Below are 50,625 nucleotides of genomic sequence, written 5' to 3' on the forward strand. Positions count from 1 at the left end.
TTACCACAACTTCAAACGAAGATGCTAATACAGCTACATTAGAAGGGCATACAAAAATAAAAGTAATTGTTGATGATGAGGAAGCTGAATTTGAAATGAGTCAGAAACAAACTATTTTAGAAGCTGTTTTAAAACAAGGAATAGATGCTCCTTATTCCTGCCAGGGTGGTGTTTGTAGTAGTTGTATTTGTAGAGTAAAAGAAGGTAAAGCAGTAATGAAGAAGAATGCTATTTTAACAGATGGAGAAATAGCTGATGGTTTGGTTTTGTCATGTCAGGCAGTGCCAACAACAGATACTGTTTTTGTTGACTTTGATGATGTTTAAAAGTGAATCCGTAGCATAAAAAAATAAAAAAGCTCCGATTTTCGGAGCTTTTTTTGCAATTAAAATAAAATAAGATTATTTGGTAATTACTTGATTGTTATTCTTATTGTTTCTGTTTCGTAACCAAATTTTAAAAAGATTCACCAAATAGAATAAAACAGGAACTACAATTAAAGTAAGGAAAGTAGCGAAGATTAATCCAAAAATTACTGTCCACGCTAAAGGTCCCCAGAAGATTACATTATCACCACCCATATAAATGTGAGGATTACCTGTTGCAAATAAACTGAAGAAATCGATATTAAAACCAATTGCTAATGGAATTAATCCTAATACTGTTGTAATCGCGGTTAATAATACGGGTCTTAAACGGGCTTTACCACCAGTTACAATCGCATTAAAAATGTCTTCTTTAGGTAATTGTGCTTCTTTAGGAAGTTCTAATTCTTCTTTTCTTCTGGCAATCAATAAATCGGTATAATCGAGTAATACTACACCGTTGTTAACTACAATTCCGGCTAAAGATATAATACCCATCATAGTCATCATAATAACGAATGGCCATCCAGTAACCATTAATCCTAAAAACACACCAATAAAACTTAAGAACACGGCCACCATGATGATTCCTGGTCTTGAAACCGAGTTAAATTGGAAAATTAAAATTAAAAAGATTAAGAATAAACCAGTAATCAAAGCACCCATTAAGAATGCCATTTGTTTTCCTTGTTCTTCAAGCTGACCAGTGTAATCAAATTTTACAGTTTTTGGTGCATTAAAATTACCCATTTCGGCTTGAATTTGGGCCACCACCGCACCAGCATCAGTAAAACCAGGTGATAAGGCAGAATACAGCACAACCACTCTTTCATACTGTTTGTGTTTAATCGCACTAAATGAAGAGGTGTTCTTTTGAGAAGCTACCGTTGAAACTGGAATTTCTTTAATTTGACCCGAAGCCATATCTCTAAAAGTGATGTTCTGATTAAAAATGGCACTTTTGTTGTATCTATTATCTTCATTGAAACGCACATAAATATCGTAGTCTTCACCATCTTTCTTGTAAATACCAGCTTTTTCACCAAAAATAGAGCGACGTAATTGATTTCCAACTTGTCCCGCAGAAACACCCATTTCACCCGCTTTTTCTCTATCTACTACTACTTTCATAGCAGGTTTATCTTTGTTAACATCTACTTTTAATTCATCAACCCCAGGAATATTTTTGGTATTCAAGAAATCTTTCATTTTCTCTGCTGTAGCAATTAATTCATTGTAATCTTTTCCTTTAATTTCAATGTTAATTGGGTAACCTGCTGGAGGACCTACGGCATCTTTTTCAACCGAAATAGTTACACCAGGATAAATGTCTTTTAGGGTAGCTTGTACTTTTTTACGAAGATCTTCAGAATCTAATCCATTTCGGAACTTGTATTCTCTCATCGAAATCGTAATCTTACCTTTATGAGGCATTTCAGCGGTAGAACCACCATCGGTTTGAGGGTTACCCGCTCCTTCACCTACCTGAGAAACGGCACTTTCTACTAAATAATTAGTGTTGTCTTCTGGATTAATAATAGCTTCTTCTTCTAAATTCTGATTTAATACAGCATACACTCTTTTTTCAATAGAATTTGTAATTTCGTTTGTCTTGGTAATATCGGTTCCTTGTGGATATTCGATGTACACAATAATTTGGTTGGGTGTATTATCAGGGAAAAATTCCACTTTTGTACGACCACTTCCTACACTCCATCCAAAGTACAATCCTAAAATTACAAAGAACATTAGTGCCATTCCTACTACTGTTAAGTAAGGTTTTTTACCAGATAAGAAGAATTTCAATCCACTTTCATACCAATTCTCCCATTTTGTTAGAACTCTATTTTGGAAAGCAAGCGTCCATCCTTTAATGACATATTTATATAGCCAAAACATGAGGGCAGTAAAGATCATTACCGAACCTAAAGCACGTATGCTGCCACCAAGGATTAAAATAATGGCTCCAAAACCACCTAAAATAAGACTTAATCGGATTAAGGCTTTTCGAGATAATATTCTTTCATTGATATCCATAAATTGAGATACCATTACCGAGTTGAAGAAAATTGCTACAAATAAAGAGGAACCTAACACCACAGAAAGTGTGATTGGGAAATAAATCATAAATTGTCCCATTACACCAGGCCACATTCCTAGTGGTACGAAAGCCGCAACTGTGGTTGCTGTTGAAATAATAATAGGTAAAGCGATTTCTCCAATTCCTTTCTTAGCAGCCTCCACACGACCCATGCCTTCATCTTCCATTAATCGGTAAACGTTTTCAACAACTACAATTCCGTTGTCTACTAACATTCCTAATCCCATAATTAATCCAAAAAGAATCATAGTATTCATTGTGTATCCTAAAGCGCTTAGAATCATGAAGGACATAAACATAGACATTGGAATAGCAAAACCTACGAAAAGTGCATTTCTAAATCCTAAAAAGAACATTAAGACACCTACAACTAGAATAATACCAAAGATGATATTGTTTACTAAATCGTCTACCTGATTCAAGGTTCTTGACGATTGATCATTAGCAATCGTAATCTTCAGATCTTTAGGTAAATAATTTTCTTCAGCATCTTTTACAATTTCTCTAATTTGTTCAGCGGCATTAATCATGTTTTTACCAGCACGTTTTTTTACGTCTAGCATTACTACACTCTTTCCAAACTCTCTTGCATAAGTGGTTTTATCAACATCCTTGAATGTTATTTTAGCAATGTCTTTCAGGTATACAGCACCACCTTGTGTTTTAACCACAAAACTTTCTAATTCTTTTGGTTGGTCCACTTCACCAAGAATACGTATCGTTCTTCTTTGTCCATTAGCAATTAAATTACCAGCAGACATGGTTACATTTCCGTTTCTGATGGCGTTAATTACATCATCAAAGCTTACTTGAGAAGCCATCATTTTGTAAATATCTACTGCAACTTCTACTTCTTTTTCTTGAGCACCACGTATATCGACTTGTTTGATTTCTTCTAGTGCTTCAATTTCATCTTCTAAGTATTCGCCAAAGACTTTTAATTTATCCACTGGATAATCCCCTTGAATGTTAATATTCATAATAGGAACTTCTTCAGAAAGATTCAAGTCAAAAACATTAGGCTCTACTTTAGCACCATTAAATGTGGGCCAATCTTCTCCACCTGTTTTGGTGTCTATTTTATCTTTAATCTTTTGTTTTGCGGCTTCTACAGTAATTTTTTCGTCAAATTCTACTGTAATAATTCCATAATCTTCTTGTGAAGTAGACAATACTTTAACTACATTACTCACATTTCTGATTTCGTCTTCAAGTGGATCAATAATAAGTCTTTCTATATCTTCAGCAGTATTACCTGGATAAACTGTACTAATGTATATTTTAGTTTCTTTAATCTCTGGGAAATCTTCACGAGGCATACTGTAATATGCAGATAATCCAAGAAACAAGAACATTACCATCGCTACATATATGGTCATCTTATTTTCGATGGCCCATGATGATAATTTAAATTCTTTCTCTGTATTTGTGGTACTCATTCTTACACTTATTTGATTATGGATACTTTTTGTCCTTCTTTTACGCTACGAGCTCCTTCACTAATTACTAAATCCCCGTCTTTGATACCTTCTGTAATTTCAGCATAGTTTCCTTGAGTTAAACCAGTTTTAACAATTACTTTTTTAGCTGTTGCATGACCATCTTTTGTTGTGTTATCTGCTACATAAAGATATTGTTCTCCTTCCGCATTTTCTGAGATAATACTAATTGGCACTACAATGGTTTTTGGATTCGTATAATCTTTAATTTGAATTTTAGAAGTTAAATTAGGTTTTATCTGACCATTTTTACTTGGAACTGCAATTTGAATATTGAAAGAACGATTTGCTGGATTAATGTAATTACTCGCTTGAGTTACTTTTGCATTAATAGTTTCACCTAAGATTGGGAAATCTACAATTACCTCTGTGCCTTTTTTAACATTTGCAATGTTTTTTTCAGGAACTTCAGCTTCTAAATACATATCACTTAAGTTTACAATTCTTAAAATAGGTGTTCCAGGTCCAACAACACTTCCTTTTTCAGTGATGATGTCGTCGATTGTTCCAGAGAAAGGGGCTCTAACCACAGTTTTAGCAATTTGTGCTTTCATTTGTGAAACGGCCTTCATTTGTGCTTCGTAACTTGTTTTAGCTTGTAAATACTGAATTTCTGAACCAATCTTTTGATTCCAAAGATTTTCTTGTCTTTCAAAAGTAGTTTTTGCTAAAGCCGCTTGTGTTTCTAATTGTGCTAATTGAGAACCTAAACCACCATCATCAATTTTTGCCAAAGTTTGTCCTTTGGATACTCTTTGTCCTTCTTTAACATATACTTGTTGTAATACACCACCGTATTCAGCATTTAAAACAATGTTTTGTTTGGTTTGTACAGTAGCTTGTAATTCTAAATAGTGATTGAAAACAGTATCTTTAGCGGTAATAGTAGTGATTAAAGCTAATTTATGATTTTCGTCTAATTTACCAATAGCTTCGTCGATCTTAGCAATTTCGACAAGTAATGCGTCAGATTGTGTAATTAATTCTCCTCTTTTGGCTCTTAATTGTGTTAAATCTCCTTTAGCAATTACTGCTTCAGTTGAATTCTTTTTTTCTCCACCACACGAAAGTAGTATTAGAGAAGCAATTACTGTTATATATATTTTTTTCATTTTATGAACTATTATTATTGGTTAGTTATTTTATCTAAAGCTGTTTTTTTATTGATTACATCTATCATAGATTGTAAATACGTTTGTTGTGCAGAATATAATTGTCTTTGTGCTTCTGTATATTCAAAACTACTAGACAAACCTTCTTTAAATTTAACACCTTGTTTGTTTTCTATACGTTCTGCTAAACGAAGATTTTCTTTGGTAACATTATATTGCTCAATGCTGTATTCATAATCATTTTTAGCTGTTTGATAAGATAAAAGAATGTTTTGTTCTGTTTCTTTTAATTCAGTTTTTGACTGTTCGTAAGCAATTTTAGCTTGTTGTGTTCTAGCACTTCGACCTAAGCTACTAAAGATAGGGACGTTTAAGCCTACTCCTAAATATGAAAAATTGAACCATTTTTGATTGTTGTCAAACATGGTAAATTTGTTGCCAAAAGTATTGTAACCAAAATTAGCATTGGCAGACAAACTAGGTAGCGCTTTACTTCGCTCTAATTTTAATAATAAACGGCTCGATTCTTGATTATTTAAGCCAATTTTATAATCGATGTTTTGTTGCACATTGAAGTTTGAACTTAAAGAGCCTAAATCAATATTTTGATTGGCTAATTGATCCAAATCATCTTTTAGAGTTAGTGTTTTTTCCATATCAATACCTAAAACTAATTTTAACATGTTCAAGGCTATTTCTGAACGTCTTTTAGCATTTGAAAGCGAACTGTTAACTTGGCTTTGTGTAATTTGTAATTGTTCTACATTTTCTTCTTCAATCAAGCCGTTTTTGTAGGTTTCTTGGGTTTCAAATAATGTTTGGTCTAATGTTTTTTTGTTGCTTTCTAACACTTTTACACTTTCGTTAGCCAATAAAACATTGCCATAAGCATTAGTCACAATCTCACGAATTTCTAAATCTGTTTTTTCTTTTGCATTTTCTGAAATTTGTAAATAAACTTTAGCCGATTGTAAACCTACTAAATATGAACCGTCAAAAATTAATTGACTCAAAGTAGCGGTTGCAGTCATGTTGTGTTTTGTACCAAATTCTACTTCTTGAAATTCTCCTGGGTTTCCTCCAAAAAATTCAGCTGGAACTACCGATTTTTGTAATACAAAATTGTTTTGATAATTTACATTTGCATTAAGTTGTGGTAAACCAATGGTTGTTGTTTCCCATTTCTTCTTTTTTGCAGCTTCAATACTACGTGAAGCATTTATTGCTTTATAGTTGTTTTCCAATGCAAATGTAATAGCCTCTTCTAGGGAAAAGTTATAGTTCTCCTGACTATCTTGTGCATGTACAAAACCAGCAAAAAGTAATATTAGTATTACGATTTTATGTTTCATTTTTAATTATTAGTTATTAGTTTATTCAATATGTTAATTCCTTTTTCGGTGCAAATACCTCTTAAATGGTATTCTAAATAGGCTACTTGGATTTCTTTAGGACTAAATTTTTTAGGATCAAAAATTTCAGCATCTTTAAGACTGGTCATACCTGAAAAATAAAAGCGACTAATCAATTCTTTATTAATGTCTTTTCTAAACAATCCTAAACCAATTCCTTTTTCTAAATTCTCTATGACACAAGTTCCCATTTTGTCAAACTGTTTAATTGTTAGTGACTTATGAATTCTTGGGTAATATTTTTGTAACTGATAAATAGGAGAAGTGTTTTCGTCTTTTAAATTTTGAATCACAAAATCTTTAATAGCAAAAAGCTCTTCAATGGGGTTTTTATTAGCTAAAATAATTTCATCAATTCCACATGATATCCTTTCAAATAAATTACTTGTTGTAGCTTTAATAAGACTGTCTTTGTTTGAAAAATGCTGATAAATTGTTTTTTTAGAAATTCCCATTTCAGAAGCAATATCGTCCATTGTCACACTTTTAAAACCAAGTGTCAAGAACATTTCGGTTGCTTTCTCTAAAATTTGGTCCTTCATAATGGTTATATATTCATTTTATTTACGTTTAAATTTGGTGCAAATATAGACAGGAAACTTTTAATACAAAAAAAGTTTCCATGGTTTTTACATAAATTTAACATTCCCTTAAGAAGTGTATTTTAGTACTACTATTTCCTTCTGTTGTCAAAATAAAAAGCCTATTTTTGCGTGGCAATTATTTTTTTCAATTACAAATGCATACCATTAGCCAATACCAAGAAATTATAAGCAATCATTTTGCTAATTTAGAGACAAACAAGAATCCAAAAAACCTGTATGAGCCAATAGAGTATATTCTTTCTTTGGGAGGAAAAAGAATGCGACCTGTTTTGACTTTAATGGCTGCGGAGATTTTTAATATGTCTTTTGAAAAAGCAATTCCTGCTGCTACAGCGGTAGAAGTGTTTCATAATTTTTCATTAATTCATGATGATATTATGGATGATGCACCTTTAAGAAGAGGTAATCAGACGGTACATGAAAAATGGGATATTAACACAGGAATCTTGTCTGGTGATGCGATGTTGATTTTGGCGTATCAATTTTTTGAAAATTATGAACCAGTGATTTTTCAACAATTGGCTAAATTATTTAGTAAAACCGCTTTAGAAGTCTGTGAAGGGCAACAATATGATGTGGATTTTGAAACTAGAGACGATGTTACTATTCCAGAGTATTTGAAAATGATTGAATATAAAACGGCAGTTTTGGTGGGTGCAGCCATGAAAATGGGAGCAATAGTTGCAGAAACTTCAATTGAAAATGCTAATTTAATCTATGATTTCGGGCTCAACTTAGGGATTGCTTTTCAATTACAGGATGATTATTTGGATGCTTTTGGTGATCCTAAAACCTTTGGAAAACAAGTTGGTGGCGATATTATTGAGAATAAAAAAACGTATTTATACTTAAAAGCACTAGAATTTAGTACTCAAGAAGATAAAGAGCAATTAATGCATCTGTTTTCCATTCAGCCGAATGATAATACAAATAAAATTGCTTCTGTAAAAGAGATTTTTGAACATTCAGGAGCTGCTCAGGCAACTCAAAATGCAATTAAAGAATATACGTTACGTGCTTTTGAGATGCTTGAAAAGATGACTGTCTCTGAGGATAAAAAAGAAGTTTTGAAAGTATTTGGTGAAAAATTAATGAATAGAAATGTATAAAGCACCTGTAACTGTTGAAGATTTAATTAATCAGTCTGAAGAAAATCATCTTTATTTTAAACTCATTGAGCAAACAAATAAAGATTTTGCTTTAGCAAACGAGCCTATTGATATTCCTTTAGATATTTTTCCTTTTCGGTTTAAAGAATTGGTACACGAAAAAATATATAAATTAATCCAACATAAATTTGCAGAATATTTAAATTTGCTTTATATAATAGATGTTTCTGAAAGTGAAATTAAAAAATTAGACGGTTCAGATTTAGTAGAATTATCGGAACAAGTAACTTTTTTAGTTCTGAAAAGAGAATGGCAAAAAGTGTGGTTTAGAAACAAGTATTAGTTAAAATCTGACCTTAAAAATAGACCCTAATAAAAGGTATAAAAGCGTCTGCATAAACTCCTTGATTTTCTTTATATAAAACATTATAACGAATACCTAGTGTTACGTTTTGGGTTCTATAACCTGCTCCTAAGAATAAAGCGGTATTCCAAAAATTATCTGAAAAATTGCCGTAATAATAATCGTATGTAGTATTCACTCTTAATTGTTCTAGTTCTGCAGATAACTGAATTTGTTCAATAGGATTAAATAGACCAATAATACTTCCTCCATAAATATTAGATTGATAAACATTTTTTTGTTTCACATAACTATACTGCAATCCAAGCCCAGCAGCAAAATACGAATTAAAATTATAAATAGCACTCGGAGCTACAGTTATATTGGTGAAATTGCTTCCAAAACCAAGTCCTAAACCACCACCAAACTGTACTTTTTCCCAAAACAAACTGCGTGAGCTAACAGGCTCATTTTCTTGTGCATTAACACGAGATAAATTTGTGATTAAAAAGGTGAAAACCAAACAAAATGTTAAAAAAAACTGCTTTTTCTTTTTCATAAGCCCAATTCTAAAAAAATTATGTTATAAAAGTACGATTTTCTTTAAAAGATTATAGCAAATGTTTTACTTTTGCATAATATTTTTAACCAAATCGTCATTAGACTAGATATATGGATAGGTTTTCCTTTTTAAATGCTGCTCATACAGCATTTTTCGCAGATTTATACGATCAATATTTACAAAACCCAGATACTGTTGAACCGAGTTGGAGAAGTTTTTTCCAAGGTTTTGATTTTGCAAATGAATTTGCAAGTCCAGTAGAGCAATTGTCAGCAATAGCAAATGGAACTACAACTGTAAATGATAATACTGAAAAAATACTTAAAGAATTTAATGTTCTTAAGTTAATTGAAGGGTATAGAACTCGTGGTCATTTGTTTACTAAAACTAACCCTGTTAGAGAAAGAAGAACATATTCGCCTACATTAGCTATCGAAAATTTTGGATTATCTCAATCTGATTTAAATACAGTTTTTGATGCGGCTAAAATGGTTAATATGCAACCTAGCACATTGGCAGATATTATCAAACATTTAGAAAGTGTGTACTGTTCTTCTATAGGTGTAGAATATATGTATATTCGCGATCCTAAAGTACAAGAATGGATTAAAAACAGATTAGATATTAACGATAACCAACCTAATTTTTCTGCTGAAGAAAAGAAGAATATTTTAGGTAAATTGAATGAAGCTGTTTCTTTTGAAACGTTTTTACATTCCAAATATGTAGGACAGAAGCGTTTTTCACTAGAAGGTTGTGAGTCGACTATACCAGCTTTAGATGCTTTAATAGAAGCTGCAGCTGAAAAAGGAGTAGAGCAATTTGTAATGGGAATGGCTCACAGAGGACGTTTAAATGTTTTAGCCAATATCTTTGGAAAGAATACACAAAATATTTTCTCAGAATTTGATGGTAAAGATTATGATGATGATATGTATTTTGATGGTGATGTAAAATATCACTTAGGACTTACATCAGATAGAGAAACAAATTCTGGTAAAAAAATCAATTTAAATTTAGCCCCAAACCCTTCGCACTTAGAAACTGTAGGTGCAGTTATTGAAGGTATTGCTCGTGCTAAACAAGATAGAAATTATCCTGATAATGCTTCTAAAGTATTGCCTATTGCTTTGCATGGAGATGCAGCGGTTGCGGGTCAAGGTATTGTATATGAAATTGTACAGATGGCAAAATTGGATGGTTACAAAACAGGAGGAACTATTCATCTTGTAATTAATAATCAAGTGGGTTTTACCACAAATTATTTAGATGCGCGTTCGTCTACATATTGTACCGATGTAGCTAAAGTTACTTTGTCACCTGTATTACACGTAAATGCAGATGATGTTGAAGCAGTAGTACATGCCATGTTGTTTGCGTTAGATTACCGAATGGAATTTGGTACCGATGTGTTTATCGACCTTTTAGGATATAGAAAATATGGTCATAATGAAGGTGATGAGCCAAGATTTACACAGCCTATTTTATATAAAGCCATCTCAAAGCATAAAAACCCAAGAGATCTTTATGCAGAGAAATTGAAAAATGAAGGTATTATTGATGCTAATTATGTAAAAGAATTAGAAGAGAAATACAAAGCAAAACTTGATGAAAACTTAGAAGAATCGCGTAAAAAAGATTTAACAGTAATTACTCCTTTCATGCAAAATGAATGGACAGGATTTGAACAAGTTTCCGATACAGGGATGTTTGAAAAACAAGATACTTCATATAATAAAGAAAAGCTAACAGAAATAGCAAAAACCATTACTGAGCTACCTAGCGGTAAAAAATTTATAAATAAAATAGATAGAATAATTGATCCTCGTAGAGACATGTACTTTAAAGATGATAAATTATACTGGGAAATGGGTGAGTTGTTAGCTTATGGAACTTTATTACAAGAAGGCTACGATGTGCGTATTTCTGGTCAGGATGTAGAAAGAGGAACCTTCTCTCATAGACATGCCGTAATTAAAGTAGAAGACTCAGAAGAAGAAGTAATTTTATTAAACGATATAAAGGATAAAAAAGGTAATTTTTATATTTATAATTCCTTACTTTCCGAATATGGAGTTGTCGGTTTTGAATATGGATATGCCTTAGCGTCACCTAATACATTAACGATATGGGAAGCGCAATTTGGAGATTTTTCTAATGGAGCTCAAATTATGATTGACCAATACATCTCTGCAGGTGAAGATAAATGGAACAATCAAAATGGATTAGTAATGTTATTGCCACACGGTTATGAGAATCAAGGAGCAGAACACTCATCCGCTCGTATGGAACGTTATTTACAAATGTGTGCCAAACACAATATGTATATTGCAGATTGTACCACACCTGCTAGCTTCTTCCATTTGTTGAGAAGACAAATGAAAAGTAAATTCCGTAAGCCTTTAATTGTATTTACACCAAAGAGTTTATTGCGTCATGAATCCGCGGTTTCTACTGCTGAAGAATTGGCAAACGGACAATTCCAAGAAATTTTAGATGATCCAAATGTTACGGATAAAAAAGCGATAAAAACATTAGTGCTTTGTACGGGTAAAGTATACTACGATATTATTGCTAAAAGAAAAGAATTGGAGAGAAATGATGTGGCTGTGGTACGTTTAGAGCAATTATTCCCATTAGCGACTGATCAAATTAAAGCGATTATTGAAAGCTATCCAAATGTAGAAGATTATGTTTGGGCTCAAGAAGAGCCTAAAAACATGGGAGCTTACAGTTATATGTTAATGAATTTCGATTTAGTAAAATTAAGATTAGCATCACCAAAAGCCTATAGTGCTCCTGCTGCAGGAAGTTATGAGCGTTCTAAAAAACGTCAAGCTAAAGCTATAGCCATGGTTTTCGATAAAACAATAGTTCAATAAAAAAATTCAAATGTCAGCCCTGTCATTAAAAATGCAAGTATAGGGTCAACTTTTAAACTAAAAGAATATGATTTTAGAAATGAAAGTCCCATCACCGGGAGAGTCAATTAAAGAAGTAGAAATTGCAACTTGGTTAGTACAAGATGGCGATTATGTTGAAAAAGATCAAGCTATTGCTGAGGTAGATTCAGATAAAGCTACTTTAGAATTACCAGCGGAAGCAAGTGGTATTATTACTTTAAAAGCGGAAGAAGGTGATGCGGTTGCTGTAGGTGCGGTGGTATGTTTAATCGATACTAGTGCAGCGAAACCATCAGATGATAATGGAGCAACAGCTTCAAAAGAAGAGGTAAAAGCAGAAGCTAAAAAAGAAGAAACGCCTAAAGCTCCAGCGGAAACTGAAAAAACATATGCTTCTGGAACACCTTCACCAGCAGCAAGAAAAATATTAGAAGAGAAAAGTATAGCTCCATCAACCATTGTGGGGACTGGAAAAGGAGGACGTATCACTACTGAAGATGCTAAAAATGCGGTGCCTTCAATGGGAACACCAACAGGTGGTAACAGAGGTTCTGAGAAAACGAAATTATCCATGTTACGTCGTAAAGTAGCGGAACGTTTAGTATCTGCTAAAAACGAAACAGCGATGTTGACCACTTTTAATGAAGTTGACATGACTGCCATTTACGACTTACGTAATCAATATAAAGATGAGTTTAAAAACAAGCATGGTGTAGGATTAGGATTTATGTCTTTCTTTACGAAAGCAGTAACTCGTGCCTTACAATTATATCCAGATGTAAACTCAATGATCGATGGAGATTATAAAGTAGCTTATGATTTCTGTGATATTTCTGTAGCAGTTTCTGGACCAAAAGGATTAATGGTTCCTGTAATGCGTAATGCAGAATTATTGTCTTTCAGAGGTGTTGAAGCGGAAATCAAACGTTTGGCTTTAAGAGCACGTGATGGTCAAATTACAGTAGACGAAATGACTGGAGGAACTTTCACTATTTCAAATGGTGGTGTTTTTGGAAGTATGCTATCTACACCTATTATTAATCCTCCACAATCTGGAATTTTAGGGATGCACAATGTAGTAGAAAGAGCTATTGTTAAAAACGGTCAAATAGTAATTGCCCCAGTGATGTTTGTTGCGTTATCTTATGATCATAGAATTATCGATGGACGTGAGTCTGTTGGTTTCTTAGTAGCGGTTAAAGAAGCTTTGGAAAATCCAGTAGAATTATTAATGGATAACAATCCTAAGAAAGCTTTAGAACTTTAATAAAATGATATTCTAAATTTTTAGTATAAACAAAACCCCAAATTCTATGAATTTGGGGTTTTTTATTTTGAATAGTTTTATCACTTACACTATTTCAAATACAAATAATGATTCGAATAATCAATGATGGCTTTTCCTTGTAACAACACATCTGCACCAATAATGCCGTCTACCGCTTTGGTTTTATAACTGTTCAATGCTTCGTTTACATGACTCATATCAAAAATAATAACCATAAGACTTTTGGTTTTCCAACGGCTCATTTGCAATATATTACTTTTTGAAACTTGGGTTTCCATTCCAGTTGCACCCGCTCCAGCAGCTTTTGTTTCTGAGTTTTCAGCAAATAATTGAAACTTTGAAATACCTTTTATATCTACACAACTATTACTAGCTCCTGTATCGAGAATAAAAGTGCCATTTACGCCATTTATTTTGGCTTTAATAAGTAAATGTTGGGTTTTTAAAACGGTAAATTTTATCTTTTTATATTTTTTTCCTTTTAAGAAATCTTGCAATTCTTCCATAACTCAAAAATAGTATAATTAGTAGGAGAAAACCTAATGCATAATAAATATAATTCGTTTTTGAAGTATCGATAGCACCATAATAAACAAAAGCACTCCAGTAATAAGGCGATTTTTTTGCATTAGAAATGTTTTGGTCTTCTAAATAATCTATTTTAGATAAGTAATTGGATTCAAAAAAAGATGTATTTTTACTATAATTAGAATAAAAATGAGTCATTATTTCTGAAGTTGCAAAATCATTAATTTTCCATAAACTGAAAAGGATATTTTTAGCTCCTGCATATTGAAAAGCTCTAGCTATACTAATAGCTCCTTCTCCTTTTTGGAGTTTGCCAATACCCGTTTCACAAGCGCTCAAGACCACTAAATCGGGATGATAATCTTGCAGTCCATACAATTCATTTACTAACATCACATCGTCGTAAAAAACAAGTGTTGCAGGAGTATTAAACGAACCGCTTGTACCATGCGTAGAAAGATGAATAATGGCATATTGATTACTATATTTCTTGAAGTTTTCTCTATTTGCTGCTTCATTCATAAATAAAACGGCTTTGTTTTTTTCTAAGGCTTTGGATTCTGCAATAGAGTATGCTAAATAAGCATTTGTGTTTTTAAAAACAGGAAAAAATCCCACTATTGTATTGTTTTTTTTAGCAGTTGTTTCTTTAACGTAAAATGCGGCATTCGTTTGATAAGCTATTTTATTTTGATAAATTAAAAACGGAATTGTTGTGTAGGTTGTAGCGTTACTTTTTTGGGTTACCAAAGCATCAAAAGGAACAAAATGTAATAAACCATCGGGGATAAAAACAAGATTTTTTTGTTGCTCTACCTGTTCCAATTCTAAAATGGAATATAAGTTGTTAGCTATAGTTGTAAAAGCAGAAATATTAGCATTAATAGTGTTGGCCTTTTCAAAAGAATGAATGAATTTTGATAATACAGCTTCTTTTTCTAGATCAAAAGAAATTCTCTTCCATGTAATTTTTTCGTTATTCAAATAAAAGAAGTAGGTGTTTTCTTTGGTCCAGAAATAATAGACCATCTGCGCCTTGTCTCGATTCAATTTGTCTTGTAAATTAGGTAAAGAAGTTGTTTTAGTTTTATTTTTAAATGTATTGTTTATTTTTTTATTAATATTTTTTAATTGGATGCTTAGATTAGCTAATTCGCTATTTAATGTAATCAATCGATCTTGATTTTCTTGTGTAATTTGCAGACGAATGTATTCATTAATTAATGATTCTTGTTTGCTCAATAATTGATTTTGTAATTGTAAAAGAGGATGGTTTGGAAATTGTTCTAGTATGTTTTTTTGATAAATTCTTTCTTTTAAAACAAAGCTTTTTGTCTTTTCAGCATATTGAAAAGCTTGTTCTAAAAAACGGAATTCTTTCTTCTCTTGATAAGCATTCCATAAGATGTTAATGCATTTTTCGGTACGTTTTCTGTTTTCAATTTGATGTCTGATTTCAGCTTCTTGAGAAACGAGTTGGTCACTAATTAAATCATTTACGAAAAAGCTCAATTCATACCATTCTAATTTTTGGTTATTGTCTTTTTCTATATGAGCTAAACCGTCAAAAATGGTTAAAAAGGTATTTTCAGGATAAAGTGTACTTTTGTTTAAATGAACGGAGATTTTTTCAAAAGGCAATAAAGTAGTCAACGCTTTGGTAAAACTAATTTTTGCTTTTTGTAAATCATTAAGATGAATGTAAATGGAAGCTTCTTCAGTATATAACTTGGCTAAAACTCTGGCCTCTATGTTTTTGTCTTTTAAAAAAAGAGTTTTTGCTTTTCCGAAGTAAGTTAGTGCTACATTAGGTTTATTGTTATGTAATGCTACAAGCGCATGGTTCTTTAAAGATTGAAAATCATTGGCAACTGTTTCATTTTTTAATACCTCATTTACAATAGTGTTGTTTTGTAGACCAATAGTATTTTGTGTTAATTCTTCTTGAATTCGTTTTTTTTGAATAGGTGAGGCTTGTTTGTTTTGTGCTACCTTTTGAAGTAGTTCTAAAGCGGTTTTATAATTTCCAATAGTTTTATAAACGATAGATAAATTAATGTATCCAGAAATAATTGTAGCTTGATTGTCTTCTTTTTCAGCTATGAAAATATACTTTTTGATAATATTTTCAGCTAAAGCAAAATTACCAGTTTTAGTATATAAGGTGCCTAAAGGTTTTAGACAAAATTCAATAATATCATAATTGGACAGATGGTTATTTGAAAAGAGTAACCAAGCACTTTCATAGGAAGTTATTGCCTGTTGTTGAAGATTATTTTTCATCTCATACGAACCCTTATTACAATATAAAATAACTAAAGCTAATTTTTCATCATTAGTAATTGTTGATTTGGAAAAGAGAAGTTCTTTTTGTTTTAATTCGTTAAGGGTAGTTGGATTAGGATTGGCTACAAATACATCAATGGCATTATAAATCTGATCTTCTAAGTTTTGTGAAAAACCAGAGATTGAAAAGAGAACAAGAAGCAATATACTTTTAAAATTTCCAAATTGCATAGAATTGCCACGAATCAAAATTATTTTTAAAGTTTTTATAATAACGAATACCTACACTTGGTCCTATTCTGGCAAAGCCAAAAGTAGTGTCTAAGAAAAATTGAGTTTGAACTTCTGTTTTTTCTTTGGAAGTTTCAGAACGGTATTGCATTAGGTTTCTATATTCGTTTCCTGGAACCAAACTAGGATTGTTAGGTGTTTGCGTGATTTCGTAATAACGTGTGGTCGTTTTTGTTTCAGAAGCAGAAGATACCATTGTACTTATTTGTGGACCAAAACCTACTCCAATATAATTATTAATATTATATCGTAATGAAATAGGGACCGTTTCTACAATTTTTCTCGATTGTTCAACTGAAATTTCTCTTCGAACAAAAGCTACATCAATAACCTGACCAGTTCCTGTGTCAAAAGGACCTACTACTTCTGGTTCTGGAGAAATCGTATTTGAATTTTGACTTTCAAAATCGTGTTTACTAGCGTAAAATTCACTTTGCCAATACAAGCGATAGGATTTAAATGGAGAAATAGTAAATCCTGTAAAATAATTTTGAGAATGATTTAATTTAGGGAAGTAATTGTAACCTGCTTTTACACCTATTGAAATACCTGGATTAAAACGAGTTCGGGAATAATTAGTAATAATAGGTTCGTTTTTGTCAAAAATAATTTTTGTACGACTTTTTGTGCCTATTTTATGAAAATCTTCTCCAAATTTTAAACTATACTTAACAAACCCCTTTGTCGAATCTTTTTCAGTAACATTTTTTTGTTGGGTGCCTGGTAAATAGATATTTTTAAAAGTAAAAATAATTTGTTTTGCTCTAATTAATGTGTCTAAGCAACTATATCTAACTTCTTCATTTTTAGGGCAAATAGGACATTCAGGATACATGCTTTCAATTTGAAGTGTCGATTTGTCAAACATATCGGGAACATCAGTTTCTAAACGGATAGTTCGTGCAGGTCCTTCACCATCATTTTGAAAACGAGTTTTAAATTTAATACGTTTGAAGCGCACTAATCTGTAATTAATAAATAAACCACTAGTTGACATTTTATTTGGATCATGAGAGGTTACAATTTCCATTTCCATGTCTTTAATTTTGTGGTTTTCATAATTATCATCAGGAACATAAATGCTTCTTACTTTTAAAATAGCACTTGTGTCTTTAATCATTTCTGGAGTGGTTTTTAATGTAAAAAAGATATTGCGTTGTTCATTTGGATTGAGGTTTTTAAAAGTAATTTTTTTACCATTTTTAAAGGTTTGTTCCGCTTCTTCAATAGATAAAGACAAGTTCTTTCTTTCTGTAGTATCTTGAAATTTATACCTTTGATAGGTTATATTCTCTTCCGTTGCCCAAATAGCCATTTGATCATCATAAGCATTGGTGTAAACCAAATCTTTACCTAATTCGACACTGTTTTCATTATGGTACTTTCGTATTTCTAGAAGTTCAAAATTATCCTTTTTAAATTCTTTTTCATTGTAATAAAAATAAATAGTACCATTAGTAACAAATTCTTTTTCATTTTTATAACTTAAAACAATAACAAAATCTTCGTTTGGAAGCGGTTCTCTATTTCTTCGTAATTCAATATTATCTTTTAGAATTTGAATTTCACTATTAGATACATCCGCAGTTTCTTTTGTTTTTACTTTTATAGGTCTTGTAGTAGGTGTTTTTCCAGTATCGTAGTTGTTTGTTGCCCATAACTTTACTTCATAATCACCTGCTTTTTTGTAGGTATGTTTTGGTTTTTCTTTGGTGCTAAATTGACCATCTCCAAATTCCCAATAATAACTGTAAAAAGCTTTTGGAGCTCCAGCTATTTGGTTTAGAGTTGGTTTTTCAGAATCAAAGTAGAAAGTGTTTCCTTCTTGTTGAGGCACAATAATCGCTTTAGGAATTATGGTGTCTTTTTCTTTGGATTGAGAAAACAACATTGTAAAATGAAAAAGAATGTAAATAAATGCTATTTTTTTTAGCATAATGAGTAAGATTTTAGGTTAAATATAAGAAAAAGTGATGAACGAGGCATCACTTTTTCAAACAAACTAAATAGATTATGGTAGTGCATTAATAGCAGCAACTAGTTGGGCTTCGGAGCCTACAACTGTTTCGCCTTGAGTGAAATTATAGATGGAGTTAGCTGTTATTGTTACAGATTTTATAGCATATCGCCATTGTCCATTATCTTCGGTTGCAAAAATAATGTGACAGGCTAATCCTATAGGAATTTGACCATAATGTTCTGAAAATTGTCCTGTAGTGGCATCATAAGTGTCTAGTTTTGCTAAAGCATTTCCTTCTCCGTCATAGTGAAGATATACTGCACTGTTTTCAAAATTGTAACCAGATGGAACGGTGGCTAAAATTTGTGTTTTTGGTCCTGTATAGTTATAGAATTTGTCTACATTGGTCCAGCCAAAATTATTAAAGAAGGCATAGTATGCTGTTCCATTTGCAGCTTGTTCCATGAAAACACCACCTTGCGCACCTGTAGGGTCGTTTTCTTCTCTCCATTCTAAATTTCCATCTGCATCGATTTGTCCATTCCATAAAATCATATCATTTTCTTCAGCTGTTAGATGGGTTGGAATTCTTAAATTCATGCTACAGTTTAAATTTAATTGCTGACCGTTTTGGGTTGCATTGATATAAAATTCTCCACCAGAAATTAGCATAGCTAAATCGCCAGTAGGTAAAACACCCATTGTCGTTTTATCTGTTACTAGCATATTCCCACCGTCAAAGACTTCGATGTATTTGATGTCTACTAGTCCTGTTACCGGATTTCCGTTTAATGATAAACAAGCTGGATTAATGTCGATTTCTACGCCATTGTTTGAAGTAAAGGTTGTTGTTCCATTTGTTACATCTAATTGGAAGTTTTGTGTCATTTCGAGTAAAGCATCTTCTCTTATAGCGGCAAATTCGGTTGCTGTTGGCCTTGGATCACAATCACCAGTACAATCATTATCATCATTATTTTCACAACTAATAAAAAGAGTTGCTACTGTACTTGCAAAAAATACGAATTGAAGTATCGCATTTACTTTTCTGTTTAATAGATTTACTTTTTTCATGATTACTAAATTTTAATTCATAGTTTTTAGTATATATCAAAATGGATTTGAAATTGTTACCTCTTCTTTGCCTGTTTTTTTATCAATAAGGTATGTGAGATACTTTTTAGTTGTTACTATTTATAATTTTACTTTCTTTAGTAATCTTTTTATCTTAGCTAATAAATAAGTAGATATGAGTGAGAAAAGTACCCATGAAGATCAATTGTATATTGATGGTCTAAAATATAATGACACTAAGATTATTACTGCTATTTATAAGAATTTTGTTCCCAAAGTAATTCAGTATATAAAGAATAATAATGGAAACGAAGAGGAAGCACAAGACATTATTCAAGACGTTTTAGTTATTATTTTTAAGCAGGCAAAAGAAAAAGATTTGAAATTAACTTGTCCATTCGATGCCTATTTCTTTTTATTATGTAAAAGACGTTGGTTAAACGAATTGAAAAAATCTTCACGTAAAGGGGTAACATTACAAAATGATACTGTATCTAAAGATGAATCGCTTCAGGAAATGCTTTTTCAAACTGAGTTATTTGCGGAAAAACAAGCTTTGTTTGAAAAAATGTTTCAACAATTAGGAGAAAAATGCCAAGAAGTATTAAAATGGAGTTTTGTTCTGAAAACAATGGAAGAAGTAGCTGCAAAATTAGCTGTAAGTTACGCTTATATCAGAAAGAAAAAATCACTTTGTACAGGGCAATTAACTAAATTGATTAAAGAATCGGTTCAGTATGAATCTCTAAAAAATCAGTAAGATGAAAGAAGATGTATTTTTGCTTTTTGACCAATATTTGGAAAATGAAATGACACCACAAGAAAAATTGGATTTTGAGAACCAACTTCAGAATAGTATTGAATTGAATGAGGCTTTTGAATTATATAAAGAAACAAGCCATTTCTTAAAGAATACTTTTTCAACAGATGTGGAAGATTTTAAAAATAATTTAAAAGCGATCTCAAAAAGGAGTCAAGAAGAAGAGGAGGTTATAAAATCTAGGAAAGTTATATCTATGCCTACTAAATGGTTTGCCATTGCCGCTAGTATCGTAGTGTTGTTTTTTGTTTGGTTTTTTATGAATGATACAGTTCCAGAATATCAGGATTTCAATCAACATGAAAAAGCTTATTTTACAGAAAGGAGTCAAAACAACATCTATCTAAAACAAGCAGAGGAAGCTTTTAATGCTAAAAACTATCAAAAAGCAGTGTTACTATTTGAAAATATAACGTCAAAAGATTTAGGCGTAGAAGAACAATTGTTTTATGCAATTGCTTTGTTAGAAGAAAATCAATTTCCAAAAGCGGAATCGATTTTAGAAAATATAAAAAGACAACCATCAGTATTTAGAAATAAAGCGATATGGTATTTAGCGTTGTCAAAATTAAAACAGAAAGATTACGAAAATTGTAAAACACTTTTAAATGAAATTCCAAAACAAGCTGAAGATTATGACAAAGCTCAAAAATTATTAGATAAGCTTTAAAAAAGTCAAAGAAGATAAAAAAGCTATTGATTATTCAGTAGCTTTTTTAGTTTATAATTAATAAAGATTCTATTTTTGTAACCAAATATGATGCATTTTGGATAAGCAATTACAATTAACAGATACACATACCCATTTATATAGTGAGGAATTTGATGGAGATAGAGATGAAATGATACTTCGAGCCATGAAACTAGGTGTTTCTCGTTTTTTTCTACCATCTATTGATTCTACTTGTACGCAAAAAATGTATGATTTGGAAAAACAATATCCAGATAATATTTTTTTAATGATGGGATTGCACCCAACGTATGTTAAGGAAAATTACAAAGAAGAACTGGCTCATGTAGAAAAACAATTGGCTTCAAGAAAGTTTTATGCTATTGGAGAAATTGGAATCGATTTATATTGGGATAAAACGTATTTAAAAGAACAACAATATGCTTTTCAATATCAAATTCAATTGGCTAAAAAGTATAAATTGGCTATAAATATTCATTGTAGAGATGCTTTTGATGAAGTTTTTGAAGTTTTAGAACAAGAAAGAGCTGCAGATTTGTTTGGAATATTTCATTGTTTTACAGGAGATTTTGAACAAGCAAAAAAAGCTATTGATTTAAATATGAGTCTAGGAATTGGTGGCGTTGCAACATTTAAAAACGGAAAGATAGATCAATTTTTAAATCAAATAGATATAAAACATATTGTATTAGAAACTGACGCTCCTTACTTGGCACCCGTTCCGCACAGAGGAAAACGTAACGAAAGCAGTTATACCTTGCTAGTAGCTCAAAAATTAGCTGAAATTTACGCCCTTTCTATAGAAGAGATAGCAGCGATAACCACAGCAAATTCTAAAGCAATTTTCGGAATTTAACGCTGAATTGACCTTCGTTAATTATTTTTTTTGTTTTTTTGCGTATTGATTTTTATTAATATGTCAAAATTCGATAGCATTCGTCCTTACTACGACTCAGAAGTTAATGAAGCTTTATGTGCTTCTTTAAATCATCCTATGTTAAAAGCAATGATGAATTTTACTTTTCCAGACATGCCAGAAGAAGTGTGGAAAGAACAATTAAAGAAAACGCATTCAATACGTGATTTTCAAATTAATTTTGTATACCAGTCTATTCAAAAAATACTTGAGAAAAGTTCTGATGGGTTAACAACTTCTGGGTTTGAAAAATTAGAAAGAAACACACCTTATTTGTTTATTTCTAATCATAGGGATATCATTTTAGATACTTCTTTATTAAATGTGTCTCTATTTGACCATGGGTTGGTAATGACAGCTTCTGCAATCGGGGATAACTTAGTTAAAAAGGATTTTGTGTTAAAATTGTCTAAATTAAATCGTAATTTTTTAGTACAACGAAATCTCTCACCTAGAGAGTTGTTGCAAAGTTCCAAATTAATGTCTGAATACATGTATCACCTTCTTGGAAAAGAAAATCGATCGGTTTGGATAGCTCAAAGAGAAGGTAGAACCAAAGACGGCAATGACGCAACACATCAAGGTGTTTTGAAAATGGTTGCCATGGCTTCAGATGAAGAAAATGTAATGGATTTTTTTAAAAAGCTAAAGATTGTACCTGTTTCTATATCCTACGAATATGATCCTACAGACGCTTTAAAAATGCCCCAACTCTTAGCACAAGCCAAAGATCAGGTTTATATAAAAGAAAAAAATGAAGATTTTATTACGCTTTTAAGTGGAATTATTGGTCAAAAAAAACACATTCATATTCATGTAGGAGATATTTTACATGATGAATTAGACGAGATAAAATCAAATTACGAAAATACAAATAAGCAAATTCAAGCTTTAGCCAATGTGATTGATGATGCTATTCTTCAAAATTATAAGTTGTGGCCTACTAATTATATAGCCTATGATATTCTCAATCATACCGAAGAATATAAGCTGTTTTACACAAAAGAGGAAAAACAATTATTTCAAAGAAGGTTAGAAATGAGAATTGATACAGAGAACTCTACAATTAAAGAAAGCTTTTTAGCTATGTATGCTAATCCAGTTGTTAATAAAATGAAATATCATAATGCCAAATAAACCTACTATTTTATTACTATACACAGGAGGTACAATTGGAATGGTTAAAAGTTCTATTTCTGGTGCTTTAAAAGCGTTTAATTTTAATAAATTACTTAATAAAATACCAGAAATTAAACTACTGGATTGTGAAATAGATACCATTTCATTTGAGGAGCCAATAGATTCCTCTAATATGAATGTTAAATATTGGCAACAAATCGCGACAATTATTCAAGAAAATTTCACAAAATTTGACGGATTTGTGGTATTACATGGTTCAGATACCATGTCATATAGTGCTTCAGCATTAAGTTTTATGCTAGAAAACCTATCCAAACCAGTTGTTTTTACAGGTTCGCAATTGCCTATTGGTGATTTGAGAACAGATGCTAAGGAAAATTTAATTACTGCTATTCAAATAGCGTCATTGAAAGATGATAAAAAGGCTGTTTTTCAAGAAGTTTGCTTGTATTTTGAGTACAAATTATATAGAGGAAATAGAACAACAAAGATAAGTGCAGAGCATTTTAATGCATTTGCCTCACCTAATTTCCCTGAATTAGCAGAATCAGGAGTACATTTAAAAGTTAATAGAGAAGCTATATTAAAGAAGTCGGCGAATAAGAACTTAAAAGTAAATTTAGAGTTTGATCAAAATGTAGTCATTTTTAAGGTATTTCCTGGAGTTACTGAAGCTGTTGTGGATGCGATAATAAGTATTAAAAATTTGAAAGGAATTGTTTTAGAAACCTATGGTTCTGGAAATGCTCCTTCTGAAAAATGGTTTATTAAAAAGCTTGAAGAAGCAATAAAAAAGAATATTCACGTTATAAATGTAACGCAATGTAGTGGTGGGGCGGTAACGATGGGGCAGTATGAAACAAGTACTCAATTAAAAGATATTGGTGTTATTTCTGGTTTTGACATTACTACTGAAGCTGCTATAACTAAATTAATGTATTTATTAGGTCAAAATGTATCAAATAAGGTGTTTAAAACTATTTTTGAAACTAGCCTTAGAGGAGAAATATAGTAAAAAATGACATTAAAATTTTTATACGTGAGATTTTTTACGTTATTTAGCGCCCTTGAAATTGAACTTTTGTCAATGGAGAGGTGTCCGAGAGGTCGAAGGAGCATGCCTGGAAAGTATGTATGCCCCTAAAGGGCATCGAGGGTTCGAATCCCTTCCTCTCCGCAAGAATAAAATATTTTTAATTTCATAAATAATTTTATAAATTTAACCCAATTAACTAATTAAATTAAGAACAAAAGCGATGAAAAGATTATTTTCTATTTTAGCAATCACAGGGCTTATGACTTTTGGTAACATTCAAGCTCAAGAATCTACTGACACAGCAGGTGATACACTTTCAACGACTACTGAAGTGGTTGATGGAACAACTGATGATGCAGTAGCAACAGACGATGCAGTAACATCTGATGATGAATCTGTTGAAGAAGTTGTTGCCACTACAGAAGACGCAGCTACTTTTACTCAAAAAATGAAACAACGTTTCATCGAAGGAGGTCCTGGATTTATGGGAATTGTATTAATCTGTTTAATTTTAGGATTAGCAATTGCTATTGAAAGAATTATTTACTTAAATCTTTCAACTACAAATTCTAAAAAATTAATTGCAGATGTAGAAGATGCATTAAAATCAGGTGGTGTTGAAGCTGCAAAAGAAGTTTGTAGAAATACTTCAGGCCCAGTTGCATCTATTTTCTACCAAGGATTAGATAGACAAGCTCATGGAATGGACTCTGCTGAAAAAGCTGTAGTAGCTTATGGTGGTGTTCAAATGGGGCAATTAGAGAAAAATGTATCTTGGATATCTTTATTTATCGCGTTAGCACCGATGTTAGGATTCATGGGAACAGTAATTGGTATGATTGAAGCGTTTGACCAAATTCAATCTGCTGGATCTATGGAGCCATCTTTAGTTGCTGGAGGTATTAAAGTTGCCTTATTAACAACAGTATTCGGTCTTATTGTAGCTATTATTTTACAAATTTTCTATAATTATATTATCGCTAAAATCGATTCTATCGTTAATGATATGGAAGATGCATCAATTAGCTTAATTGATATCTTGTCTGACTACAGTAAATAATAATAAAAAAAGATAATTCACATGAATTTACATAAATTAACTAAAATTGCAGCTATCGCTATTGCAGTATTAAGTGTTCTATTTTTAGGATTTCTTATGGGGGCAACTGAAGATGGTGCAGACAATAAGTGGATTACTCCTTTAATTTATTTATCATACTTTGTACTTGCAATTTGTGTGGGTGTCGTATTGGTATATGTTTTAAAGAATTTGTTTTCCGATAAAGACAATTTAAAAAAGACTTTAATTTCGGTAGGATTATTTGCTGGTGTGATATTAGTATCATATATCTTAGCAGGTGATGATCTAGTTAAAGCTAATGGAGAAGTTTATTCAGGATCAACTACTAAATTAGTAGGAGCAGGATTAAACGCTTTTTATATCCTTACAGTTATTGCAATAGGAGCAATGGTTTGGTCAGGATTCACAAAAATTAAAAAATAATTATGGCAAAAAGAGAAGCACCAGAGGTAAATGCTGGATCTATGGCAGATATTGCTTTCCTTCTTTTAATCTTCTTCTTGGTCACAACTACCATTGGAGTTGATCAAGGAATCAATAGATTATTGCCTAGATATGAAGAAAATCCACCGGTTCCTCCTATTAACGAAAGAAATATTATGCGAGTTCTTGTGAACAAGGATAATCAGCTTTTGGTTAATGAAAAACCAATGGATATCAAAGAATTAAGACAAGCTGCGATCGATTTCTTAGATAATAATGGAGCGCAAAAGTGTGCTTATTGTCAAGGGAAAAAAGATCCAAATTCATCAGATAGTCCTGATGATGCAGTTATCTCTTTGATGAATGACGGTCAAACTACGTATCAAACTTATATAGCTGTACAAAACGAGCTTGTGGCTGCTTACTATTTCTTAAGGGATAGAGAAAGTATGAGACGTTATAATACAAAATATACAGATATTGAATATGTAGCGAACGACCCAGCATCTAGAGCTCAAGAAGGTTTAGTAGAAGAATTACAACCAAAGGTTAAAATAATTCAAGATCTATACCCAATGAGATTATCTGAAGCAGAACCAAGAAAGAACTAATAACCCTTTAAGTTTTAGAAATTATGTCTAAATTTAAAAAGAAAAAATCAGGTGGAACACCTGGAATTTCCACAGCATCATTACCAGATATTGTATTCATGCTTTTGTTCTTCTTTATGACTGCTACTACAATGAAAGATAGTGATTTGATGATTGAAAATAGATTGCCAAAAGCAAATCAAACTGCAAAATTACATAAGAAAAACTATATTATGTATATTTATGTAGGTAAGCCAAAATCAAATTACGCGTCAACTTTAGGCGCTTCAGATCGTATTCAGTTAAATGACAAAATATCATCGGTATCTGATATCAGAAGTTTTGTAATTACTGAAAGAGCTGAAAGAAATTCAGAAGACGAGAAGTACTTAACAGCTTCTTTAAAAATAGATAAAGATGTTAGAATGGGATTGATACAAGATATCAAAACTGAGTTACGTAAAGTTGAACAGTTAAAAGTAAACTATACAACTAATCAAGGTAACCCTTTAGATTAATTAATCTTTTCATTTAAATATATAAAAGGTACGCAAGGCGTACCTTTTTTTTATTACATTTATACAATAATTTTAATTATTTTGTTGGAATAATGCGTAAGTTCCTTTTATTATTTAACTTGTTTGTTGTTTTTGTGTCTTTCTCTCAAGAAGTTGGTGAAAGAAAAATACCAGTAGATTCTCTTTTTAGAGAAGATCAATTTTATTTTTCTGTAACGTATAACTTGTTAAGAAACACGCCTAATGGATATTCTCAATACTCTTTTTCTTCAGGAGTAACATTAGGTTTTTTAAGAGACATCCCTTTTTCAAAAAATAGAGATTGGGCAGTTGGAATTGGTTTGGGATATTCATATAATGATATAAAACACAATTTAAAAATTGCAAATCCAATAGGTTCTGAGTACAATACTTACAGTATTGATAATACCTATGATAAAAGTAAATTGAGATTGCATTATTTTGAAATTCCCTTTGAATTAAGATGGCGAAATGCCACCTATGAAAGTCATAAATTTTGGAGGATTTATACTGGTTTTAAGGTAAGTTATTTGTTTTCGAGTAAGAGTATTTTTGAATCGAGTACTGAAAATTATACAATTAAAAACAATAATGAGTTGACTAAATTTCAATATGGTCCTTATTTAAGTGTAGGCTACAATACGATTAATTTATATGCTTATTATGGACTGAAATCCAATTTTGACAATGCAAAGATAGATAGTAATAGTTTGGGTTTGAACTCTTTTAATATTGGTTTTATATTTTATATTTTATAGCCAAAAATGCCAAAATGCAATTTGTGATAGTACTCCGATACAACTCCCTACTATTAGCTCAATTGGAGTGTGTGATTTCATGTATAATCTGGAAGATGCAACAAATCCAGTTGCAATAATGATAAATGCAATACTGTTTATAAAATAAAATTGTAAATGTAGACTTAGGCTGTAAATAAACGTAGCTAAGGAACAAATAGCAATCATGTGTAAGCTGGCTTTGAATTTTAAAGAAACGGCTAAAAATGCCAAAATAGAACTCAAAAAACCCCCTAAAAAGAAATAGTATAATTCTGGTAGAGTGTCAAAAGATGAGCTAAACTTAATTAAAATAAACAATAAAACAGCCTGAATCATAATAGGGATTTTTCGCTCTTTTAAGTTGGCTTCTGTAAATGATTTTACTAATCCCATTGAATAGAAAAGATAATACAAAGATAAAGGAAGTAATAAAGTTAAAATTCCTACTTGTAAAAGTATCATATAAAAAAGAGTCTTAAAAAGATACATTTGTGATACTAAAAAATAGAATAGTGTGCCATATACAGAAATAAATATTGGATGAAATAGGTAGGAGAAAAAAGGGAGTACTTTTTTTAAATCCATATACTAAATTTCTTTTCTTAAACGCGCCACAGGAATGTCTAATTGTTCTCTGTATTTTGCAACAGTTCTTCTAGCGATAGGATATCCTCTTTCTTTTAGCATTTCAGCTAGTTTGTCATCGGGTAGTGGTTTTTTCTTGTCTTCTTCACTGATAACCACTTCTAATATTTTCTTAATTTCAATTGTGGAAACATCTTCTCCTTGATCGTTTTTCATGGCTTCACTAAAGAAATCTTTAATTAATTTCGTGCCATAAGGTGTTTCAACATATTTGCTGTTAGCAACCCTAGAAACGGTTGAAATGTCTAAACCAATTAAATCGGCAATGTCTTTTAAAATCATTGGTTTTAACTTAGTTTCGTCACCATCTAAGAAGTATTCTTCTTGATAATGCATGATAGCATTCATAGTGACATACAGTGTCTCTTGACGTTGTCTAATGGCATCGATGAACCATTTTGCAGAATCTAGTTTTTGTTTAATGAATTGTACAGCGTCTTTTTGAGCATTTGATTTTTCTGAAGAAACTTTATAACTCTGTAGCATTTCTTGATAGTCTTTCGATACATGTAATTCAGGCGTGTTTCTTCCGTTTAATAGTAGTTCTAATTCTCCATCTACTATACGTATAGTAAAGTCAGGAACTACGTGCTCTATAGGTTTTTGATTACCATCATAAGCACCTCCTGGTTTTGGATTTAATTTCTCAATTTCATCAATCACCTTTCGGAGCTGTTCTTTTGAAATTTCGTATTTTAAAAGTAATTTTTCATAATGCTTTTTTGTAAAAGCATCAAATTGATTTTCGATTACATCAATAGCCAGTTCAATCGAGTCGGTAGGTGTTTTGTGTTTTAATTGTAATAACAAGCATTCTTGTAAATCTCGGGCAGCTACACCTGAAGGTTCTAATTCTTGTACGATATTAAGAATTCTTGTAACAGTTTTTTCATCTGTATAAATACCTTGTGTAAAGGCTAAATCGTCTACAATATCTTGAATACTTCTTCTAATATAACCCATATCATCAATACTGCCTACTAAAAATTCGGCAATATCTCTTTCTTCATCATTTAGTATAAAAGTATTTAATTGGTTTAGTAAGTCTTGATGAAAAGTAACACCTGCTATAAAAGGCATGCTGTTGTCTTCATCATCATCGCTATAATTGTTAGTTTGGTATTTATAATCTGGAGTTTCGTCGTTGCTTAAATATTCGTCAATATTAATGTCTTCTGCGTCAATTCTTTCCCCTTCATATTCATCATAATCGTCGTTATTATTAGTATCTCCAAAGTCATCATATTCAAGATTTTCTTCTTTACCATTTTCAAGTGCTGGATTTTCAACCAGTTCCTCTTGTAATCGTTGCTCAAAGGCTTGCGTAGGTAATTGAATTAACTTCATCAACTGAATTTGTTGAGGAGATAATTTTTGAGATAATTTGAATTGTAAACTTTGTTTTAACATTGTAAATTGGGATCAAAAACTAATAATTGTTTAGTCGAATAAACAAATATACGACTAAACGATTAAAAAAGGGATATTAAAATTCTGCGTTCTGTGGTGTTCTTGGAAAAGGAATTACATCACGAATATTTGTCATTCCCGTAACAAATAAAACCAATCTTTCAAATCCTAATCCAAAACCAGAATGCACTGCCGAACCAAAACGTCTGGTATCTAAATACCACCATAATTCTTCTTCTTCAATACCTAATGCTTTCATTTTCTCAACTAAAACGTCTAAACGTTCTTCTCTTTGAGAACCTCCAACAATTTCTCCAATGCCAGGGAAAAGAATATCCATTGCTCTTACCGTTTGGCCATCATCATTTAAACGCATGTAAAACGCTTTAATTTTAGCTGGATAATCAAATAAAATTACAGGACATTTGAAATGTTTTTCAACTAGGAAACGCTCGTGTTCACTTTGTAAATCCGCACCCCATTCGTCTATAATATAATTGAATTTTTTATTTTTATTTGGTTTGCTATTCTTTAAAATGTCAATAGCTTCAGTATAAGAAACACGTTTGAAATTATTGTCTAATACAAAATTTAATTTTTGTAATAAACTCATTTCACTACGTTCTGCTTGTGGTTTTGATTTTTCTTCTTCTAAAAGTCTGCCTTCTAAAAATTTTAAATCATCTTCACATTTTTCTACTGTATATTTAATCACATATTTAATGAAATCTTCTGCTAAATCCATATTGGCTGCCAAATCATTAAAAGCAACCTCAGGTTCAATCATCCAAAACTCTGCTAAATGTCTAGAGGTATTTGAATTTTCAGCTCTAAAAGTAGGCCCGAAAGTATAAATTTGACCAAGAGCCATTGCGAAAGTTTCTCCCTCTAACTGACCAGAAACGGTTAAGTTGGTTTGTTTACCAAAGAAATCTTCTTTATAATTTACGCTACCATCTTCATTTCTAGGAGCTGAACCATCTAATGGTAAAGCGGTTACTTTAAACATCTCACCAGCACCTTCGGCATCTGAACCTGTAATGATAGGTGTATTTACATAAACAAATCCTTTTTCTTGAAAATATTGATGTACAGCAAAAGATAATACGGAGCGCACACGCATGATAGCACCAAATGCATTGGTACGAACCCTTAAATGCGCATTTTCACGTAGAAATTCTAAAGAATGTTTTTTAGGTTGGATTGGATACTTTTCAGCGTCACTATCTCCTAAAATTTCAATTTTTGAAACTTGTATTTCAACTTTTTGACCTTTTCCTTGACTTTCTTGCAGTGTTCCTGTTACTGAAACTGCAGCTCCCGTAGTGATTCTTTTTAAGGTATCTTCAGGAGTGTTTTCAAAATCTACGACACACTGAATATTATTTATGGTTGATCCATCATTTAAAGCAATAAACTGATTGTTTCTAAAAGTTCTTACCCAACCTTTAGCGGTTACTTCTTGTAGTGTTTTAGTATTGTTTAATAGGTCTATGACTTTAATATGTTTCATTTTGTTAAAATTTAATATGCAAATATAAAATTATTCGTTTTCAGTTTCAATTTCTTCTTTATCTTCTGCTAAAATATCTATTGTAGGCTCTGTAAATTCTTGTTCGTTTGCAATAGAACGCTCTAATGAAAGTAATAATGCGGGTAAAAAGATCAAGTTGGATAACATAGCAAATAATAAGGTGGTTGCTACCAACCCTCCTAAAGCAATGGTGCCTCCAAAACTCGATAAGGTAAATACTGAAAAGCCAAAGAACAGTACTACAGAAGTATATAGCATACTTACACCGGCATCTTTTACCGTGTTATATACTGATTTTTTAATTCTCCAATTGTTTGCTATCAACTCTTGACGGTATTTTGCCAAAAAGTGAATGGTGTCATCAACCGAAATACCAAAAGCAATACTAAATACCAAGATAGTTGAAGGTTTAATTGGAACTCCTAAAAAGCCCATCAATCCAGCTGTGATAATTAATGGAAGAATATTCGGTAATAAAGAGATGATAATCATTTTGAAAGATCGGAACAAGTAAGCCATTAATAAAGAAATTAAGAAAATAGCAAACAACAAAGAAATGACTAAGTTGTGCACTAAATAATGCGTTCCTTTCTCAAATATATACGCTTTACCCGTAATGGCAACATCATATCTTTCTTTTGGGAAAAGCTTTTCAATTTTTTGTGCTAATCGATCTTCGGTATGTTTCATTTTATCGGTACCAATGTCTCGCATGAACGTTGTAATTCTCACAAATTGTCCTGTACTATCAATATAACTTTTTAAAAGATTTTCTTTGCCTTTTCCTGTAGAGTTTTTGATGTAAGATAATATGAAAGCTTCTTCTTGTTTTGTGGGAAGTTCATAATATTCTGGATTCCCATTATAATAAGTCTGTTTGGCATATTTTAACAAATTAACTAATGAAACTGGTTTCGAAAGTTCAGGAATTTCTTCAATCGTTTCTTGAAGCTCGTTAATCCTTTTTAAAGTAGCCGATTTTAAAGCACCTTTTGGACGTTTGGTATCAATCATAATCTCTAATGGCATCACACCATCAAATTCTTTTTCGTAAAAACGAATATCTTCAAAAAAGCCTGTATTTTTAGGCATATCTTCAATAACACTTCCTGAAATTCGCATTTGAGTAATTCCGATGATACCGAAAACTAGTAAACCAATAGCTACAGAATAAATAGCAATTGTTTTCTTTTTAATAGTAAGTAAAATCCAATCGATAAAAAACTGAATGTAATTTTTTTCTAAATGAGCTAAATGCTTGTCTTTAGGTAACGGCATGTAGCTGTAAAGAATAGGGATAATAATTAAACTTAAAAAGAATAAAAAGATAATATTCAAGGAAGCTATAATTCCAAACTCTTTTAATAAATCGCTATCAGTTATTATGAAAGTGGCAAATCCAGCTGCTGTGGTAAGATTTGTCATTAAAGTAGCATTTCCTACTCTTGAGATAACACGTTGTAAAGATTTGGCTTTATTACCATGTTTTTTTATTTCTTGCTGGTATTTGTTGATAAGGAAAATACAATTGGGTATACCAATTACAATAATTAACGGTGGAATAATGGCAGTTAAAACGGTAATTTCATAGTTTAATAAACCAATGGTTCCGAAAGACCACATTACAGCTATAATTACAATAATCATAGAAATAAAAGTGGCACGGAAACTTCGGAAAAAGAAAAAGAAAAGTAAGGAAGTAATTCCTAAAGCAGCACCTACAAACAAACCAATTTCACCTAATATACTTTGTGAATTTAAGGTTCTGATATAAGGCATTCCAGAAATTTTTAAATCAATACCGGTAGCTTTTTCAAATGCTTCCACACGATCTTCGCTAAGGTATTTATTTACAAATTCTTTTCTTTTAGATGTATTAACAATGTCTTTGTTGATATAAATGGCAAATCGAACTGCTCCAGATTCTTTATTGAACAACATGCTTTCATAAAATGGCAGGTTGTTGAACAATTCTTCTTTTTTTTCTTTTAAATACGCGTCTGAAAGTTGGTCGTTATTTACAAAAGGGACTAAGTTAAATTTTTGATTTAAAGTATCTTTTTTAAGTACTTTTAAATCACTAATAGACAAAGTTAAATCTACCGCTTTGTCTTTTTTAATTTCATTTATAAAATTTTCCCAAAGTCTTACGTTTTTTTCGGTAAAAAAGGAATCATCTTTAAAACCAATAACAATAAGATTACCTTCTTCTCCAAACTTCTCTAAAAAGAGATCATATTGAATTGTAATTTCGTTATCCTTAGGAAGTATATTTGCTTCTGTATAAGTCATTCGGATTTTTTGCCACTGTAATGCCATAAACAAAGTAAAGAGCACTAGAGCGACTAAAAGACCTATTCTGTTACGTAATATTTTGGTCGCAATAAAATCCCAAAAACTGGTCGTTAGCCATTTAATCATCGTCTGAAAAATTAGAGCGCAAAGGTAATGATTCTTACTTAATTAGTTAGGTAACAACCAAAAGATTTAAGGAAATTTTAAAACCCTAAATCGATAAAGTAAGAAATTTTTAAAGCAATATTGTCTTCAAAAGTTGGTAATTGATTTGGACCATATCTAAAAAAGGCGGTTAGTCCTAAACCACGAAATAATTTATTACATTCTACACCACTTTCAAAAAAGCCTTTTTCTAAAGATTTAAAAGGCAATCCCATATGCGTATTTTCTTTGTTGATTTCTCCCCAAGCAAAACGAGTAACAAAAGAAAATTCTGGGTTAATTCGGTACGCTAAACGAACGCGATTAAAGGTGTGTTTTAACTGTAGTGATACATATTTATCGGAGAAAAATTCATTAAAATACATGGTTTCAAAACTGTTTTTACCCGCAAAGGTTATTCTTTGTAATAAAGCGTCTCTATTTAAATTATTTGGTTGTAAACTATATAAATGTGTTAAAGGAACATCACCAAAAGCAATACCAGTTTGAAATAAAATCGAACTTGATTGTCCTGATAAATAGGGGATTTCATAAAAAGTTTTAAAATCGATTTTTGTAAAAGTGAAATCGTTATCTAGCATTTTCGGAACCGTTTGCGTTACTTGAAAAGAGAACTTTGGGTGTCTTTTCTCAATTTCAATTCTACTTTTAGGAGTTTGCATATAGTTGCTAAAAGGATTCCATTGAAAAGCAGCTTGAAAAGCGGTAATAGTGTATGCAGTATACGCATTGTCATTATTTACAAAAGTATAATCAAATTTAGGATTGATTTTACTATTAAATAAAGAAAAATAAGCTTCTGTTTTTGGAAAATAATTACTTTCTACAAACAATGAAGTTGTTTTATTACCGTAAAAGGTAGAAATATTAATAGGTCGAGGGTCATATATTTTAAATCGTCTTGGGTCTGTAGCAAAAGTAATTTGAGAAATTTCGTTTAAATCGTCTGAATAGGAGGCACTAATCCAAGTTTCTGATTTAGCATCAATAAGATAAGAAGGTGTAATGCCAAATTTAAACGCTTCGTCTTTGATGCCATAAGCACCATAAAAAGCAACTTTGTACTTTTCAGAAAGTTTGTCATTGGTTACACCGCCTAAACCAAGTCTAAAACCTTCAAAGTTGTTGTATTTAATAATGCTTCTTAAATCGACATCGACATAACTTATAGGATAATATCCGTTTAATATTTTTTTACCTAAGAAAATTTTGCGTTCCAGATTTTTCGATTCTGACAAACTGTCTAGTGAAGTATAGGTGCGTAATAATCTGTTGTCGATAGTGTCTTTGGCAAATTTTTTCCAGTAACTGTTTTCTCTTTTTAAGCCATCTTTTTCAATGGAAATTTTAATACCTTTATTGTGAACCGTTACTTGTTTGTCTAATTCAATGTCAAATGGAATAGATTCTATAATTAAATACACCTGATCCGTGGCATTAGTATTAGGTGTTGGGTCTAGAGAAGAACTAAATTTAATAGTATTTCCGAGAATTTTAATATCATCGGCATTGTTTCCTTTAAGTACGGTTATTTTTCTCTTTTTGGGGAACCAAAGTTCTTCTTTGTCCTGATAGTCAAAAGTATAATCGGCATTTATGTGAACAATACCATAAATTCTATAATAGGCTCTTGCTATGGCAAAAGTTTCAGCATCTATGTAAAGTAGGCCTCTTAATCGGCTCGATTTTAGTTTTTTAGGTTGGAAAAAGACCTTATAGGTTTTTCTGTTTTGAATGTTTACTGAATCGACCATATAAAAATTATACAACCGACGACCATAATTTGAAATTGGATTTTGAACAGGTGTTTCTAAAATTTCAAAAGGATTTTCATAAACGGAGTAAGAAAACAAATTAAGTCCTAAATATTCATATAATGGCTCTTTAAAACCAGCCATTCTGGTTGCAATAACGGTTTCTTTATATCCTTTTTTATTGTATTGAATAAGATTTACTTTTTCTGTTTGATATAAATGGTTTTTTTCAACGAGTTTTTTCAACTTATAATTCGAAGAATCTAACCGAATGATGCGTTTACCGAAGAGTGTGCGTTTATAAACGGGTTCGATTTTTCCAGAAATGGAATCTGGATTTGCGGTTACTAATAAACTTTCGTAATTTTTATATTGAAAACTTTCTAGTGCTTTTTCAGGTTGATTGAATCGTTTGTTATCGATTACCTTCTTAATCACTTTATTCACTTTGTTATCGGTATAAATTTCTACTTTTTCAAAAGTATTCCAATCGATAGCCATTTTTATAATAACTAAATCTTGATTTGGAGAGATGTATACATTTTTAGTTTGATATCCTTTGTAGCTTACGGTTAAAGGTTTGTCATTTTGCGTAATTTCTATTTCAAATTTTCCTTCCCAAGTAGTGGTGATGGTTTTGCCTAGATATTCCACTTTACAATAAGCTAATGGAACTCTACTATCTATATCTATTACTTGTGCTTTTATTTTGTTTTGACCAAATGAAATAGCAGTATTTAGCAAAACAATCCAAAAAAAGAGGTATCTCATTAAAAAGGTTTTGTTATGTTACAAACTTACATAAATTTAGTTGTTTTTTATTTGCTTAAAACGAACATTTAGGAATCATTAACATTTGAAATAAAAAAATCCCAAATTATTTTGGGATTTTGTTTTTTATAATTGCCAAGGTGTTTTCCCGTCAACTTCTTTAATCTTTGTTATTTGATTTGAAAACAGAATGTTTTTTTCAAATTCTTGCGCTTTTAATTCGATTTCAACTTTTTTGTTTCTTTGTCTTAAATCGTTTAACGTGTAAGATTTGATTTTTTTATAAGCTTCTTCCGAAAGAAAAATTCGTAGGGTGTCTTTTTGTCTTTTTAACTGTAAAGAAGGTTTTTCTAATAAATCATATTGATTTAATTTTTCAAGATATAAAAATCGTTCATTCACTTTTGTAGAATCTTCTTCTTTAAGTTTTTGGTATACAAATTTCATTTTTGCAAACTCCCTTTTAGGAATGCCTGTAGAAGGGAAAGTACTTATTCTTTTAAAGAATAATTCACCACTTATTGTTTGGTTAGGTATATTTTGTGTTTCATTTTGTTCCTTGCAAGAGCACAATAAGCATGCATTTAAAAATAAAAAAGTAACAATGATTATTTTTTTCATATAGGTGTAAATAAAAATACCCAATTGGTATAATTGGATATTTTGTTATTTTGAGAAGTTAGACTTTCATTATTTCAGCTTCTTTTACTACTAAATGTTCATCGATTTTTTTGATGTAAGCATCAGTTAATTTTTGAACATCTTCTTCTGCTTTTTTACAAATATCTTCAGAAGTACCATTTTTTTCTTCCTTTTTAATATCGGTGTTAGCATCTTTACGGGCATTACGGATACCAATCTTTGCATCTTCAGCTTCAGCTTTAGCTTGTTTTACTAATTCGCGTCTTCTTTCTTCTGTTAAAGCAGGAATGTTAATAATGATGTTTTCTCCGTTATTCATTGGATTTAATCCAAGGTTAGCCATCATAATTGCTTTTTCAATAGGTTGTAACATGTTTTTCTCCCAAGGAGTAACTGTTAATGTTCTAGCATCTGGAGCATTAATATTTGCTACTTGCGATAAGGGGGTTTGTGAGCCATAATAATCAACAAAAACCCCACCAAGCATTTGAGGCGAAGCTTTTCCAGCTCTAATATTTAAAAATTCTTTTTCTAAATGGGCAATGGAACCTTCCATGGATTCTTTTGCACTGTCTATTATAAAATTAATTTCTTCAGTCATCGTGTCTCTTTTTATGATTATTAGACTTTCTGAATTCTATATTCTGAATTCTAAATTTAGTTATATGGTTACTGTTGTTCCTATGGTTTGTCCTTCACAAACTTTTAATAAATTCCCTTTTTTATTCATGTCAAAAACAATAATAGGCAATTTATTTTCCTGACTTAGTGTGAATGCTGTGGTGTCCATCACGTTAAGACCTTTGGCTAAAACATCTTCAAAGGAAATATAATCAAATTTAATAGCCGTAGCATCTTTTTCTGGATCAGCAGTGTAAACGCCATCAACTCTTGTTCCTTTTAAAATAACATCAGCATGAACTTCAACGCCTCTTAAAACAGCAGCAGTATCTGTTGTAAAGTAAGGATTACCTGTTCCTGCTCCAAAAATAACGATACGTCTTTTTTCAAGATGTCTTGTAGCACGTCTTTTAATGTATGGTTCTGCAATAGCTTCAATTTTTAAAGCAGTTTGTAAACGTGTTTGCATTCCTGCATCTTCCAAAGCTCCTTGTAAAGCCATTCCATTAATTACAGTGGCAAGCATTCCCATATAATCACCTTGTACGCGATCCATCCCGTTGCTAGCACCAGCTACTCCTCTAAAAATATTGCCCCCACCTATAACGACAGCAATTTCTACTCCTTTATCGTGAATTTCTTTTATTTCTTGCGCATATTCGGCTAAACGTTTTGGATCAATTCCATACTGTCTATCTCCCATTAAAGCTTCACCGCTAAGTTTCAGAAGAATTCTTTTATATTTCATCAGGATGTGTGTTTATTTTGAGTTGCAAATATAAATATATATCTACAGAAAAAAAATCTTGAATACATTATGCATTTATTTCCGTTAAACTATTTTTAGCTTCAGTATAACCAATATTAAAAATCGTTTGCATTTTTGCTTTATTAGTTTCAAAAGTACTAAAATTAGCTAATTCCTTTGGCTCAATAATAAAATCACATAAACTAAATTTTTGGTAATTACCCTGGGCGGATAATAAGTCAAAAGCTCGAGTTGTAATGGCTTTTATTGATTTTAAATCTTTGGCTTCAATATTCTGAATTGGACTAACATATACGCCTATAATGCAATCACAATGTCCTTGTAATAAATCGGTAGGGAAATGATTTAAAATACCGCCATCGCTATACATTTTATGATTAATTTCGTAAGGAGTAAGCATGCCAGGAAATGAAGCAGAGGCTAAGACAGCATCCACTATTTTGGTACTATCATTAAATATTTTCAATTTACCTTTCACTAAATCGGTTGCTGTAATTTTAACAGGTATGGGTAAATCTCCAATTTTTGTTTCTCCGAAGATGGTGTTAAAATAAATTTTAAAAGAATCGGAATCAATTATTCCTGGCTTTTTTAGAGTAAAATGTTTCCAGTTAAAAAAATAGATGGACTGAAAAAATGTAAGTATTTCTTTTGGAGTTTTTCCAAAAGCATATAAGGCCGCAATAATCGCTCCAGCACTAGAACCAGATAATATGGTGGGTTTTATATTTTGTTCGTCTAAAAATTGAAGAACACCTGCATGCGCAATTCCTTTAGAGCCACCTCCAGAAAGTGCAATGCCAATCTCTTTTGAATTAAAATCCATAGTTGTTTATTGTTTTTTTATGCTGCTTTTGTACTCCGTTCCTTTTTTAAAAAACAGAGAAATAGATATGTAACATAACGAACATATTATGTTCAAATTTAGCTTTAAATTTGTAAAATAAAATCATGAGAGATGAAAAATATAATAGAAAAAGCATTATCAAATTCTTACAGCTATAAAGAATATACAAAATTAGTTTCAACATTAATAGAACAAGGTCTTTCAACAGGAAACACTCAAAGTGAAGCTCTATTGCATTACTCCCAATTAAACGAAACTAGGGTAAAACGATTAGATAAGACAATAACTGTAGATGCGAGTATAGTTTCGAATATAAAGAGCATCAAAAAGCCCTTTATTTGGCTGGTAATTACAGAAGGTTGGTGTGGAGATGCTGCGCAGTTACTACCTATAATAAATAAAATGGCAATATTAAATGAAGCCATTGATTTACGAATTGTTTTAAGAGATGATCATGAAGCATTAATGGATTTGTTTCTTACTAATGGAAGTCGTTCTATACCAAAGTTGTTAGTTATTGATGCTTCAACAAAAGAAGTTCTTGCAGATTGGGGGCCAAGACCAGAACCAGCAAGAAAATTAATTGCAGATTACAAATCGGAGCATGGTGTAGTAGATGAACCCATTAAAATTGAGTTGCAAAAATGGTATTTACAAGACAAAGGGCTTACTACGCAACAAGAAATTATTCATTTAATGAATAATTATCTGGTAGCAACATCAAAAACCAAAGAGTCCTTTTTACACTAAGAATTTTTTTTCTAAAACATAGGTATGGTATCTTATTTGTAAGATGTAAACTCCTTTAGAAAGAATGGTGCTAGGTGAAAAACTTAGGGTGTCGCCTAGTACGGTGTGGGTGTTGGAATAAATAAGTTTTCCAGAGAGTGCATGTATACTAACTTTTACTTCTGTATTAATAAACTTTTTAAACGCTACGTTAATTTGATTGTTACTGATTGGATTTGGGAAAAGAAGGATGAAATTGTTATCGATAGGCGGATTAAATGAACCATTTCTGAAAATAGGTAAGGTTTGAAAACTACTTCCTAAAACACTTGTCGATTGTTCATCAGTCATGCAAAGCCAATCTTTCATAATAGTTGCATAGAGTTGTTTAAAATCAAACTGCATAGGAACTTGTTGATTTACGGTAGCATTTTGTGGTAAATCGGGTGAAGAACCAATCATTCCAGAAACAGGATGTTCCGTTCCAATAACATTTGCAACACCAGTATTTAATGAGCTTCCGAAAAAAAGAACTGGAGCGCTTGAACCATGATCGGTTCCTAAACTGTCATTACTTTTTATTCTACGACCAAATTCGCTAAAAGTCATACCAGTAACTAAATGCGATTTGCCCATTTTTTTTAAATCAGTTTGAAATGCACCAATAGCTTTGGAAAGAATGGCTAAATTTTCAGGTTGTCTTCCTAGTTTTTTATCCGATTCCATGATTTGATTTTCATGAGTATCAAAACTTTTATGATGATTCACAATGTAAATAGGAGTTTGTAAACCACCATTAATTAAACGCGCTACAATTTTAAGTTGAGCTGCTAATTTGTCGTCAGGATATTCAGTTGTTTGCTCTTGTGGTACATTATAAGCAGTTTGTATGGTTTCCTTATAGGCATTACTTTGATCTTTCATTAAACGAAGGAAAGTAAGTTCTAAACCGTAATCAGTATTGGGAGCAGGATCTATGGTTTCATTAATAACATTTAGTAATTGATTTGGATCTGGAGCGCTATAACCCATATTGATGTTTGGGCCTTGTAGAGAAAATGGTAATGTGGATCCTATTTGTATGGCTAGTGGATCTCTCATGTTGCTATTCGGATAAGCTTCAGGGAAATCAGGATAGATACTATCTAGAGCCCTACCAATCCATCCAGTATCTAATGTTTCATTACTTTGTGAAGCCGTAAACCAAATATCTGTAGCTCTGAAATGGCTATAACTAGGATTTGGATAGGAAACACCTTGTACAATCATTAATTCGCCTAAATTATATAATTCTTGTAATTCGGTCATGGCTGGATGTAAGCCTGTTGTTATATTATTGTTTAATGGTAAAACTTCATTTTCATTGAGTAAAATGTTTGGTCTTGCATTGGATAATTCAGACCATTTGTCCCTTGGAAAAACCATATTTAAGCCGTCGTTACCACCACTCATTTGAATGATAACTAATATTTTTCCGCAATTTGAAGCAGCATTTGCTAATGTTTGCAGGTTAGTGCTTTCTAATTGTGAAGAAGCTAAAACAGGTATTTTATTAAATAATAGAGGAGCAGCAACTAATGCAGATGTTTGAATAAATTTTCTTCTTTTCATGGTTTCCAGGATTACATTAATTGAAATTCAGCTAATTGAATAATAGTTAGAAACAAACCGTTTAAACGAGTAGTTACGGCTAACTTATAGGTTTCATTAGTAGGGTCTTGAGTATAATTGTTCCAAGCTTGTGTCCAATAATAATCTGTTGCTTGACCAGTTAGTAAGTTTTGTATTTTGATATCGTTTTTTTGTTCGGTACTTAAATCTATTGGTAAAAGATATTTTACACATTCATCCACAAGAAGATTTGGGTCAATACAAGTAGCATTCGGAAATTGTTGTACAAAAGCTAATGTATCTGCTTTTATTTTAATAGTTAAGCCATTATGAGTAAATGTAATACCATAAAAAATATACGAAAGATAAGCAAATCGTTTTTGAATCGTATTAGAATTAATCCAATACTCATGGAAGGATGGATTTTGATAAAAAGCTTGCCAGCCAGCTACATTTGGAATACTACCCATACTTTGTTCCATGTCGGCCAGTAAATCATCTAGTCTTTGCCAAATATAGTATTGTGCATTATAATTTGTGGGGTCACTTACATTAGTTTCAATGTTCATAGTTCTGATAAAACCAATGAATAAATCTAAAGGAGATTTTATATATACTCCTCTGTTTGCCATGTCATAAAAATGTTGGCTTTTAAAAAGTTTGTCTAAAACAGGTAAAATTTCCCAATTATTTGCTACAAAATGTTGAGCCAAAGGTTCTATGACGTTTGTTTCAATATATGGGTCAATGTCATAATATACAAAAAAGCGATATAATCTTCTACAGATATATTGCGATACAACTTCAGATTTTGCAAAAATCATATCGATAAAATCATCTAGTTCTTGAACTCCACTATTAGAAATTAAAGTGTTGTCAAAGAAAGCTGAAAATTGTTTAGCACTATCATCATGTTTGTTTACAACAAATTCTGTTGTAGGAATGGAAGTGTTTAAATTTTGCACTCTCCAACCCGTTAATACTTTAGCCGCTTCAATAACATCGGCTTGAGTGTATTGACTGTTAGGTCCTTTTCCAAGAGTAAATAATTCCATTATTTCTCTGGCAAAATTTTCATCTGGTGCGGTATTGGTATTCGCCTGATTATTTAAATAATACATCATGGCTGGTTGTGTAGCAATACTTCGTATTAAGGTTTTAAAATTTCCTCCCGATAAATCTCTTAAATTTTTAATGTATAGATAACAAACTCTTGCTGTATTTCCAGAAATATACTGATTTGAACTGGCTTTAATAAAATCAAAATCAACAGGTATAAAGTGATACCAAAAGAGTACCATCTTTTCTCTAATTGAAATGTCTTGACTGATAGCTAGATTAGTCATCCATGAAGTGAGGCTAGTCATTCTTTTTCTATCAGTAGTATTGCCTGTTCCGTTTGTTATGAAAGCATCTGTAGTCCAATCTTCACCATAAGGCAAACTGTTTTCGTCTGGTTCGTCTAATTCATAATTGTTTATGGGAGGTAAAGGAACAGTTGCATCAATGTTTAAAATTAAATCGACCGCTTCCATCATGGATAGATTGCTAATAGTATCTAAATCAGATTTTTTAAAACCAAAACCAGTTCGTTTTAATAAATGTATGGCTTGTCTGTCTGTCCAGGCGCCAGTGTAAGGGTTTAACCCAGAGGTAACTGGGTTTACTCTGTCTAATTCAGAAAGGGTGTTTTGATTAGAGATATTTGTAGAAGCAAGTGTTCGTCTTCCGTTAAAAATCTTCCTTGAATATTTCTGAAATAAAGGGTCGGTTTGATAGTTTTCTAGGATTTCTTTTGAAAATAATTTCCTTAATAGCGCTCTTCGAGTAAGTATCTTATTCCTCATAAGCTCCACAGTTATTAGAAGGTTAGTTTCTTACAAAAGAAAGTATTCTTTTGGTAATAACACCCCCCAAAAGTAGGGGTTGCAGCTATTTTGGTAAATAAGATTTTGCGTTTAAAAAAGAGTAATTAGTAAGAAATTAAAAATTGAACAAACACAATCCAATATTAATACTGTATACTTTGTCTAAAGCATTTTCAACAAAATAACCATGGAAGTTACCTTCAATGCATATACAAATACCTTCGCCAGTTTCTATACCAATACTGACTTTCTGATAAATACCTTGTAGATTACCTCTACCAATTGCAAAAGATTTTCCAATACTATATTGAGCTGTAATTCTAGTTTCTTCATCTATTCTTGGACTGATTCTAAAGTTTGTAAATACTGGTGCAGTTACTAATTTATAACTGCCATAAAAATCTAATCCTGAATTAGCACTTACACCAATCCATTTATTATAATGAATTCCATAACCAAATTTAGCACCTAATCCATCAGGAACAAACCAGTTGTTATTTTGAGAACCGTCTGAATAATAATTTCCTCTGTTTTTATTTCCTTTGAAAGGAACTACAATGTCAAATTGTGTGTAAGTAATTTTTTGAGTTGGAGCTTGATTTTCATTAATAATAGTTTCTACTTGGCCAAAGCTAAATTGGTATACAAAACCAATAAAAAATAAGATTTTAATTTTCATGAACTATTTTTTCAAAATCAATAGGATCGACCGCATCGATTACATTATAGCTTCCAATTCTTGTTCTTCGCAAGGCAGTTAAATGACCTCCAGATTGAAGTGCTTTTCCAAAATCATAAGCTATAGAGCGAATATAAGTGCCTTTACTGCATTTAATTCTAAAATCTATTTCTGGTAAGTTAATTCGAGTAATTTCAAATTCATAAATAGTAGTTTTTCGGGCTTTTATTTCTACCTCTTCACCAGCTCTGGCATGTTCATATAATCGTTTTCCATCTTTTTTAATAGCTGAAAACACAGGAGGTTTTTGATCTATTTCTCCAAGAAATAGTTGTATTGTTTCTTCAATTAATACTTCTGTAATATGTTCTATAGGGAAAGTAGCGTCTATTTCAGTTTCTAAATCATAAGAAGGTGTTGTGGCTCCTAGAGTGATAGTGCCAGTATATTCTTTTTCTTGGGCTTGAATTTCGGTTATTTTTTTGGTAAACTTACCAGTGCAAATAATTAAAAGACCTGTAGCTAAAGGATCTAATGTACCTGCATGACCTATTTTGAATTTTTTAGGTAAATCGTATTGCTTTTTTAAAATATATTTTAATTTGTTAACAGCTTGAAAAGAGGACCAAGTTAGTGGTTTGTCAATTAATAAAACTTGACCATTCAAGAAATCTTCGGCAGTCATTATATAATAGTTAATTCTTTAATAAAAAAATGAATAATTAATATCGCAGCTCCAGCTATAATACGATAGTAGCCAAATAATTTAAAGCCGTGTTTCGTAAGGTAACCAATAAAAGCTTTTATCGCAATTAAAGCAACAATAAAACCAACTACATTTCCGATAATTAGTAATTGTGTTTGGTCTTGCGTTAATTCAAAACCAGCTTTGTAATAATCGTATAACTTTTTTACAGTAGCTCCTAGCATAGTAGGTATTGCTAAAAAAAATGAAAATTCAGCAGCAGCAGTTCGGGATAATTTTTGACTCATTCCACCCACAATACTGGCTCCACTTCTCGAAACACCTGGAATCATAGCCAAACATTGGAAAAAACCTATTTTTAGAGCGGTCAAATATGATATTTCAGTATTTTCAGAATTACCAAACCAATCATCTACTTTTAAAAGTATTATACCTCCAATAATCAATGAAATGGCAACCACAATAGGATTTTCTAATAAACTGTCTATAATGTCATTTAATAATAAGCCAAAAATAACGGCTGGTATAAAAGCTACAAAGAGCTTGAAATAGAAATCTAAACTTTGAAAAAAACGTTTAAAATAGAGCACAACAACCGAAAGAATGGTACCCAACTGAATAACAATAGTGAAAAGTTTGGTAAAATCGTCACTGGCGATACCAAAAAAAGAGGATGCAATTATCATGTGACCTGTAGAAGAAACAGGAAGAAATTCTGTGATTCCTTCTATAATTGCGAGTATAATAGCTTGTAGTGTATTCATAATTTTACAAAAATATGTTTTTTTATAATAGTTTTAGTTGTTTTTTTGTAGTTTAGAAAATTTGATTTAGCACTTTATATTTTTAGAATTAGTCAGCATGAAAAGATATATTACTATTTTTTTATTGATTTTTTTTCAATCTTTACTAGCTCAGTATTCTGGTTCCAAGGAATTTGAGGTGGTGAAAGAGAAAGTAGCTGAACGTTATGTAACCAATCCTCAAAAAGTTAAAGAAGAAGCTTATCAGTTTTATAGTTCAGCTAAAACGAATGAAGATAAAGTAATTTCGTATCGCTATCTTGGTTATATATATGATCTTTCTGGTAATGTGGATTCGGCTCGATTTTTTTTTCAAAAGCAATTGGCTTTTTCAAAGCAATATTTTTTCTCTAAGAAACAATATTACCAAGCTGTAATAGATTATGCTAATTGGGGAACAGACTATGTAGATAGTAACGTATTGATTCAGGAATTAACCCAGGCCTTATTAAAAATAAACGAATTAGAATTTCCACAGCAAAAAGGATTAATGTACATGCTAATGGGAGATTTACTTTTGAGAGAAAAACAATTAGAAAAGTCAAACGAATATTTTGATAAATCCTTTGCTTTAATCCAAGGTAAATTTGCAGAACAAAATTATTATCTTAGAAAAAGTGAAATTGCCTTTGAAAAGGGAGAGTATTTAAATGCAAAAGAAAATTTGCTAACTGGTTTTGCTCTTTTTGAAGATAAAGATGTATATGGTTATCCATTATATCTAAACAAATTAGGCTACTTATACTTATTATTGGGGGATATAGAAAATTCAAATCAATGTTTGTATGAATCATTGCATTATCAAAGAAAGAATGGATATTCTAATTTATTGTCAAGCACCTATCTTAATTTGTCTCATTTAGCCAAAGTAGAGAAAAATGAAAGACTGGTTAAGTTTAATTTAGACAAAGCGTTAGAATCTAATCAAGGAAATATTCAGGTTTTAAAAGATGTTTATTTAGCGTATAAGGATTATTATTCAAGTCAAGGCGATTTTATTAATGAGCATGAAAGTTTAACTCAATTTGATAAAATTACGGATAGTATTTTTAATGTTGAAAAAGCAAAATTAGGAATTGATTTAGAATCTAGGTTTCAACTAAGAGAGAACAAAAAAGAACTAGCTTTAAAAGAAAAAATTATACAAAAGGAACAAAATATAAAATCATTACTAGTCATTGGTTTTGGTATATTACTACTCATGTTAATTGCTTTAATCGGAGTGTATTTTAATAAAATAAAAACACAAAAAAAACTAAGTACTAACCAACAGTTATTACACGAAGAACAATTGAAATCAATGCTAGAGCATCAACGGACTGAAATAATCAAGGAAAAAATTAAGGCAAAACTAGAAGAACGTTCTAAACTGTCTTTAGAATTGCATGATGGAATAGCAAATGAAATTGGAGCATTAAAAGTTTCATTAACGAATGATGCACTGGAAGCAGCTAATATTAATTCGATAGTTGATAAAATAGATAAATTATATAACGAAGTTAGAGATTGGTCCCATGATTTAAATTCGGATAAAATATTAGATATCGAATTTTCGCAGCTAATCAATAGTTTGTGTTTAATTGCAGAGAAAAAAGGAATAAAAATAACCAAGAATATTTTAATAGACGAAAAAATTAATACCTTAGACGATTCTATTTTGTTGAATATCTATAGAATTTTGCAAGAAGCAATTAATAATGTTTTAAAACATGCCAAAGCTACTGCAATTCAATTAGATATTTTTCAATCTGAAACCGAATTATTTCTCATCATCAAAGATAATGGTGTTGGTTTTTCAAAAAACAGTTCAAAATCGGGTATTGGTTTAAAAAATATTGAAAAAAGAATTGAAATGCTTAAAGGGAAAATCTATATTATGTCTTCTGATGAAGGAACCATTTTAGATTTAAAATTACCTTTATAATGTCACATAAAATACTTGTCGTAGACGATCATAAAGTTTTTGCAGAAAGCATTGCTTCTGTACTACGAAATAAATATGAAGTAGTTGAGGTGTCTTCCGTAGAAAAGGCAATACAAATTGTTACTACTTTTTCTCCCGATTTAATTGTTACCGATTTGCAATTGCCAGATCAAGATGGTTTTTACTTAATAAAATCGGTTAAAAGTAAAGGACTCGATATAAAAATATTAGTATTAAGTAGTTTAACTAATCAATCCACCATTCACAAACTAATTCAGCTTGGTATCAATGGATTTCTTAATAAAAATGTATCTAGTATTGATTTGTTAAATGCAATTCAAAAGATTTTACAAGGAGAATCTTTCTTTCAGGCAGACATTTATAACGATTACATCAAGAATTTTAAATTAAAAACAGACAAATCTAATGAAATTACTCCACGAGAGATAGATGTTTTAAAATTAATCATTGAAGAAAAAACCACCAGCGAAATTGCTGAAATATTAAATATATCTAACTATACCGTAGAGGGTTATAGAAAAAATTTATTAAATAAAACAGGTGCTACAAATGTTGTAGGTTTAATTAAATATGCTATGAAAATCAATTTAATTTGAAAAAAAAGTAATAAACCCCTTTTTTCAGGGGTTTGCAGTTTCTAGTAATGTAGTTTCTTTGTAACACAAACAAGTAAACAAACAAAAAATAAACAAACAACAATTGGGCAACTGTAAATTAAATTAAGTAACAATCCCCTTAAAACGCCTACGCTGATTTAAGGGGATTTTCTTTTTTACTCGTTTGTAAATTTTGTTAAATTTTGAAAAAAAACAACAAACCCCTTTTTTCAGGGGTATGCAACTTCAAGTAATATGCTTTCTTTGTAATGACAAATAAATAAACAAACAAGAAAGAACAAACAAAAAACAATTGGGCAACTGTAAATTAAATTAAGTTAAGTAGCACCCTTAAACGCCTATGCTGATTTAAGGGTGCTTTCTTTTAGAGTAGTTTTTAATTACTTTTTGTCTTTCTTGAAAATAGAGTAAATTACAATAGCAAAACCTGTTAATACAGTCGTTGGTGCTAAGCGAATACGTCTAAAACTAAAAATATCTTCGCTCCATACCTCAGGATTTGTGCTTCCACCACCACTCATTAAAATAAATCCTAAAGCAATTACAGCTAAACCAATTAATAGAAAGGTATAATTTGCTTTTCCAAATAAGAATTCTGGTTGGTTATTTTCATTCTCTTTTTTCATATAAATATGTTATTTTATGAGTTTGTATTATTAATTTTAATATTTGAACGCTAAAAAAATAGAATTGTTGTCTTATTTAATATAAATCGTCAGTTCTTAGATTTAAAAAACGTTGTGTGGCAAAAAAGGTACTTATTGAAGTAATGATAATTCCTACAACTAAAACACCACTAAATACTATAGCTAAAGATCCATAATCTTTTAATAGACCTAAACTAGGTAAAAATTCATCGGCATAATATACTAATGCTAAAAGTGCAAGTATGGCCAAACAAGAACCTGCTAACCCTAATTTAATACTTCTCCAAATAAAAGGTTTTCTAATAAAAGACTTCGTAGCACCTACCATTTGCATCGTTTTAATGGTAAATCGATGAGAATAAATCGATAAACGCAAAGAACTATTAATTAGTAACATGGCAATTACAGCTAAAAAACCACTAATGATTAACATCCAAAAACTGATTTTTTTAATGTTGTCGTTTACCAAATCGACTAACTGCTTGTCGTAGATAATTTCAGATACCATTTCATTCTTCTTAATATCGTGCTCAATTTTCTTAATACTATCTGCCACAACATATTCTCCTTTTAAATTGATGTCAAAAGAATTTTGTAATGGATTAAAACCTAAAAAAGACATGAAATCTTTCCCTACAATATCCACATTGTTTTTGGCAGCACTGTCTTTGTGTACAAAAGCATACTCTTTTATAAAACGAGAATTCTTCAATTGCGTATCAAAAGCATCTAAAATACTATCTTTCGCTTCGTTTTTAAAGAAAACTGTCATCGGAATATTCTCTTTAAAATCGGTAGTTATTTTTTTGGAATTAATTACAAACAAACCTAAAGTTCCAAGTAAAAAGAGAACCAAAAAAATACTCAATACAACTGAAAAGTAAGATGAAATTAAACGTCTTTTGTTATAATTTTCAAATGAAGATGCCATAAAATTTAGAAATATGAGGTAAAAATAGTAAAGAAATTTTGTTTATATAGAATATAACAACAAAGTTTTAACTTTAATATTTTAAAATGTATTTTTGTACCAGTTTTTTTAAGAAGTAGGAAACTACTTTAAACTTTTAAAATTTACACTTAAAAATGAAATATTTTCATAACGAAATCGAAGCCAAATGGCGTAAATATTGGGCAGAAAACCAAACTTTCGCTGCAGAAAACCCTACTGAAGCCTCAGGTAAACCAAAATATTATGTATTAGACATGTTTCCTTATCCATCAGGAGCAGGTTTACACGTGGGTCATCCACTAGGATATATCGCTTCTGATATCGTCGCAAGATATAAAAGGCATAAAGGTTTTAACGTGTTGCATCCACAAGGATATGATTCATTTGGTTTACCAGCAGAACAATATGCGATTCAAACGGGGCAACATCCAGATAAAACTACCAAAGAAAATATTGCGCGTTACCGTGAACAATTAGATAAAATCGGATTTTCATTTGATTGGAGTAGAGAAGTACGCACTTCAAACGCCGATTATTACAAATGGACACAATGGATTTTTATCCAATTATTCAATTCTTGGTACAACAACGATGCCAATAAAGCGGAAGATATTGCTACTTTAATTGCTCTTTTTGAAAAAGAAGGAAATGCTTCAGTAAATGCAGTTTGTGATGAAGGAATTACTATTTTTTCGTCAAGCGAATGGAACGCATTTTCAGATGAAGAACAGCAAAAAATACTATTACAATACCGTTTAACCTATTTAGCAGAAACAGAAGTAAACTGGTGTCCAGCATTAGGAACGGTTTTGGCCAATGACGAAATTGTAAATGGTGTTTCAGAACGCGGAGGACATCCAGTTATTCGTAAAAAAATGACGCAATGGTCGATGCGTATTTCTGCGTATGCTGAGCGTTTATTACAAGGTTTGGAAACCATCGATTGGACCGAATCGTTAAAAGAATCGCAACGCAACTGGATTGGAAAATCAGTTGGAGCAATGGTTTCTTTTAAGGTATTACCAACAACCGACAACCAACAACCAACAACTGTTGAAGTCTTTACCACACGTCCTGATACGATTTTTGGGGTTACATTTATGACTTTAGCACCAGAACACGATTTAGTAGCTAAAATTACAACTCCCGAACAAAAAGAAGC

Annotated in this window: 44 protein-coding genes and 1 tRNA gene (1 of these 45 cut by a window edge); 20 read left to right on the forward strand and 25 right to left on the reverse strand. The window is 31.3% G+C overall.

Annotated elements, in window-relative coordinates; all coding sequences use genetic code 11:
- Positions 1–326, forward strand: partial view of a ferredoxin--NADP reductase gene (locus tag CX675_RS00905; RefSeq protein WP_130733332.1) — the final stretch only. 727 nt of this gene lie to the left of the window's left edge; the window shows 326 of its 1,053 coding nt (coding positions 728–1,053); its start codon lies beyond the left edge, outside the window; its stop codon occupies positions 324–326.
- A gap of 75 nt (positions 327–401) precedes the next feature.
- Here the strand turns inward: CX675_RS00905 and CX675_RS00910 are convergent, their stop codons facing one another.
- The 4 genes from CX675_RS00910 to CX675_RS00925 are packed head-to-tail and all read right to left on the reverse strand — an operon-like array spanning position 402 to position 7,031.
- Complete coding sequence (locus CX675_RS00910; protein WP_130733333.1) at positions 402–3,905, reverse strand: efflux RND transporter permease subunit; 3,504 nt, start codon at positions 3,903–3,905, stop codon at positions 402–404.
- Between the two features lie 8 nt (positions 3,906–3,913).
- The gene (locus tag CX675_RS00915; protein ID WP_130733334.1) at positions 3,914–5,077 is read right to left on the reverse strand and encodes an efflux RND transporter periplasmic adaptor subunit; all 1,164 of its coding nucleotides are present in this window, start codon (positions 5,075–5,077) and stop codon (positions 3,914–3,916) included.
- A gap of 14 nt (positions 5,078–5,091) precedes the next feature.
- The gene (locus CX675_RS00920) at positions 5,092–6,429 is read right to left on the reverse strand and encodes a TolC family protein (RefSeq protein ID WP_130733335.1); all 1,338 of its coding nucleotides are present in this window, start codon (positions 6,427–6,429) and stop codon (positions 5,092–5,094) included.
- 2 nt (positions 6,430–6,431) lie between these two features.
- On the reverse strand, positions 6,432–7,031 hold the full coding sequence (locus tag CX675_RS00925; RefSeq protein WP_130733336.1) for a TetR/AcrR family transcriptional regulator: 600 nt from the start codon (positions 7,029–7,031) through the stop codon (positions 6,432–6,434).
- A 197-nt stretch (positions 7,032–7,228) separates the two neighbouring features.
- Between CX675_RS00925 and CX675_RS00930 the strand changes: the two genes are divergently transcribed.
- Both CX675_RS00930 and CX675_RS00935 read left to right on the forward strand, forming a co-directional pair.
- Positions 7,229–8,203, forward strand: coding sequence for a polyprenyl synthetase family protein (locus tag CX675_RS00930; protein WP_130733337.1), 975 nt, complete (start codon positions 7,229–7,231; stop codon positions 8,201–8,203).
- The gene (locus CX675_RS00935; RefSeq protein WP_130733338.1) at positions 8,196–8,546 is read left to right on the forward strand and encodes a hypothetical protein; all 351 of its coding nucleotides are present in this window, start codon (positions 8,196–8,198) and stop codon (positions 8,544–8,546) included. Before CX675_RS00930 ends, CX675_RS00935 begins: the two co-directional genes overlap by 8 nt.
- Positions 8,547–8,559: 13 nt before the next feature.
- On the opposite strand, the gene CX675_RS00940 is transcribed toward CX675_RS00935, so the two are convergent.
- Entirely contained in the window at positions 8,560–9,105 is a 546-nt protein-coding gene (locus CX675_RS00940) for a hypothetical protein (protein WP_130733339.1), read from the reverse strand.
- A 113-nt stretch (positions 9,106–9,218) separates the two neighbouring features.
- Here CX675_RS00940 and CX675_RS00945 point away from each other — a divergent pair, with 113 nt between their 5' ends.
- Together CX675_RS00945 and odhB are read left to right on the forward strand one after the other, a co-directional pair.
- Positions 9,219–11,990, forward strand: coding sequence for a 2-oxoglutarate dehydrogenase E1 component (locus CX675_RS00945; protein ID WP_130733340.1), 2,772 nt, complete (start codon positions 9,219–9,221; stop codon positions 11,988–11,990).
- A 67-nt stretch (positions 11,991–12,057) separates the two neighbouring features.
- Complete coding sequence (gene odhB / locus CX675_RS00950) at positions 12,058–13,278, forward strand: 2-oxoglutarate dehydrogenase complex dihydrolipoyllysine-residue succinyltransferase (protein ID WP_130733341.1); 1,221 nt, start codon at positions 12,058–12,060, stop codon at positions 13,276–13,278.
- An 89-nt stretch (positions 13,279–13,367) separates the two neighbouring features.
- Here odhB and CX675_RS00955 read toward each other — a convergent pair whose 3' ends face one another.
- The 4 genes from CX675_RS00955 to CX675_RS00970 all read right to left on the reverse strand — a co-directional run bounded on the left by CX675_RS00955 (position 13,368) and on the right by CX675_RS00970 (position 19,438).
- On the reverse strand, positions 13,368–13,805 hold the full coding sequence (locus CX675_RS00955) for a retropepsin-like aspartic protease (protein WP_130733342.1): 438 nt from the start codon (positions 13,803–13,805) through the stop codon (positions 13,368–13,370).
- Positions 13,765–16,362, reverse strand: a complete 2,598-nt coding sequence (locus tag CX675_RS00960; protein ID WP_130733343.1) for a CHAT domain-containing protein — start codon at positions 16,360–16,362, stop codon at positions 13,765–13,767. The genes CX675_RS00955 and CX675_RS00960 overlap by 41 nt, the downstream gene beginning before the upstream one ends.
- Entirely contained in the window at positions 16,325–18,340 is a 2,016-nt protein-coding gene (locus CX675_RS00965; RefSeq protein WP_130733344.1) for a PKD domain-containing protein, read from the reverse strand. Before CX675_RS00965 ends, CX675_RS00960 begins: the two co-directional genes overlap by 38 nt.
- A gap of 75 nt (positions 18,341–18,415) precedes the next feature.
- Positions 18,416–19,438, reverse strand: a complete 1,023-nt coding sequence (locus CX675_RS00970; RefSeq protein WP_240723554.1) for a hypothetical protein — start codon at positions 19,436–19,438, stop codon at positions 18,416–18,418.
- 175 nt (positions 19,439–19,613) lie between these two features.
- Here CX675_RS00970 and CX675_RS00975 point away from each other — a divergent pair, with 175 nt between their 5' ends.
- The 11 genes from CX675_RS00975 to CX675_RS01025 all read left to right on the forward strand — a co-directional run bounded on the left by CX675_RS00975 (position 19,614) and on the right by CX675_RS01025 (position 27,432).
- Positions 19,614–20,198, forward strand: a complete 585-nt coding sequence (locus tag CX675_RS00975) for an RNA polymerase sigma factor (RefSeq protein ID WP_130733345.1) — start codon at positions 19,614–19,616, stop codon at positions 20,196–20,198.
- Between the two features lies 1 nt (position 20,199).
- Positions 20,200–20,928: a tol-pal system YbgF family protein gene (locus CX675_RS00980; protein WP_130733346.1), complete on the forward strand. Its 729-nt coding sequence runs from the start codon at positions 20,200–20,202 to the stop codon at positions 20,926–20,928.
- 97 nt (positions 20,929–21,025) lie between these two features.
- Entirely contained in the window at positions 21,026–21,805 is a 780-nt protein-coding gene (locus CX675_RS00985) for a TatD family hydrolase (protein ID WP_130733347.1), read from the forward strand.
- Positions 21,806–21,865: 60 nt separating this feature from the next.
- Positions 21,866–23,002, forward strand: coding sequence for a 1-acyl-sn-glycerol-3-phosphate acyltransferase (locus CX675_RS00990; RefSeq protein ID WP_130733348.1), 1,137 nt, complete (start codon positions 21,866–21,868; stop codon positions 23,000–23,002).
- Positions 22,992–24,017 carry an asparaginase gene (locus CX675_RS00995; RefSeq protein ID WP_130733349.1) on the forward strand — a complete coding sequence of 342 codons (1,026 nt, stop codon included), beginning with the start codon at positions 22,992–22,994 and terminating at the stop codon, positions 24,015–24,017. The genes CX675_RS00990 and CX675_RS00995 overlap by 11 nt, the downstream gene beginning before the upstream one ends.
- Positions 24,018–24,094: 77 nt before the next feature.
- Positions 24,095–24,182: transfer RNA gene (locus CX675_RS01000), tRNA-Ser, on the forward strand.
- Positions 24,183–24,261: 79 nt separating this feature from the next.
- On the forward strand, positions 24,262–25,101 hold the full coding sequence (locus CX675_RS01005; RefSeq protein WP_130733350.1) for a MotA/TolQ/ExbB proton channel family protein: 840 nt from the start codon (positions 24,262–24,264) through the stop codon (positions 25,099–25,101).
- Between the two features lie 21 nt (positions 25,102–25,122).
- Positions 25,123–25,545: a hypothetical protein gene (locus tag CX675_RS01010; RefSeq protein ID WP_130733351.1), complete on the forward strand. Its 423-nt coding sequence runs from the start codon at positions 25,123–25,125 to the stop codon at positions 25,543–25,545.
- Between the two features lie 2 nt (positions 25,546–25,547).
- Complete coding sequence (locus CX675_RS01015) at positions 25,548–26,156, forward strand: biopolymer transporter ExbD (RefSeq protein ID WP_130733352.1); 609 nt, start codon at positions 25,548–25,550, stop codon at positions 26,154–26,156.
- A 23-nt stretch (positions 26,157–26,179) separates the two neighbouring features.
- Complete coding sequence (locus CX675_RS01020) at positions 26,180–26,653, forward strand: biopolymer transporter ExbD (protein ID WP_130733353.1); 474 nt, start codon at positions 26,180–26,182, stop codon at positions 26,651–26,653.
- A gap of 92 nt (positions 26,654–26,745) precedes the next feature.
- Positions 26,746–27,432: a porin family protein gene (locus tag CX675_RS01025; RefSeq protein WP_130733354.1), complete on the forward strand. Its 687-nt coding sequence runs from the start codon at positions 26,746–26,748 to the stop codon at positions 27,430–27,432.
- Here the strand turns inward: CX675_RS01025 and CX675_RS01030 are convergent.
- The 9 genes from CX675_RS01030 to CX675_RS01070 all read right to left on the reverse strand — a co-directional run bounded on the left by CX675_RS01030 (position 27,427) and on the right by CX675_RS01070 (position 38,885).
- Positions 27,427–27,915, reverse strand: a complete 489-nt coding sequence (locus CX675_RS01030) for a hypothetical protein (protein WP_130733355.1) — start codon at positions 27,913–27,915, stop codon at positions 27,427–27,429. The genes CX675_RS01025 and CX675_RS01030 overlap by 6 nt on opposite strands.
- 126 nt (positions 27,916–28,041) lie before the next feature.
- Positions 28,042–29,508 carry an RNA polymerase factor sigma-54 gene (gene rpoN, locus CX675_RS01035; RefSeq protein ID WP_130733356.1) on the reverse strand — a complete coding sequence of 489 codons (1,467 nt, stop codon included), beginning with the start codon at positions 29,506–29,508 and terminating at the stop codon, positions 28,042–28,044.
- A gap of 76 nt (positions 29,509–29,584) precedes the next feature.
- Positions 29,585–31,021 carry an asparagine--tRNA ligase gene (gene asnS / locus CX675_RS01040; RefSeq protein ID WP_130733357.1) on the reverse strand — a complete coding sequence of 479 codons (1,437 nt, stop codon included), beginning with the start codon at positions 31,019–31,021 and terminating at the stop codon, positions 29,585–29,587.
- Between the two features lie 30 nt (positions 31,022–31,051).
- Positions 31,052–33,463, reverse strand: a complete 2,412-nt coding sequence (locus CX675_RS01045; RefSeq protein ID WP_130733358.1) for an RND family transporter — start codon at positions 33,461–33,463, stop codon at positions 31,052–31,054.
- Positions 33,464–33,540: 77 nt separating this feature from the next.
- The gene (locus CX675_RS01050; protein ID WP_130733359.1) at positions 33,541–36,027 is read right to left on the reverse strand and encodes a DUF5686 family protein; all 2,487 of its coding nucleotides are present in this window, start codon (positions 36,025–36,027) and stop codon (positions 33,541–33,543) included.
- A gap of 126 nt (positions 36,028–36,153) precedes the next feature.
- The gene (locus CX675_RS01055) at positions 36,154–36,648 is read right to left on the reverse strand and encodes a hypothetical protein (protein WP_130733360.1); all 495 of its coding nucleotides are present in this window, start codon (positions 36,646–36,648) and stop codon (positions 36,154–36,156) included.
- A 58-nt stretch (positions 36,649–36,706) separates the two neighbouring features.
- Positions 36,707–37,270, reverse strand: coding sequence for a ribosome recycling factor (frr, locus tag CX675_RS01060; protein WP_130733361.1), 564 nt, complete (start codon positions 37,268–37,270; stop codon positions 36,707–36,709).
- 60 nt (positions 37,271–37,330) lie between these two features.
- Positions 37,331–38,038, reverse strand: coding sequence for a UMP kinase (gene pyrH / locus CX675_RS01065; RefSeq protein WP_130733362.1), 708 nt, complete (start codon positions 38,036–38,038; stop codon positions 37,331–37,333).
- A 67-nt stretch (positions 38,039–38,105) separates the two neighbouring features.
- Positions 38,106–38,885 (reverse strand): patatin-like phospholipase family protein, encoded by a 780-nt coding sequence (locus CX675_RS01070; protein ID WP_130733363.1) that lies wholly within the window; start codon positions 38,883–38,885, stop codon positions 38,106–38,108.
- 132 nt (positions 38,886–39,017) lie between these two features.
- On the opposite strand from CX675_RS01070, the gene CX675_RS01075 reads away from it, so the two are divergent.
- The gene (locus tag CX675_RS01075; protein ID WP_130733364.1) at positions 39,018–39,656 is read left to right on the forward strand and encodes a thioredoxin family protein; all 639 of its coding nucleotides are present in this window, start codon (positions 39,018–39,020) and stop codon (positions 39,654–39,656) included.
- Here the strand turns inward: CX675_RS01075 and CX675_RS01080 are convergent.
- The 5 genes from CX675_RS01080 to CX675_RS01100 all read right to left on the reverse strand — a co-directional run bounded on the left by CX675_RS01080 (position 39,648) and on the right by CX675_RS01100 (position 45,263).
- On the reverse strand, positions 39,648–41,246 hold the full coding sequence (locus tag CX675_RS01080) for a DUF1501 domain-containing protein (RefSeq protein WP_130733365.1): 1,599 nt from the start codon (positions 41,244–41,246) through the stop codon (positions 39,648–39,650). The genes CX675_RS01075 and CX675_RS01080 overlap by 9 nt on opposite strands.
- Before the next feature lie 11 nt (positions 41,247–41,257).
- A complete protein-coding gene (locus tag CX675_RS01085; RefSeq protein ID WP_130733366.1) occupies positions 41,258–43,093 on the reverse strand; it encodes a DUF1800 family protein in 1,836 nt (611 codons plus the stop codon).
- 136 nt (positions 43,094–43,229) lie between these two features.
- Positions 43,230–43,793 (reverse strand): hypothetical protein, encoded by a 564-nt coding sequence (locus CX675_RS01090; protein ID WP_130733367.1) that lies wholly within the window; start codon positions 43,791–43,793, stop codon positions 43,230–43,232.
- A complete protein-coding gene (gene truB / locus CX675_RS01095; protein ID WP_130733368.1) occupies positions 43,783–44,478 on the reverse strand; it encodes a tRNA pseudouridine(55) synthase TruB in 696 nt (231 codons plus the stop codon). The genes CX675_RS01090 and truB overlap by 11 nt, the downstream gene beginning before the upstream one ends.
- A complete protein-coding gene (locus CX675_RS01100) occupies positions 44,478–45,263 on the reverse strand; it encodes an undecaprenyl-diphosphate phosphatase (RefSeq protein WP_130733369.1) in 786 nt (261 codons plus the stop codon). The genes truB and CX675_RS01100 overlap by 1 nt, the downstream gene beginning before the upstream one ends.
- A 97-nt stretch (positions 45,264–45,360) precedes the next feature.
- Between CX675_RS01100 and CX675_RS01105 the strand changes: the two genes are divergently transcribed.
- A complete protein-coding gene (locus tag CX675_RS01105; RefSeq protein ID WP_130733370.1) occupies positions 45,361–47,226 on the forward strand; it encodes a sensor histidine kinase in 1,866 nt (621 codons plus the stop codon).
- Positions 47,226–47,843 (forward strand): response regulator transcription factor, encoded by a 618-nt coding sequence (locus CX675_RS01110; protein ID WP_130733371.1) that lies wholly within the window; start codon positions 47,226–47,228, stop codon positions 47,841–47,843. The genes CX675_RS01105 and CX675_RS01110 overlap by 1 nt, the downstream gene beginning before the upstream one ends.
- Positions 47,844–48,244: 401 nt before the next feature.
- Here CX675_RS01110 and CX675_RS01115 read toward each other — a convergent pair whose 3' ends face one another.
- A complete protein-coding gene (locus CX675_RS01115; RefSeq protein WP_130733372.1) occupies positions 48,245–48,490 on the reverse strand; it encodes a DUF3098 domain-containing protein in 246 nt (81 codons plus the stop codon).
- Between the two features lie 76 nt (positions 48,491–48,566).
- Entirely contained in the window at positions 48,567–49,442 is an 876-nt protein-coding gene (locus CX675_RS01120) for an ABC transporter permease (protein WP_130733373.1), read from the reverse strand.
- Between the two features lie 155 nt (positions 49,443–49,597).
- On the opposite strand from CX675_RS01120, the gene CX675_RS20060 reads away from it, so the two are divergent.
- Positions 49,598–50,625: class I tRNA ligase family protein (locus CX675_RS20060; protein ID WP_240723555.1), on the forward strand; the 1,028-nt coding region annotated here is incomplete at its 3' end.

Source organism: Flavobacterium sp. J27 (assembly GCF_004303025.1).
Lineage (GTDB): Bacteria > Bacteroidota > Bacteroidia > Flavobacteriales > Flavobacteriaceae > Flavobacterium.

Excerpts from the sequence above, each read along its gene's own strand:
- odhB (WP_130733341.1), top strand. The coding sequence starts at position 12,058 with ATGATTTTAGAAATGAAAGTCCCATCACCGGGAGAGTCAATTAAAGAA.
- CX675_RS01085 (WP_130733366.1), bottom strand. The coding sequence starts at position 43,093 with ATGAGGAATAAGATACTTACTCGAAGAGCGCTATTAAGGAAATTATTT.
- CX675_RS00990 (WP_130733348.1), top strand. The coding sequence starts at position 21,866 with ATGTCAAAATTCGATAGCATTCGTCCTTACTACGACTCAGAAGTTAAT.
- pyrH (WP_130733362.1), bottom strand. The coding sequence starts at position 38,038 with ATGAAATATAAAAGAATTCTTCTGAAACTTAGCGGTGAAGCTTTAATG.
- CX675_RS01025 (WP_130733354.1), top strand. The coding sequence starts at position 26,746 with ATGCGTAAGTTCCTTTTATTATTTAACTTGTTTGTTGTTTTTGTGTCT.
- frr (WP_130733361.1), bottom strand. The coding sequence starts at position 37,270 with ATGACTGAAGAAATTAATTTTATAATAGACAGTGCAAAAGAATCCATG.
- CX675_RS01015 (WP_130733352.1), top strand. The coding sequence starts at position 25,548 with ATGGCAAAAAGAGAAGCACCAGAGGTAAATGCTGGATCTATGGCAGAT.
- CX675_RS00910 (WP_130733333.1), bottom strand. The coding sequence starts at position 3,905 with ATGAGTACCACAAATACAGAGAAAGAATTTAAATTATCATCATGGGCC.
- CX675_RS01020 (WP_130733353.1), top strand. The coding sequence starts at position 26,180 with ATGTCTAAATTTAAAAAGAAAAAATCAGGTGGAACACCTGGAATTTCC.
- CX675_RS01110 (WP_130733371.1), top strand. The coding sequence starts at position 47,226 with ATGTCACATAAAATACTTGTCGTAGACGATCATAAAGTTTTTGCAGAA.
- CX675_RS01080 (WP_130733365.1), bottom strand. The coding sequence starts at position 41,246 with ATGAAAAGAAGAAAATTTATTCAAACATCTGCATTAGTTGCTGCTCCT.
- CX675_RS00975 (WP_130733345.1), top strand. The coding sequence starts at position 19,614 with ATGAGTGAGAAAAGTACCCATGAAGATCAATTGTATATTGATGGTCTA.
- CX675_RS00940 (WP_130733339.1), bottom strand. The coding sequence starts at position 9,105 with ATGAAAAAGAAAAAGCAGTTTTTTTTAACATTTTGTTTGGTTTTCACC.
- CX675_RS01100 (WP_130733369.1), bottom strand. The coding sequence starts at position 45,263 with ATGAATACACTACAAGCTATTATACTCGCAATTATAGAAGGAATCACA.
- CX675_RS00955 (WP_130733342.1), bottom strand. The coding sequence starts at position 13,805 with ATGGAAGAATTGCAAGATTTCTTAAAAGGAAAAAAATATAAAAAGATA.
- CX675_RS01010 (WP_130733351.1), top strand. The coding sequence starts at position 25,123 with ATGAATTTACATAAATTAACTAAAATTGCAGCTATCGCTATTGCAGTA.
- CX675_RS01045 (WP_130733358.1), bottom strand. The coding sequence starts at position 33,463 with ATGATTAAATGGCTAACGACCAGTTTTTGGGATTTTATTGCGACCAAA.
- CX675_RS00915 (WP_130733334.1), bottom strand. The coding sequence starts at position 5,077 with ATGAAAAAAATATATATAACAGTAATTGCTTCTCTAATACTACTTTCG.
- CX675_RS01070 (WP_130733363.1), bottom strand. The coding sequence starts at position 38,885 with ATGGATTTTAATTCAAAAGAGATTGGCATTGCACTTTCTGGAGGTGGC.
- CX675_RS01005 (WP_130733350.1), top strand. The coding sequence starts at position 24,262 with ATGAAAAGATTATTTTCTATTTTAGCAATCACAGGGCTTATGACTTTT.
- CX675_RS01115 (WP_130733372.1), bottom strand. The coding sequence starts at position 48,490 with ATGAAAAAAGAGAATGAAAATAACCAACCAGAATTCTTATTTGGAAAA.
- CX675_RS01055 (WP_130733360.1), bottom strand. The coding sequence starts at position 36,648 with ATGAAAAAAATAATCATTGTTACTTTTTTATTTTTAAATGCATGCTTA.
- CX675_RS01105 (WP_130733370.1), top strand. The coding sequence starts at position 45,361 with ATGAAAAGATATATTACTATTTTTTTATTGATTTTTTTTCAATCTTTA.
- CX675_RS00980 (WP_130733346.1), top strand. The coding sequence starts at position 20,200 with ATGAAAGAAGATGTATTTTTGCTTTTTGACCAATATTTGGAAAATGAA.
- CX675_RS00935 (WP_130733338.1), top strand. The coding sequence starts at position 8,196 with ATGTATAAAGCACCTGTAACTGTTGAAGATTTAATTAATCAGTCTGAA.
- CX675_RS00930 (WP_130733337.1), top strand. The coding sequence starts at position 7,229 with ATGCATACCATTAGCCAATACCAAGAAATTATAAGCAATCATTTTGCT.
- CX675_RS00970 (WP_240723554.1), bottom strand. The coding sequence starts at position 19,438 with ATGAAAAAAGTAAATCTATTAAACAGAAAAGTAAATGCGATACTTCAA.
- CX675_RS01075 (WP_130733364.1), top strand. The coding sequence starts at position 39,018 with ATGAAAAATATAATAGAAAAAGCATTATCAAATTCTTACAGCTATAAA.
- CX675_RS00995 (WP_130733349.1), top strand. The coding sequence starts at position 22,992 with ATGCCAAATAAACCTACTATTTTATTACTATACACAGGAGGTACAATT.
- CX675_RS01090 (WP_130733367.1), bottom strand. The coding sequence starts at position 43,793 with ATGAAAATTAAAATCTTATTTTTTATTGGTTTTGTATACCAATTTAGC.
- asnS (WP_130733357.1), bottom strand. The coding sequence starts at position 31,021 with ATGAAACATATTAAAGTCATAGACCTATTAAACAATACTAAAACACTA.
- CX675_RS00965 (WP_130733344.1), bottom strand. The coding sequence starts at position 18,340 with ATGCTAAAAAAAATAGCATTTATTTACATTCTTTTTCATTTTACAATG.
- rpoN (WP_130733356.1), bottom strand. The coding sequence starts at position 29,508 with ATGTTAAAACAAAGTTTACAATTCAAATTATCTCAAAAATTATCTCCT.
- CX675_RS00925 (WP_130733336.1), bottom strand. The coding sequence starts at position 7,031 with ATGAAGGACCAAATTTTAGAGAAAGCAACCGAAATGTTCTTGACACTT.
- CX675_RS01030 (WP_130733355.1), bottom strand. The coding sequence starts at position 27,915 with ATGATACTTTTACAAGTAGGAATTTTAACTTTATTACTTCCTTTATCT.
- CX675_RS00945 (WP_130733340.1), top strand. The coding sequence starts at position 9,219 with ATGGATAGGTTTTCCTTTTTAAATGCTGCTCATACAGCATTTTTCGCA.
- CX675_RS01120 (WP_130733373.1), bottom strand. The coding sequence starts at position 49,442 with ATGGCATCTTCATTTGAAAATTATAACAAAAGACGTTTAATTTCATCT.
- truB (WP_130733368.1), bottom strand. The coding sequence starts at position 44,478 with ATGACTGCCGAAGATTTCTTGAATGGTCAAGTTTTATTAATTGACAAA.
- CX675_RS01050 (WP_130733359.1), bottom strand. The coding sequence starts at position 36,027 with ATGAGATACCTCTTTTTTTGGATTGTTTTGCTAAATACTGCTATTTCA.
- CX675_RS00920 (WP_130733335.1), bottom strand. The coding sequence starts at position 6,429 with ATGAAACATAAAATCGTAATACTAATATTACTTTTTGCTGGTTTTGTA.